Source organism: Paenibacillus artemisiicola, from assembly GCF_017652985.1.
GTDB lineage: Bacteria > Bacillota > Bacilli > Paenibacillales > Paenibacillaceae > Paenibacillus_Z > Paenibacillus_Z artemisiicola.
On record NZ_JAGGDJ010000008.1, the window covers coordinates 113,161 to 169,925 of the forward strand.

Below are 56,765 nucleotides of genomic sequence, written 5' to 3' on the forward strand. Positions count from 1 at the left end.
TCGGCGGCATTATCGACGGGTTCGTGCTCGGCGCGATCTTCTACTTCCCGGTGCGGTTCGCCATCAAGTACGTGGCGGATAAACGCAAGGAGAAGCGCAAGCTGCGCCGCACGGCGCTCGAGGCGAAGCCGGTCGCGGAATGAACCGCAAGCCGGTCTCTTGACGGGACCGGTGTTTTCTTGTATAGTTGCTTTAGCGGTTAAAAGCATAAAAGCCTAACAGCGTCGAAGCTTAAAAGCATATACGCGTTTAAGTGTGAAAGGGGATTGTCTACATGATCGTCATTACGAAGAACAACGAACCGGAAGAGCGGATCGCGGAGATCGTCGCGCATATCGAGAAGGTAGGCGTGCAGGCGCACGTGTCGCGGGGAACGGACCGCACGGTCATCGGCATCATCGGCAAGGCGGAGCCGACGCTCGCGGAGCATCTGCGCCAAATGAAAGGCGTCGAGAACGTCATCAAAATCTCGAAATCCTACAAGCTCGCGAGCCGCGACTTCCATCCCGACGACACGGTCATCGACATTAAGGGCGTGAAGATCGGCGGGGACAATCTGACGATCATGGGCGGACCTTGCGCGGTGGAGACGCCGGCGCAGATCGACGAGATCGCGCGCCTGGTCAAGGCGGCCGGCGGCCAAGTGCTGCGCGGCGGCGCGTTCAAGCCCCGCACGGGACCGTACAGCTTCCAGGGCGTCGGCGTCGAAGGATTGGCCATGATGGCGGAAGCGGGCAAAAAGCACGGCCTGCTCACGATCACGGAGGTCATGACGCCGGAGTACGTGGACATCTGCAGCGAGTACGCGGATATTTTGCAGGTCGGCACGCGCAACATGCAAAACTTCGACCTGCTGCGCAAGCTTGGCACGGTGAAGACGCCGGTGCTGCTAAAGCGCGGCTTCAGCGCCACCTACGACGAATTCCTGAACGCGGCGGAGTACATACTCGCCGGCGGAAATCCGAACGTTATGCTTTGCGAACGCGGAATCCGAACATTCGAAACTTATACGCGCAACACGCTCGATCTCGCTGCCATTCCCGTCCTGCAGGAGCTGAGCCATCTGCCGGTCATTTCCGACCCGAGCCACGGCACGGGCCGGCGCGAGCTGGTCGAGCCGATGTCCAAGGCGTCCGTAGCCGCGGGGGCGAACGGGCTCATCATCGAGATGCATACGGATCCCGACAACTCGATGACGGGCGACGGCGTGCAGTCCCTGTTCCCGGACCAATTCGCGCGGCTGCTCAAGGAGCTGGAACAGCTTGGCAAGCTGGTCGGCAAGCGGTTCGATACGCCGAAGGAAGACGCGGCCTACTTTACGACGTGGATCAAATAAATCGCCGCGAAACGGCGCCGTTATAAGGTTTTCAGAGCCGGAGCCGCCTCATCCGAGGCGGGCTCCGGCTTTCGTTTTCGGCGCCGGAAAGGGGCTAAATCATTCATGAAAATTATGTGAAGTTAGCTCACAATAGGGTCAAAAAATACCTGACATAACTATTGACGAGACTAGGCCTTAATTCTATAATTACAGACATAGTTTAGTGCAGAAGTTGAACAATCAATGTCCTACACATCGCAAATGTTCGGAAATGGAGGAAATACCTAATGTCAGTTCAAAACGTCTTGAACACAATTAAAGAGAACAACATCATGTTTGTCGATTTCCGCTTCGTGGATCTTTCCGGCCACGCACACCACATCACGCTTCCTGCGACGGAAGTGGATGCCGATACGTTTGTAAACGGCGTTGCCTTCGACGGCTCCTCGATCCCGGGCTTCCGCGGCATCGAAGAATCCGACATGGTGATGATGCCGGACACGGAGTCCAGCTTCATCGATCCGTTCATGGATCACCCGACGTTGAACATTATGTGCAACATCTACACGCCGGACGGCGAGCGTTACGAGCGCGATCCGCGCAGCATCGCTCAAAAAGCGGAAGAATATCTGCAAACGACAGGCGTCGGTACGGCTGCTTTCTTCGCGCCTGAATCGGAATTCTTCATTTTCGACGATGTTCGCTACGAAAGCAAAATGAACACGTCCTTCTACTCCGTCGACTCCGCCGAAGCCGGCTGGAACACGGCGAAAACGGAAGAAGGCGGCAACCTTGGGTATAAAGTCCCGGTTAAAGGCGGCTACGTGCCGGTTGCTCCGGTCGACTCCCAACAAGACATCCGCAGCGAAATGGTGCGCCTGATGCAAGAATCCGGCCTCCGCGTCGAACGTCACCACCACGAAGTGGCGACGGCGGGCCAAGCGGAAATCAACTTCCGTTTCGATACGCTGACGAAAACGGCAGACAACCTGCTGAAATATAAATACATCATTAACAACGTGGCTCGCCAATGGGGCAAAGTCGCAACGTTCATGCCGAAGCCGCTCTTCGGCGACAACGGCAGCGGCATGCACGTCCACAGCTCGATCTTCAACGGCGATTCCCCGTTGTTCTACGAGAAGGGCGCATACGCGAACCTGAGCCCGCTGGCGCTGAACTACATCGGCGGCATCCTGCATCACGCTCCGGCGCTGATCGCCATTACGAACCCGTCGACGAACTCCTTCAAGCGTCTGGTGCCAGGCTACGAAGCGCCGGTTAACTTGGTGTTCTCGAAAGGCAACCGTTCCGCGGCCATCCGGATTCCGGTTGCGGCCGTTACGCCGAAAGGCTGCCGCATCGAGTTCCGTACGCCGGACTCCACGGCCAACCCTTACCTGGCGTTCGCGGCTATGCTGCTCGCAGGTCTGGACGGCATCAAGCGCAAGCTCGATCCGGTCGCGCTCGGCTATGGTCCATTCGACAAAAACATCTACGAACTGTCCGACGAAGACAAGAAAGAAATCCGCTCGGTTCCGGGCTCCCTGGACGAAGCGCTTGACGCGTTGGAAGCTGATTCCGAGTTCTTGACGGAAGGCGGCGTCTTCACGCAAGACTTCATCGACAACTACGTCGCGTTCAAACGTTCCGAAGCCAAAGCGGTATCGATTCGCGTTCATCCGCACGAGTACAGCCTGTACTTCGACTGCTAATCCGCGCTTCGATCCGAATATCACACAGCGAGCTCTCCGGCGGAGAGCTCGCTTTTCTATTGCCTGCCGGTCTTCGAAGCTAGCATATGGGTCTAAATCCGAATATTATTCGTGTATATTTTGTTTTTGTTCGACTTTATGACTTGAAGCCTCGCCGCAAAATTGCTATCATAACTCATAAGCAAATTCGAAGAGTGGAGTGAGTGTCAGTGACGAATCGCGCGTACAACTTTAATGCCGGACCGGCGGCTCTGCCGCTTGAAGTGCTGCAGCAAGCGCAGCAAGAATTTATCGATTATGCGGGAACGGGCATGTCCATCATGGAAATGTCGCACCGCAGCAGCGTGTTCGAAGGCGTCAACGACGGGGCGCAAGCGCTGCTTCGCGAACTGTTCGGCATTCCGAGCCAGTATAAAGTACTGTTCCTCCAAGGCGGCGCCAGCACGCAGTTCGCTATGATTCCGATGAATCTGCTGACGCCGGGCAAATCGGCCGCGTTCGTGCATACCGGCAGCTGGGCGGAGAAGGCGTACAAAGAAGCGAAGCTGATCGGCGAGACCGCGATCGCGGCGACGTCGGAAGCCGACAAATTCAACCGCATTCCGGCCTTAAGCGACATTCGGCTTCCGGACAACGCCGCTTATCTCCATATCACGTCCAACGAGACGATCGAAGGCACGCAATTCGCGGCATATCCGGATACCGGCGACGTGACGCTGATCGGCGACATGTCGAGCGACATCTTGAGCCGTCCGGTCGACGTCGGCAAGTTCGGCATGATCTACGCCGGCGCGCAAAAGAACCTGGGACCTTCGGGCGTGACCATCGTCATCGTTCGCGAGGATCTTGTCGAATCGAGTCCGAAGTCGCTTCCGACGATGCTGCGGTACGACACGCACGTCAAGAACAACTCCCTCTATAACACGCCGCCGTCCTTCTCCGTCTACCTGGTCGGCTTGATGCTTCAATGGATCAAGGACAAAGGCGGCGTCGCGGCGATGGAGCAGTTCAACCGCGACAAGACGAAGCTGATCTACGACGCGATCGACCAAAGCGGCGGCTACTACCGCGGTTTTGCGGATACGGCTAGCCGGTCGCTCATGAACATCACGTTCCGCCTCGGCTCGGAAGCGCTCGAGAAGCAGTTCGTCAAGGAATCCGAGCAGCACGGCTTCGTAGGCCTGAAGGGCCACCGCAGCGTCGGCGGCTTGCGCGCCTCGACGTACAATGCCGTTCCGTTCGAGAGCTGCAAGGCGCTGGCGGAGTTCATGGGGGATTTTGCGAAGCGCAACGGGTAAGAGGATTAAAAAAGAAGCAAAAAGAGACCGCCGGTCCCGATGGACGGCGGTCTTCTGATTGAAAGACCCGAGGCTGCTTAGGCCAGGGACGAGTCGGCGGTGCCGGTGCCGCTGCCGGGACCGGACAGCTTGTAGCCGACGTTGCGCACGGTCATGATGTACTCCGGCGTGCGCGCGTTCTTCTCGATCTTGTCGCGAAGATGGCTGATGTGGACGTCGACGATGCGCGTGTCGCCGAGGAAATGGTAGTCCCAGACGCCGTGAAGCAATTGTTGGCGGCTGAGGACTTTGCCCCGATGGCGGCATAGGAAGAGCAGGAGCTCGAATTCCTTCGGCGTCAATTCGACCGGTTTCCCGTCGATTTGCACTTCGCGCTGGTCCGCCAGGACCGACATCCGTCCAATTTCATGAACCACCTGTTCGCGGGCGCCCGGCAAAGCCTGCGTTCTGCGGAAGATGGCTTGAATGCGCGAGAGCAGCTCTTGCGGTGAGAATGGTTTTGTCATATAATCGTCAGCGCCGTTGTCGAGACCGGCAATCTTGTCAGTCACGTCTTGGAGAGCGGTTAACATGATGATCGGAACGGCATTGTTTTGTTTGCGAAGCTCCCGGCATACTTGGATGCCGTCCATTTTCGGAAGCATGAGATCGAGAACGATGAGATCGGGACGAAACGGCTTCAAGAGGTCGAATACGGCCTCCCCATCTTGGACGCAGCGAACTTCATAGCCGGCCAGCTTCAGATTGAATTCCAGCAGCATGGAGATGGAAGGCTCGTCATCGACGATTAATATTTTCTTCTTCATCGTTTATGATCTCCTTTTCGTGCAATGATAATTTCATTCTAATGGCCGTATTTTCACAAAAGATTAAACAAGCGTAAAAGCTATGTAAAATATAGTGAGGTGTTAACAAGCAATGGCATTTCATATCGTGCTTGTCGAACCGGAAATTCCGGCCAATACGGGCAACATCGCGCGCACCTGCGCCGCCACGGGCGCGATTCTTCACCTGGTGCGCCCGCTCGGATTCCGCACCGACGACAAAACGCTGAAACGCGCGGGACTCGACTATTGGTACGCCGTGGACGTCCGCTACCACGATTCCTTCGCGGAGCTTCAAGAGCAGTATCCGGAAGGCCGGTTCTTCTGCGCGAGCACGCGCAGCTCCAAGGTGTACGCGGAGCAGACCTACCGCGACGGGGATTTCTTCGTCTTCGGGAAGGAAACGAAGGGGCTGCCGCAATCGATACTCGACGCGTATCCGGACACGTGCATCCGCGTGCCGATGACGGACAAGGTCCGTTCGCTGAATTTGTCGAACTCGGTCGCGATCGTCGTGTTCGAGGCGTTCCGTCAGCTCGGCTACCCGGGCTTGACGTGATTTTTCGCCGCCGCTCCGCCACATTTGCAGAATATTAAGCAAATATAAAACATTGCAGGATTAGCCAGGTTACTATCGAACCTTAGTACGATGCTGAAACTATCATCACATGATAGCTGACAATATGCGACTACAGGAGATGTGTAATGGTGAAACCGGCTGGCGTTGTGCGGAAAGTGGATCAACTCGGGCGAATCGTGCTGCCCAAATCCCTTCGAAAGAGATATCAGATGAACGAAGGGGATCCTGTGGAGATCTTGGTTCAAGGGGATCATATCATCTTGGAGCGCTATCGCCCGCGCTGCGTGTTCTGCGGCGTGCTGGACGACGTGCGGGAGTTCAAGGAACGGTACCTGTGCGGCAAATGCATGTCGGAGATGGCGCAGCTGCGGCGGTAGGCCCGGGATGAGGCAAGAGGGAAATAAAAAGAAGCTTTCGACGGCTGCCGAGGACAGCGCGAAAGCTTCTTTTTATGTTGCGTTGCAGGTCGCTGCAATTACATGCCTTTGGTCTTGTCGTCGTTGTAGGACGCCGTCAACATGGCGAGCAAGAACAAGACGGAGACGGTAATGACGATCAGGAAATTCACTGTCATTTCGCTTACCCCCTAAGATGCCGTGGATATGGCTCCAAACTTCGCAAATACTCCCCTCATTATACCCAACGAGGCCCAAAAAGAAAACGCTCCAAGATGTGAACAAGTTGTTACAGCCGAACCTTTCGGCCGGCATAAGGAACCGGAATCCGAGCGATGCTAAGATGCGATCCGCTGCCGGACGGCCGCGCCGGCGATCAAACCTGTGGCGTCCGCCCGCCGTCCTGCGTAAACTACAGCAAGAGGGATGGGAGGGACGGCATAATGGCAAACAAGCAGTCGCGGAACGGGGCGCGCCGCAGCGTCCCGCCGCTTGCGGACCTGTTGACGGACCTAGCGCCGGCGCAGGCGAGCGAGCGGCGCAAGGAGGAACGGATTTCGTTCGCGGGCGACTGGCCCGAGGATGGCATTCCGGCGGTGCGGCAGGCGGTCGAAACGGCGCGCGGACGCGCGGACGGCGCCGACGCGGATGGAAATCGGGCGACGCATCCAAGCACGGAACGGCTGCGCGAGCTGCTGGCCGTGCGGCTGGCCGGCAGAGGACTGCCGGTCGAGGCCGGCGAGCTCGCGCTCGCGCCGCAGGGAGAGCCCGTCATCGCCTGGATCGCGCGCGGGCTGCTGCGGCCGGGCGACGCGGTGCTGGTCGAATCGCCGGCGCCGCCGAATTGCTTGCAGGCGTTTCGGTCCGCCGGAGCCGTCGTCGTGCAGGTGCCATGCGACGAGGACGGGATGCGGCCCGAATACGCGGAGCGGCTCGCCGAAGCGCATCGGCCGAAGCTCGCGCACGTCATGCCCGCGCTCGGCAATCCGGCCGGCCGGGTATGGAGCGCGGCGCGGCGCGAGGCGATGCTTGACCTTGGCCGCCGCTGCGGCATGGTCCTGCTGGAGGACGACGCGTACGGGCAATGGCGCAGCGGCGAGGCTGAGCGCGAGGCGAGTTTGTACGCGATGAGCGCCAAGACCGCGGATGGCGGCGTCATCTACGCCGGCACGTTCGCGGCCGCGCTCGGCCCGGAGCTGCCGGTCGGCTGGGCGGCGGCCGATCCCGGCATCCGCGCGCGGCTTGCGGCGCTCCCGCGGACGCCTGCCGCGGAGGAGCCGGACGCCGGCGGATCCGCCGAGGCGATGCTGCTTCGCTTGCTGGACGGCGGCAAGCTCGACGAGCTATTGCGTCAGCTTAGTGTGTCCTATAGCGAACGGATGTATCGGCTGGACGCGCTGCTGCGCGAGCGGCACTGGAGCGGCGCGTCGTGGACGCTGCCGAAGGGCGGCCCGTTCCTGTGGCTGACGCTGCCGGAAGGGCTCGATGCCGACGCGCTGCTTCGCGCCGCCAAGGCAAACGGCGTCGCCTTCGATCCCGGCGCGCCGTTCTATGCCGCGGATCCGCCGCGCAACCGGCTGCGTCTCAGCGTCGCCGGCGCGGCAGGCGACCGTCTGGACGAAGGGTTCGCGCGCTTGGCCGAGACGATGGACGCGTTTCTCGCCCGCTCGTAGCGGTCTATAGGTAGTTTAGGTTGCGTTTCCATTGGCGCACGAACGAAAGAGCGGCATCCGCACCGGCGGACGCCGCTCTTTCTACATTAATAAGGCCGCGCGATCGAGGATCAAGCCTTGACGACGAACTGCCCGTCTTCGATCTCGAGCGGCGTGCAGGCGAGCTGCTCGCCGGGAATGTTGGTCGCTTCCCCGGTGGCCAGATCGAAGCACCAGTAATGGAGCGGACAGACGAGCTCGTTCAGATGAGGACGGACCATGCCGCCGGCATGCGGGCAGATGGCGGAGATCAAATTATAACGCTGCGGCTCGCCGTCCTTGCGCGGCGCTTCCACGATATAATGCGGTTCGTTGTCCACTTTCACGTGCGCGGGGAACGCGTCGAAATCGTTGACGCTGCCGATGATTTTGACCGAGTGCTGTTCGCTCATGATCCATGCTCTCCTTTATAGATGAGTTCGTTTACCGCCGGTTGTCCGCCAGCGCGCTTCCGCTGCCAGTCGTCCAGGATGGCTCCGTTTTGCTTGACGGCCGTTTCGCCCTCGGGCTTCAGCCGGTACAAACCGCGTTCCACGCGCTGAAACCACCCGTAGTAGTCCTTCTGCAGGAACGGCCCGGCCCGCGCGACGTCCGCGAGGACGGCCGCCTCGCGCGGCGACAGCATGCCGTGCCGGCTGATGGCCCAGGCGATGCGCAGCGCCTTCTCGCGATAAGCGGTTACAAGTTTGCGGTTGTTGCTGCCGCCCGTATTGTAATCGCCGCTGCGTTCGCGGAATTCGTTCAGCAGCCGCGCTTGGCGCGCCCGCCGCTGCCCGCGCACCGGAGGATCGCCCGGCTGGCAGAGCATCTCGATGACCGGCGGCTTCGTCTTGTAGAACGTGACGGTCATGAAGCCGATGCCGAGCATCCGGCACAGCTCCGTCAAGTCGCCGAAGCGCTGGTTATGGGCGCCGGCCTTCTTGCGGTTGCGCTCCACGGCCAGGATCACGCTGCCGTTCAGCCTTAACCGCTCGATGCCCTGCAGCAGCAGCGCGAGATTGAACGTCTTCTTCATTTCAACCAAAACGGTATCTCCCGAATCGGGATGGATGGCGACCAGATCGCAGTGCATGACTTCGCTCTTCACTTCATAGCCCTGCGCCTCGAAGAACGCCTTGATCGGCCGGTACAGCTCCGTTTCGTGTTTGACGGCCAAGGCCCGTTCCCCCTTTCGCGCGGAGATTCTTTGGCGATTATATCATATTTGGACGCGTCCCTCAGCTATCTTAACGGCGTGACACGGAGTGTCATTCATTTTTTGCGGCCGACGATGGAGGATCCGGTCGAATCGGCCCGGCGTTCGACAGGGGCGCCCCCGGCTTGGAAATACCCGGCGCCGTCTGGGTTTTCGGCTCGGCCACCCGCGAATCGACGCTTGTTCGCCGCCGCTTGGCATGTGGCGTTTTTGTAAAAGCAGCCCGCTTTCGCGACGGATTTTGTAGAAAACTTGTTTAAATTATTGGGCAACTTCCCTTAAGAAAGCGCATAGGATTGTATTACTTCAATAAAAAATGCCGGGCAGCTTTAGAAGGTGGGACCCTCAAAGACCCCCGCGACCCGCATGACACAGGCACTCAGAAACACCGGGATGCACGAGAGGAGGTACGGCATGGATATTTTGAAACGAATTTCGGAGTACAAGGCGGAAAGTGAGAAGCTGGCTTGGCAAGGCTCTTTCAAGGATTACATCGAGTTGCTGAAGCAGGATCCAACTCCGGCCATGACTGCGCATGCTCGTGTCTATGAAATGATTGAGTCGTTTGGGGTGGTGGACGACGGTTCGCACAAGAAATACAAGTTTTTCGAACAAGAAATATTCGGCTTGGATCGTGCCGTCGAGAAACTGGTAGAGGAATATTTCCATTCATCGGCTCGCCGGTTGGATGTGCGCAAACGGATTTTGCTGCTCATGGGACCCGTCAGCGGGGGCAAATCCACCATCGTCACGATGCTCAAACGGGGACTCGAGCAGTTCTCGCGTACTCCAAAAGGCGCCGTCTATGCCATTAAGGGCTGCCCGATGCACGAAGAACCGCTGCATCTCATTCCGAACGAGCTTCGCCCGGAGGCGGAGCGCGAGCTTGGCGTCCGCATCGAGGGCAACTTGTGCCCGTCCTGCCAGATGCGGCTCAAGACGGAATTCGGCGGCGAAATCGAGAACGTCCAGGTCGAACGCGTGCTTATCTCCGAAGAAAACCGCGTCGGCATCGGCACGTTCAGCCCCTCCGATCCGAAATCGCAGGATATCGCCGACCTGACCGGCAGCATCGACTTCTCGACCATCACGGAGTTCGGCTCCGAATCGGACCCGCGGGCCTACCGGTTCGACGGCGAGCTGAACAAGGCGAACCGCGGCCTGATGGAATTCCAGGAGATGCTGAAGTGCGACGAGAAGTTTCTGTGGAACCTGCTCTCCCTGACGCAGGAGGGCAATTTCAAGGCGGGCCGCTTCGCGCTGATCTCGGCGGATGAACTCATCGTCGCGCACACGAACGAAACGGAGTACAAATCGTTCATTGCCAACAAGAAGAACGAGGCGCTCCAGTCGCGGATGATCGTCATGCCGATCCCGTACAATCTCAAAGTGTCCGAAGAAGAGAAAATCTACAATAAACTGATCGGCCAGAGCGACATGAAGCATATCCATATCGCGCCGCATTCCTTGCGGTCGGCCGCGATCTTCTCGATCCTGACCCGGCTCAAAGAAACGAAGAAGCAGGGCATGGACCTCGTCAAGAAGATGCGCATGTACGACGGCGAGGAAGTAGAGGGCTACAAGGAAGCCGACCTCAAGGAGATGCAGAGCGAATATATCGAAGAGGGCATGTCGGGCATCGACCCGCGCTACGTCATCAACCGGATTTCGAGCGCCCTCATCAAGCAAGACCTCTCGTGCATCAACGCGCTCGACGTGCTGCGCGCCCTCAAGGACGGTCTGGACCAGCACCCGTCCATCACGAAGGAAGAACGCGAACGGTACCTGAACTTCATCTCGGTCGCGCGCAAAGAATACGACGGCTTGGCGAAGAAGGAAGTGCAGAAGGCATTCGTATATTCCTTCGAAGAGTCGGCGCGGACGCTGTTCGAGAACTACCTCGACAACATCGAGTCGTACTGCAACTGGACGAAAATCAAGGATCCGCTGACGGGCGAGGAAATGGATCCGGATGAGCGCCTCATGCGGTCCATCGAGGAGCAAATCGGCGTATCCGAGAACGCGAAGAAGGCGTTCCGCGAAGAGATTCTGATCCGCATCTCGTCGTACTCCCGCAAGGGCAAGAAGTTCGACTACTTCAGCCACGAACGGCTGCGGGAAGCGATCGAGAAGAAGCTGTTCACGGACTTGAAGGACATCGTCAAAATTACGACGTCGACCAAGACGCCGGACGAGAAGCAGCTGAAACGGATCAACGAGGTGACGAAGCGGCTGATCGACGAGCATGGCTACTGTCCGGTTTGCGCGAACGAGCTCCTCCGGTACGTGGGCAGCCTGCTCAACCGTTAATTCACCGACTTGCACGGACACGGAATCGGAAACCGCAGCATGCGTTGCAGCATGCTGCGGTTTTGTGCTATCCGGGCCAGGAAGGTGAAAATGCCGGCCCGGCTATGCTAAAATAGGAATACGGAACAAGAACGCGTGTTCCTATTATAGCAAAGGGGTGTGGGGGAATGAAGCTGCTGCTGCAAAACGAGGAAGGCGCGCCTCGCTGGATCGCCGTCGAGGACATTCGCTTGATCGCGCCGACGCCGAACGGGCCCGCGTTCACCATGAGCGACGGAACCGTATACCGTTACGCCCAGACGATGGAGGAGCTTGACCGGATGTTCGGCCTGTACGGGTTCGCGCGGCTCGATCGCAACGTGATCGCCAACGTGGAGGCGGCGGAGCGGTACGATCCGGAGCTGAGAAAGGTGTTTTTCGGCCAGCCGCAGGGCGGCGAGGGGGAGGCGCTGTACGCGACGGTATCGGGGACGAACGCGTCCAAGGTCAAGCATCTGACCGCGCGCGAATACCGGAGCGGCTACGAGGTGTGCGGAGCGGCGTGAATGTGAATATTATGTTATATAAGTTGACATATAATTCGGGATTGGATATGATTTAAGTACCGAAAACGAAGGATATCCGGCGATATCATTCTCAAAACCGAAATACCTGACATCATTCGATAGAATCGGACAACTGACGGCTTTGGAGGCGGAAATCATGTCGATGGCGATGCAATCGCAATTCCACGCTTACGATCCACAATCGTTTTACGACGAGATGTTCGAACGGGACCTGACCGTGCGCCCCCACTACGAAGGCGTCCATCGAACGTTCGCCCGCATGAAGCCGCCGGAGCTCGCAGCCCGGCATGCCGCGATACAGCAGCGGATGCTGGAGGAAGGCATCACCTTTACGCTTTACGCCCAGAACCAGCGCGAGCCGCTCGAGCGGACCATCCCGTTCGACTATATCCCGCGCATCATCCCGAGACACGAATGGGAACACATCGAGCGGGGGATGAAGCAGCGCGTGTCGGCGCTGAACGCGTTCCTGCGCGACGTCTATCACGGGCAGGCGATCGTGCGCGACGGAATTATCCCGCGGGGGATGATCGTCGGGAACAAGTATTTCCGGCCGGAGATGGCCGGTCTCGAGGTGCCGCGGCAGGTCTACATGACGGCATCGGGCATCGACTTGATCCGCGACGAGCAGGGCCGGTATTACGTGCTGGAGGACAATCTCCGGACGCCGTCGGGCTTCTCCTACCTGTACAAGGGACGGAGCCTCATGAGCGAGCTGTTCTCCGACTTGTACCTGTCCAGCGCCGTGGCGGACATCGAACGGAGCCTGAACGTGTTCCTCCGTTCGCTCCGCAGCCTGGCTCCGTCCGGGAAACGCGATCCGCTGATCGTGCTCCTGACCCCGGGAGCATACAACTCCGCTTACTTCGAGCATGCCTTCCTCGCGCAGCAGATGGGCATCCATCTGGTGGAGGGCCGGGATTTGGTATACCGGGACCACAACATCTATCTGCGCGGCCTCGGCGGCTTGCGCCAGGTCGACGTCATCTACCGCCGCCTCGACGACGATTATTTGGATCCGCTGGCCTTCCAGTCGGACTCGCTGCTCGGCGTGCCGGGGCTCATGAACGCCTACCGCGCCGGCAACGTCGCCATCGCGAACGCGCCGGGCACCGGCGTGGCGGACGATAAAGCAATCTATGCGTACGTTCCGGAAATGATTCGCTATTATTTGCACGAAGAACCGATCCTGCACAACGTGCCGACGTACGTTCTTTCCCGGCCGGAGGACCGCGACTACGCGCTCGCGCATCTGGACCAGCTCGTCGTGAAGGAGACGTCGCTCTCCGGCGGGTACGGCATGCTGATCGGGCCGGCCGCGACGCGCAAGGACATCGACGCGTTCGCGGACGCCATTCGCCGCGATCCGGGCCGCTACATCGCCCAGACGACGATGCGGCTGTCGCGGGCTCCGGTCATGATCGGCGGCGCGATGCAGCCGCGGCATATCGACCTGCGCGTGTTCGTGCTGGCCGACGGCTCGGAGACGCACGTCATTCCCGGCGGGCTGACCCGCGTCGCGCTGCAGGAAGGCTCGCTCGTCGTCAACTCCTCGCAGGGCGGCGGCGTGAAGGATACCTGGGTGCTGAGCCGCTAAGGATGAAGAAGGAGGGATGAACGAATGCTCAACCGTAACGCGGAAGCTTTGTTTTGGATCGGCCGGTACATGGAGCGCGCGGAGAATCACGCCCGGCTGATCGATGTCCATTTTCACCTGCAGGACGAAGACGCGCCGTCCGTTCCGCGTGACGGGGCCGACGGCGTGCCCCCGGCGCTGTGCAAGTGGGGGCGGATCGTCGATGCGCTGGGCAGCCGCGCGGCTTACGAGCAGCAGTACGGCGGCGCCTACAACGAGCAGGACGTCGTGCGCTACGTCACGCTGGACCGCGATCACGCGAATTCGCTGGTGACGTGCGTCAACCACGCCCGGGACAACGTCCGGACGCTGCGGGAGAAGCTGCCGAGCGAGCTGTGGGACGTGGCGAACGGGTTCTACCTGTGGCTGCGCGAGAAGCAGGCCGGGGACCCGGCAAGGGAATCGCCGCATCAGTTTTTCGGGCGGATCAAGGAATGGACGGCGTTGTTCTGCGGGGTGACCCAGTCCGTCATGCCGCGCGAGAACGAATGGCATTTCATTGAATGCGGCCGGTATCTGGAGCGGACCGAAAACACGCTGCGGATCATTCAATCCGCCATCGCGGCAAGCGCCTCGGCGGCGGAAGCGGGGGACGGCTGCGAGCTGTACCCGTACCTGCAGGCGGTGCTCCGCTCCGTGAGCGGCTACCAGCCGTTCCGGCGTCATTACGCGGACGGGGTGTCGGCGGACGCGATCATCGAGTTCCTCGTACTGAACGAAGCGTTCCCGCGCTCCGTGCAGTTCTCGCTCGACGCGCTGGACGAGAATCTGCGCGGCATCGAGCTGCAGGAGAAGCAGCTGCGCGCCGCGCACGACCGGATCGTCCGCCAGGTGGCGAAGCTGAAGGCGGAGCTCGCCTGCCTGGAGCGGGAGGACCTGGGGCTCGACCGCGAAGGCGCCGTGACCGGGCGTTTGCTTCAGGCCGCGGGGCAGCTGGGCACCGCGTTCGCCCACACCTTTTTTCGCGTCGGGGAGGCCACCGCATGAAGCTGCATATCTCGCATACGACGCAGTACACGTACAAGGACGCGGTCGCGGACAGTGTCAATGAAGTGCGGCTGACGCCGTTCACGAACGAGCAGCAGTCCTGCTATCAGCACGCGATCTCCGTCGAACCGAACGCGCCGCTGTTCAGCTACGACGATTATTTCGGCAACCGCGTGCACGCGTTCTCGGTCAACCGCCAGCACCGGAAGCTGACGATCCGCTCGACGATGACGGTCGTTACGCGGGAAGCCTTCAAGCCGCAGCTCGGCAAGGACGGCCTGCCACCGAAGGACGCGTGGCAATGGCTCGCGGGCGAGAAGGCGGCCAACCGCTTCGCCGAGTTCCTGCTGCCCACCGCGTACACGGACGTCACGCCCGAGGTGGCCGCCTTCGCGGACGCGACGATCCGGCGGCAGCCGGACAGCGGCGACGGCGCGGAACGGCTCGGCGTGTACAGCTGGCTGCTCGCCCTCTCGAACAAGATCCGCAGCGAATTCGTCTACGATCCGGACGCGACGAACGTCCATACGATCGCGGGCGACATGCTGCGGCGGCGGCGCGGGGTGTGCCAGGACTTCGCCCATCTGATGATCGCGGCGTGCCGGTCGAAGGGCGTGCCGGCGCGCTACGTCAGCGGCTATCATTTCGTCGGCGACCTGCAGGGCGGAAGCGCGGACTTCGAGCAGGCGTCCCACGCGTGGGTCGAGGCGTACGTGCCGGGTCTCGGCTGGTGCGGCTTCGACCCGACGAACGACGCGCTGGTCGGCGAGCGTTACGTCAAGCTGGGCCACGGCAGGGATTACAAGGACATCGTTCCCGTCAAAGGCGTCTATATGGGCACGAGCGAAGCCGTGCTGGAAGTGACGGTCGACGTGAAGCGGGCCGATGAGTAAGCGGCGGCGGTGCCCGGGCTTCGGGCATGCCGAAGGCAGACAGGTTGAATAAACGTCCGGTTCGGCGGAGGCCGAGGCGGGCGTTTTTTTGGTTTGGGGCAGTTAGCGCGACGGGGAGGGGGAGGAAGCCGCCAGCGCCTGCGCGCAGCGCGAAAACGCCCGTCCCGGATAGTCCGGGACGGGCGTTTTTCGTAACTGGCGGCCTCGCCGCGCAACCGATCAAATAAACTTCCGGCTCGTCTTCTTCCCGTCGCAGCTGAACACGATCCGTTTATCCTCCACGATCGTTTCCAGATGAACCGATTTGCCCCACAGGTGGACGACGTAGGGCAGCGTCTTCTCGACGTACTTGAGGTCCAGCTCCACGCCTTCGTACCGGTGGAACAGGTACAGCTCGCCGACGCGGTTGAAGTCGCCGTCCGTGACGACGATGCTCGGGAAGCCGCCGTTCACCCGCGAGGTCACGAGCTGGTCGCGGACGGACTCCCATGCCTTGTCGGTGATTTTCCACTCCGCGCCTTTCTTCTCGAACACGTACAGATCCAGGTCGTTCACGAGCTGCTTCGTCAAGTAATTGCGGAGGAAGGAGATGTCGGAGTCGAATTCGCGGACCTCGAACATCTTTTCCCGGCCCAAGCCCGGCTTGCGGCCCATCCGGTCCCGTTCTTCCTGCGTCGGGTTGTCCCAGCGCTTCTCGATGTCCTCGAAAATTTTCAGGCCGAGGTAGTAGGGGTTCAGCGAATGCCGGGACGGCTGCACGACCGACGAGTTCAGATGGGCGAATTCGATCGTCTCCTCGCTCGTCAGGTCCAGCTCCCGGATGATCCGCTGATGCCAGTACGACGCCCAGCCTTCGTTCATGATTTTCGTTTCGATTTGCGGCCAGAAGTACAGCATCTCGTCGCGCAGCATCGACATGACGTCGCGCTGCCAGTCCTGCAGGTTCGGGGAATATTCCTCGATGAACCAGATCAGGTCCTTCTCCGGCCGCGGCGGGAATTTCTTCGTCTCCGCGTTCGTCTTCGCCTCGGCGGCGGCCGCTTCCTTCTCTTCTTCGTCAAGCCCCCACAGGTCGTCGTATTGGGATTGCCGCTGCGGCTTCACGTTCTGGTTCTCCTTGTTCAGCAGCTCGATGTATTGGGCTTTGTCCAGCTTGTACGGCCGGATGATGGTGGAATCGACATGCTCCTGGATGGCGAGCACCGCGTCGATGAATTTCTCGACCTCTTCGGTGCCGTATTCCATCTCGTACTGGCTGACGCGCTCCGCGGTCGCGGACATGCTCTCGACCATGTTGCGGTTCGTCATGCTGAAGCGGGCGTTGTTCTTGAAGAAGTCGCAGTGGGCCAGCACGTGCGCGACGATGAGCTTGTTCTGGATGAGCGAGTTGCCGTCGAGCAGGAACGCGTAGCACGGGTTGGAGTTGATGACGAGCTCGTAAATTTTGCTGAGGCCGAGGTCGTACTGCATCTTCATCTTATTGAACGTCTTGCCGAAGCTCCAATGACTGAAGCGCGTCGGCATGCCGTAGGCGCCGAACGTATAAATAATGTCCGCCGGACAGATTTCATACCGCATCGGATAGAAGTCAAGACCGAATCCTTGCGCGATTTCGGTGATTTCGTCAATGGCTCGTTCGAGCGCTTTGATCTCGTCCTGATGCACGTTCGCTTCCCCCTCGCAACGCGAATTGTGTTTCATAGCTATATGTATGGGAAGGGGGGAAACGATATGTCCCGCCGCCGCGGTTCCGCTAAAATTGTAGTCCGCGCGATCACATGGTCGTCGTCAGCCTCAATCGCGTCATGGGCGGCGAGATCGCGTTCAGCAAGCAGGGCAGGGCGCGTTCTGCGAGAAGCGGTACCGGCTCTGCGAGGTTTAAGCCAAACGAACACCCCCCGCCGAATCCGGCGGGGGGTGTCTTGGTTTCGTGGATTTCCGGATTAGCCGTCGGTCACGGACCGACCGGCGGGAGCTGCGTGACGTAGCTGTCGGAAAGCTGCAGCAGCTTGAGCGACCGCGTATACTGGTCCTCCGCGGTCGGGACGGCCGCCGCGGCGTTGCCGTGCAGCGGATGGTTCGTGCCGTCCTTGAACGTCGTGCCGGGGATGAACATCTGGGTGTTCGTGATGAGCGAGCCCGTCGGCAGGTAATACCGCTCCGGCAGCAGGTTGGACGGCTGATTCAGCAAGTCTTGGCCGAAGTGAATATGGTCCTGCAGCGAGATGCCGAGCAGGTTGGCGACGGTCGGCATGATATCCGACTGGCCGCCGGTTTCCTTCAGCTCCATCGGCGTCGTAACGCCCGGCGACGAGATGATGAGCGGGATGTTGATCATGTCCGAGTTCGCGTAATCGCGCCCGTAAATGTCCTTCATCAGCTTCTTCTCGTCGTTGTTAAGCGAATAGATCGGGAGACCGAGGTGGTCGCCGTAGATGACGAACACGCTGTTGTCCCAAATGCCGCGCTTCTTCAAATCGTCGATGAACAGGCCGAGCGCGTAGTCGGCGTAGTTCTGGGCGCGGATGTAATCGCCGACGAACGTCCCCTCGTATTCCGGAGGCAGCGTGATCTTGTACTTCCGCGGCGGGATGGAAAACGGATGGTGGGACGACATCGTGATCAGCTGCGAGTAGAACGGACCGTTCTTCTGCATCGCGTCCAGCTGCTCGGCCGTCTTCTTATAGAGCACCTCGTCGGAAGGGCCGAAGAAGACCGTATCGTCGTGGCCGAACCAGTTTTGGTCGTAATACTTCTCGAAGCCGAGCGCCTTGTACAGGTCGCTGCGGTTCCAGAACTCCACGTAGTTCGTATGGAACGTGGCCGTCTGGTAGCCGTTCGCCTGCAGCAGCTTCGGCAGGCTCGGCAGCGCGTGGTTCGTATAGACGACGGACGCGGCGCCGGCCGGCGGCGTGTAGAAGGACGTGTTGACGACGAACTCGGCGTCGGACGTGTTGCCCTGGCCGACCTGCTGGTAGAAGTTCGAGAAGTAGATATGCTCCTTCGCCAGCTTGTTCATGTTCGGCGTCACTTCCTGTCCGCCGATTTTGAGGCCGATCAGAAAATTTTGGAACGCTTCCATTTGCACGATGATCAGGTTCTTGCCTTTGGCGGCACCATGGTACTTCGGCTCGGCCGGTTCCGTGATGCCCTTCTCTTGGTCGATCGCGGCCTGCGTGATCTCGCTCATCGGAATCGTCGGCTGCTTCGGGTCGGAGAACAGCGTGTACACCTCGTAATTGAGAATGCCCATGTCTTCGGCCTTCACGATTTCGTTCATGCTGGCGCGGTTCGGCAGGATGTTGAACAGGCACAGCGCGAGCGAGACGATGAAGAGGGCCGATACGACGGCCTTGTTGAGCGGCAGCTGGCTCATCCGCTTCCAGTCGACGAGCCGTTTGCGCCGCGCCAGCAGGGCGACGAACACGACGATATCGAGAAAGATGAACAAATAGTAAGGCGCGAGAAGCGAGAAGACGCTGCTCTTGACGGCGGTGACCTGGTTGATCTGCTCCAGCGCGTGGTACGTCACGATGATGCCGAAATACTTGTAATACATAATGACGGCGAAAAAGATGGCGGTTACAAGCAAGTTGACGGTCACGTAATAGACGAGCTTGCGCTTGGAGGCGAACCATTCGATCAGGCAGAACAGCAGCCAGAAGAACGGCATTTCGGTCATCAGCAGCGTCCATGACGGTCCGCCGTCGAAAATGACGAAGTAAGCGAGCATGCTTTTAAGCACTAGAATGAGCGTAAAGAAGACGAACGGACGAAGCTGAAAAATCCGCCTGAATGACCATGCGGGCATGAAAATATCCTTCCTTTCAACACGCGTACTGCAAATCCCATAACGTTCATTATGCTCCCTTTGCCAACGGTTTGTCAAAATGGCAAATCGGCGAAATCCTGGCGCCGTTCCCATGGTATACTGGAGCTAAACCATGACCCCCGAGAGGATAGCCGACCCGTGACGACCGCACTCAAAGCCAGATTGGAATCCTTCAAGCTGGGCCTCGGACCGAGAGCCTGGCACAATTTCCGCATCGATGCGGGCGCTTCCGTATTATTCAGCTTTTTCAACGTCGTCTTCAATCAATTCTATCTTCCGATGGCGATCCAGCAGGGGGCGTCCAACCTGCAGGTCGGCATTATATCGGCCGCCCCGGCCGTCGGGCTGCTCTTCTCGCCGCTCTGGGCGGCGTTCATCGAGCGGTCGGACCCGAAGCCGTTCGTCGTCATCCCGAACTTGATCGCGCGGGCGCTCATCGTGCTGCCGGCGTTCTTCGGCGTGCCGCTTGCGTACGTGGGGGCCGCGCTGCTGTTCCAAATGCTGATGGGCATCCAATCGCCCGGCTACGCGGCGCTCGTCATCCGGATGTATCCGCCCGAAACCCGCGGCCGGCTGATGGGCAACACGCGCGTCCTCATGGGCGGCCTCATGATTCCCGTGGCGTTCCTCATCGGCCGGTGGACCGACGCCGCCGGCCCGTCCGGCCCGCTGCTGTTCGCCGCCGCGACCGGCGTGGCGTCGATCCTCGTCTTCGCGCGCGTCAAGGCGCGGAAGGCCGCGCCGCCGAAGCTGCTCGGCGCGAAGCGGTTCAACTTCCGCGAGCAGCTGCAGCTCGTCAAGCAGAACCGCGAGATCGCGGTGTTCTTCCTTGCCTGCACCTTCACCGGCTTCGGCAATATATTGGCCGTGCCGCTGTACAACATCATGCAGGTGGACCGGCTCGAGCTGTCCAACACGCAGATCGGGATCGCGCGCGCCGTCTACTACGTCTGCCTGCTGTCCGCCTACTTCGTCACCGGCCGCGTCATCGACAAGCTGTCCGCGAAGCATACGGTCGCGTTCGGCCTCGCGGCGTTCAGCACCGTGCCGTTCTGCTACGCGCTGCTCGGCAATTACGGCGCCGTGCTGCTCGGCAGCGGCATCCAGGGCCTGGGCGACGCTATCTGGGACATCGGCTTCCTCGCTTATATGTTCCGGCTCGCCCCGGGGCGCGAGGCCATCGTCGTCGGGCTCCATTTCATGCTGTTCGGCTTCCGGGGCACGGCCGGCCCGCTGCTCAGCACCTACTTGGCGGACTCGGTGCCGCTGTCCTACCTGCTCGTCGGCGCCGGCGTCTGCGGCCTGCTCGGGCTGACGGCGTTTCTGGCGTATAACCGCGGAACGCTGCGGGTCCGCGGACGCTCCGCATCCCTGTAAACGCGAAGAAGCCTCCCGAGCCGCCGGACGAATCCGGGGCGGGAGGCTTCTTTTATGATGCATTCGAATATAGGCTTTCGAACGGCTCAGACGGCGACCTCGCGTTTGCGGAAGAACGATTTCAGCGCGTTGTACACTTCGCCTTTTTCCTTGATGACGTAATGCATGAAGTTCGGCAGATTGATGTGCTTGTAAGCCGACATGAGCGTGCTGGAGCGGTTGTACTGGTTCACTTCGCCGTAGCCGAACAGGTTGGCGCGCTTCAGCAGCTCGCCGATCAGCTTGACGCAGCGCTCGTTGTCGCTCGTCAGGTTGTCGCCGTCGGAGAAGTGGAAGGGGTAGATGTTGTATTTCGAAGGCGGATACCGGCTGTCGATAATGTCGAGCGCTTTAATGTAAGCGGAAGAGCAGATCGTGCCGCCGCTTTCGCCGCGGGTGAAGAATTCCTCCTCCGTCACTTCCTTCGCCTCGGTATGATGCGCGATGAAGACGATCTCCACGTGCTCGTATTGATGCCGGAGGAAGCGCGTCATCCAGAAGAAGAAGCTGCGCGCGACGTATTTCTCGAAGCTGCCCATGCTGCCGCTCGTATCCATCATCGCCAGAATGACGGCGTTGGACTGCGGCTTCACGATTTCTTCCCACGTCTTGTAGCGCAGATCGTCCGGCGAGATGCCGTGGATGCCCGGCGCGCCGCTTGTCGCGTTGCGCTTCAGGTTTTCGAGGATGGTCCGCTTCTTGTCGATGTTGGACATGATGCCTTTCTTGCGGATGTCGTTGAACCGGATTTCCTTCGTTTCCAGCTGGTCGCGGTCCTTCTGCTTCAGGAAGGGCAGCTCCAGCTCCTCGAAAAGCATCGTCTCGAGCTCCGCGAGGCTGATTTCCGCTTCGACGATGTCCTCGCCGGGCTGGTCGCCGGCGTTTTCGCCTTTGCCGCCCTTTTGCGCGGAAGCGGGATCGACGCCGAGCACGTCGCCGACTTGGCTGTCGCCGTCGCCTTGGCCGACGTGCTTGTTTTTGTTGAAATTATAGACGAACCGGAATTCGTCGAGACTGCGGATGGGCACTTTGATGACATGCTTGCCGTCCGACATGATGATGTTTTCCTCGGAGACCAGGTCGGGCAAGTTTTGTTTGATCGCTTCGCGTACCTTTTGTTGGTGTCTGGCTTGATCTTGATGTCCCTTCCGGTGCAGCGACCAGTCCTCACGCGACACGGTATACAGCGTTCCGTTGTCCTCTGCCATGCGTAGACACCTCCATGACCAAATGCTTGTTGTTATTCATTGTATTCAGGACGCCGCGCGATATGTGAAGCAAAATGCCCAAGGGGAAGCGCCCGATTGTCCCGCGGCGCCGGATGGCAGCGCGAAAAAGACCGCGGTCCATGAAGGACGCGGTCTCCCGGCAAACCGTTTCGCGGGTTACGAAGCGGTTCCGCCCAGGGCGAGCCCGAGCACGATCAAGCCGACGAAGCCGACCGGCAGCAGCGCGCTGACGATGATGCCGATGATCGGGAACGTCTTGGTTTTGTTTTTGGAGCAGGCGCCGACGATGCCGAGGATCAGGCCGACGAGGCTGCCGGCGAAGGAGACGAGCATGAGCAGGCCCGCCACGAGAACGGGCATGACGGCGTTCACGTCGCTGAACCGGGTCTCCAGGTCGGCGCGCAGCTGATTGTAGTTGCTCTCGTTCCCGAACTGGTCCATAATAAAGGTTGTCGTCATGACGATGGCCACGGCGAAGAGGATTAGGCTGAGCAGCCCGATGACGAACGAAGCGATGCCCAGCTTGGATTGGGTTTTCTTCGGCGCGCCCTCGTCCGGATCGGGCGGGTACCCATAGGGCGATTGGCCGTGATCTGCGTGATAGTCATTCAAGGGGATCTCTCCTCCGCGTCGTTCGATATCGTACATTTTATCTTACATTTTATCTTATTTTACAAACCTTGGAAAGAGAAAGGGCGGATACGCGTAGATGTTTAACAAATACGGGGCTTACGGGGCGATTCACGCCCTGCTCGCCGTCGCGCTGGGCGCCTTCGGGGCGCACGGGCTGAAGGCGAAATTGTCGGAGGAAATGCTGAACGTCTTCGAAACGGGCGTCCGTTACCATATGTTTCACGCCATCGGCCTGCTGCTCCTCGCCCTGGCCGCGGACCGGATCGGCCGAAGCAACAACGCGATCCGCTGGGCCGCGCGGCTGATGCACCTCGGCATCTTCCTCTTCTCGGGCAGTCTTTACGCGCTCAGCCTGTCGGACGTGAAGTGGCTCGGCATCATTACGCCGTTCGGCGGCCTGGCGTTCATCGCCGCGTGGGGACTCGCCGCGTATTCCATCTGGAGAGCGAAGGGCAGCGAGTAAGCGTACGGGACGGCCTGGCCTCATTTGCGGCAACGCATCGCCTGCTCCGACGAGCAGGACGAATAGCCAAGAACGGATAACGATCGCCAAAAGAGCCGCGCCGCCTATCCCAGGCGTCGCGGCTCTTTTGGCGTGTGCGTCAATTCATCTCGTCGATCTCGTTCAGGCCGAACGTGTAGACCTGCTTCTCGTCCACATGGTACACCGTCAGCGACTGCGCGGCCTCGTCCAGCTTGATGACCCGGCACGGCATGTTCAGCTTCGTGCCCGCGCCCTTGTTGACGCTAATTCGGATCAGCGCGTTGCTCGCGATGCTGTCCGCGATCCGCCGCATGACGGGCGATCCGATCGGCGAGGGCTCCGGCGGCCGCGTGCCGGATTCGGCCGGGACGGGAATGGGCTTAGGCTCGGCCAGGGCTTCCAAGGCCGCGATCAGGCGGCCCAGCTCCGCGCCGGAATTGATCCGGTAGTCGGCGAAGCCGGCCTCGTTCAGCAGGCGCAGCAGCCGTTCCAGCGCCTTGGCGGCGGACTCGCTTTCGACAAGCAGATCGACGTTGAACAGATGCGCGTTCGGCCGTTCGGCGCGTTGATTCGTAGGATTCATTGGATTCATGGGACCAATCTCCGCTTAGTTCGATAGTAACCCCATCATACCACTAAAGACCCGGGTTATGTAGTCCTAATTGCGAAGCGGATCGGCTTCGATCGAAGGCGCGGCGACCGTGCAAATCGCCAACACTCCGAACCCCGGACCCGCATATAGTGAAGAAGCGATTCAAGAAGGAAATGCTGGTGCATCGCGGGAGGAGGTGGCTCGGATGATGCGAATGGTTCCTATTCCGCTTGCGGACGGCAGCACGGCGCTCGGCGTCGAAGTGCTTCTGCCGAAGACGACGCTGCTCGCCGTGACGACGGATAAAGGCTATATCATGTGCGGCGCGCTCGACGTCGCGCTGCTGAACGACCGGTTGAAGGATCGGGGCATTATCGCCGGCCGTGCGGTCGGCGTCAGGACGCTGGAGGAATTGATGGAAGCGCCGCTCGAATCGGTAACGGGGAAAGCGGAATCGCTCGGCATTACGGTCGGGATGAAAGGGGCGGACGCCCTGCTCTTGATGGTATAGATCACCGCGACGACGGACGCGGACGCATGAAATAAGGCAGCCCGGTACGATGATTCATCGTGCCGGGCTGCCTTTCTTGCGTTCGTGCGAATCAGACGTTGTCGAACAGCTTCTTGAGATTGACGTCGAACGGCGGGCGAACGATGCCTTTCTCGGTGATGATCGCGGTTACGTACTCGTGCGGCGTAACGTCGAACGCGGGATTGAACACTTTCACGCCTACCGGCGCCGTGCGCTTGCCGAATCCTTCCGTAATCTCTTCCGCGCTGCGTTCTTCGATCGGAATTTGGTCGCCGGACGGCGTGTTCAGATCGATCGTCGACAGCGGGCAGGCGACGTAGAACGGAATGTTGTGCGCCTTGGCGAGCACGGCCACGCTGTACGTGCCGATCTTGTTGGCGACGTCGCCGTTGGCCGCGACGCGGTCCGTGCCGACGATGACGGCGTCGACCCAGCCCTTGCTCATGACCATGCCGGCCATGTTGTCGCAGATCAGCGTCACGTCGACGCCGGCCTGCTGCAGCTCGAACGCGGTCAGCCGCGCGCCCTGCAGCACCGGGCGCGTCTCGTCCGCGAAGACGCGAAGCGCGATGCCCTGCTCCTGCGCGAGATAGAACGGCGCGAGCGCCGTGCCGTATTTCGCCGTCGCGAGGCCGCCGGCGTTGCAGTGGGTCAGAACGCCCATGCCGTCCGCGAACAGCGTCAGCGCGTGCTCGCCGATGAGGCGGTTCGTCGCTTCGTCCTCGCTCTGGATGGCGATCGCTTCCTGCAGGAGCGCCTCCTTGCCGGACGCGAGATCGGCGTCCGACGCGGCGAGCGCTTCGGCGCGCGCCTTCATGCGGTCGAGCGCCCAGAACAGGTTGACGGCCGTCGGGCGCGACGTCGCGAGGTAAGCGGCCGCGTCGCGCACCGCCTGGAGCCAGGCGGGCTTGTCACCTTCGGTTTCGCGGCTGCCGAGCACGACGCCGTACGCGGCGGCGATGCCGATCGCCGGCGCGCCGCGGACCTTCAGGTGCCGGATCGCCTCCCAGACGTCTTCTTTGGAGACGAGCGGCAAATAAACGATTTCTTCGGGCAGCAGCCGCTGGTCGAGCAGATCGAGCCGCGATCCGGACCAGATGACGGATTGCAAGCCTTGGTAAGTCGTGGATTCGGTCATGTCGTTCATCCTTTCCTTATGCCTTCGCCGCCGACGAAGCCGATTGAACGGCGGCAATCACCTGATGGATGGAAGCGGCGCCGCGGTTCAGCTTGATCAGCGATTTGCCGATGCGCAGGGCGAGCCGCTGGGCGCGCTCGCGCGCCGACGCGTCCTCGAGCTTGTCGATGTCGGCGACGTGCGCCAAGCCGACGACGCGGCGCACCATCTTGCAGCCGGCGAAGCCGACCGTATCCTGCAGCAGGCGGCGCATGTAGGCTTCCTTGTAGCCCGGCGCGGCGTTCGCCAGCCGGTCGACGCCGTGCTCGTTCCAGAGCGCGAGGAATTTCTCCTCGAACTGGGTCCAGATGTCCGCGACGGTCTCGAGCAGGTAGTCGCGGTACCGCTCGCGCTCCGCGTCGGACTTGTCCCAGCCTTCGCGGGAAGCGTAGTTCAGCAGCAGATTCGCCAGCACCGCGCCGATATCGAAGCCCATCGGGCCGTAGTACGCGAACTCGGGGTCGATGACCTTCGTCGATTCCGGCGTGATGAAGATGCTGCCCGTGTGCAGGTCGCCGTGGAGCAGCGCCTGCGCGTGCGTCAAAAACTTCTCGCGGAGCAGGGCGACCTCCAGATGCAGCTCCCCGTCGCTCCAGAGCGCCTGCGCTTCGTCGCGGATGGCTTCATCGAAGCTGTTGGTGTCGGCGTCGCGGTACGGATCGTCGAAGATCAGGTCTTCCGTGATTTTGCACAGCTCGGGATTGGTGAAGCTGCGGGCGAGCAGCTTCTTGTCCTGCTGGTTGTGCCCGAGGTCGCTCGTGAAGAACAGCGTCCGCGCCAGGAACGTCGAGATATGGCCGGCGAAGAGGGGATAGCGGATGCCTTTCATCAAGCCCTGGCGCATGATGACGTGGTCGCTCAGGTCTTCCATGACCGTCAGCGCGAGCTCCGCGTCGTACAGGTACACCGCCGGCACGAGGCCCGGCGCCAGCTTGCCTTCCAGGATGAGCGCTTCGCTCTCGATGCGCGCGCGGTCGAGCGTGAGCGGCCACGACTCGCCGACGACCTTGGCGTAAGGCAGCGCCTGCTTCAGGATGATGCTGCGTCCCGCGGCGGGATCTGCGATGTGAAAGACGAGATTCAGGTTGCCGTCCCCGATTTCGCGGCAAGCCAGCTGCGCGCCCGGCTCGAAGACGCCGTCCAGCTTGCTGGCGATTTCAATCGCTTCGGTTTCGTTTAAAGGATGATAAGCAGACATGAACTGTCCACCTCCGGATCGTTAGAGTGGGAGAGAAGTCCCGTCGCGTCGACGTTCGGACCCCAAATATATATAGTATAGCGAAATTTTTTTCGCGTTGGAATACCCGCCTTTGTTATAATGATTCTAAACAGACCGAAACGAGGGTGAATCGAGCAGATGAACAGCCTAACGGGAGGCGCGGCGGAGAACGCCGCGATGGAGAATGCGGCTGCCGGGCACGCGGCGGCGGAACTGACGGCAGTCAATGCAATCGGACCGGAGCCGTACGTAGCGCTCAAGGAATGGGCGGTCGCGGTCAAGGCGCTTGCCGAAGGCAAGCAGATCATGGTGCTCCGCAAAGGCGGCATCGCGGAGGAGACGCGGGATTTCCGGTTGAAATCGACGCGGTTCTTCCTGCTTCCCGCCTACGAACACCAGAGGCCGGAGCTGCTGAAGGAAGCGTACCGGGACGACCTGAAGGCGGCGCTGGACGGCTGGACGCCGGGATCGCCGACGGTGGAGATCGCCGCTTACGCCGAGGCCGCGGACGACATCGAAATCTTCGATCAGGAGACGGTGGACCGTTTGGCGAATTATCATATCTGGACGGATACATTTACCGAAGAGCGTCTAAAATGGAAAAGGAAGCAGCCGCTTCATCTGCTGCTCCTGCGCGTGTACCGGCTGGAGCGGCCCGTGACGCTGCCGATGCGGGACGCGTATACGGGCTGCAAGTCCTGGGTCGGCCTGGAGGATATTCCGGAAGGCCTCCGCGGGCAAGCGGTGCTGAGCGACGCGGAATTCGCCCGGCAGGCGGAAGAGATCCGCGCGGCGATCGCCCGTTAGCGGAGGGCCCGGATCCCTTGCGGGGACTAGGGCCGATTGCTTTATAAGCGATCATATACTAATATATAATTGAGAATCAGTGAGAATCAGTTTAGAGTGATTACTAAAGAGGAATTGTTTCAATATGAAACAACGGACTTTCGGAGGGAGCAGCATACCATGGCAACACATTTCAAGATCGACGGCCTGAAGGCCGCCATCGAAGGCAAAGATATTTTGAAAGGCATCAACCTTGAAATCAAGGGCGGAGAAGTCCATGCCATCATGGGTCCGAACGGTACCGGCAAGAGCACGCTGGCGTCGGCGCTCATGGGTCATCCCAAATACGAAGTAACGGACGGCGAAGTCGAGCTGGACGGCGAGAACCTGCTGGAGATGGCGGTCGACGAGCGCGCCCGCGCGGGTCTGTTCCTCGCGATGCAGTATCCGAGCGAAATCACCGGCGTCACGAACTCCGACTTCCTGCGCAGCGCCATCAACGCCCGCCGCGAGGAAGGCAAGGAGATCTCGCTCATTAAGTTCATCCGCCAGATGGAAGGCAAGATGAAGGAGCTCGAGATGAATCCCGAGTTCGCGCACCGTTACCTGAACGAAGGCTTCTCCGGCGGCGAGAAGAAGCGGAACGAAATCCTGCAAATGATGATGCTGGATCCGAAAATCGTCGTCCTCGACGAAATCGATTCCGGCCTCGACATCGACGCGCTCAAAATCGTCGCGAACGGCGTGAACGCGATGCGTTCCGAAGACCGCGGCTTCCTGATCATCACCCACTACCAGCGGCTGCTGAACTATATCAAGCCGGATTTCGTTCACGTCATGATGCAGGGCCGCATCGTCAAGTCCGGCGGTCCCGAGCTGGCGGAGCGTCTGGAGAACGAAGGCTACGACTGGGTCAAAGAAGAACTCGGCATCGTGGACGAAACGGTCGGACAGGTTTAATTCGGAGAGGAGTTTTTGGAAATGAGCACACAACTATCGACTCCGGTAAACCGCCAAACCGTTTCGGCATTGTCCCAAAGCAAAGGCGAGCCGGCATGGCTTGAAGAAATCAGAACGAAGGGCGCCGAGCTGGCGGAAACGCTGGAATGGCCGACGCCCGAGAAAGTCCGCATCGGCCGCTGGAACCTGACGGCCGTCGGCGCGCATAAGCCGCAGGACGCGATCGCGTCCGCGGAAGAGCTGCCCGAAGCGGTCCGCGAGCTGGCCGGACAATCCCCGGCCGGACTGGTCGTGCAGCGCAATTCCGCCAGCGTGCTTCGGCAGCTGTCGCCGGAGCTTGCGGCGAAGGGCGTTATTTTCACGGATCTCGAGACCGCGGCGCGCGAGCACGGCGACCTGGTGCGGAAGTACCTGTTCCAAGCCGTCCCGCAGGACGAGAACAAGCTGACGGCGCTGCAGTCGGCGATCTGGAACGGCGGGGTCTTCCTGTACGTGCCGAAGAACGTCGAAGTGGAACTTCCGCTGCAAGCACTGCTGTACAGCGACGACGCCGAAGCGGCGTTCGCGCCGCGCGTGCTCGTCGTTGCCGACAACCACAGCCGCGTCACGTACGTCGACAACGTGGTCAGCACGTACGGCGAAGCCGCGCAGCCGGTCACGAAGCCGACGATCGTCGAAGTCATCGTCAAGCCGGGCGCGCACGTCCGCTACGCGACCGTTCACAATATGGGCGACAACCTGGTCGATCTGACCGTCCGCCGCGCCGTCGTCGAGAACGACGGCCGCGTCGAATGGGTCATCGGCGACCTGCACGACGGCCACACGCTGTCGGAGACGCAGTCGCTGCTCAAGGGCAACGGTTCGTCGTCCGACGCGAAGGTCATCAGCATCGGCTCCAAGTCGCAGCAGATGAGCCTGACGACCGGCGCCGTCCACTTCGGGCGGAACACGGAGAGCGACATGGTCACCCGCGCGGTCATGAAGGATCAGGCGACGGCGATCATCAACGGCGTCACGAAGATCGAGAAGGGCGCGACGAAGTCGAACGGCCAACAGACCGAGAAGGTGCTCATGCTGAGCCCGAAAGCGCGCGGCGACGCCAACCCGATCCTGTTGATCGACGAGGACGACGTCAAGGCGGGCCACGCGGCGAGCGTCGGCCAAGTCAATCCCGAGCAAGTGTACTATCTGATGTCCCGCGGCATTTCGAAAAAGGATGCGGAGCGCCTGATTATCTACGGATTCCTGACCCCGGTCGTGACGGAAATTCCGATCGACGCGGTGCGGGAACAGCTCCAGCGTCTGCTGGAAAGGAAGCTTGAAGGATGAACGTGCAAGCGATCAGAGAGCAATTTCCGATCCTGCATCAACAAGTGAACGGGCATCCGCTCGTTTATCTGGACAGCGCGGCGACTTCCCAGAAGCCGCGTTCCGTCATTGATGCGGTCGTTCGCTATTACGAGCACGACAACGCCAACGTGCACCGGGGGGTCCACACCCTCGGCTCGCGCGCCACGGACGCGTACGAAGGCGCCCGCGAGAAGACGGCCAAGTTTCTGAACGCGGCCAGCCCGCAGGAAATCATCTTCACGCGCGGCACGACGACGGCGCTCAACCTCGTGGCGTCCAGCTACGCGAGAGCCGTCTGCGGCGAAGGCGACGAGATCGTCATTACGCAAATGGAGCACCACTCCAATCTCATTCCGTGGCAGCAGGTCGCGAAAGCGACGGGCGCCGCGCTCAAATACATTCCGCTGCAGAAGGACGGCTCCATCCGGCTCGAGGACGTCGAAGCGACGATTACGGACCGGACGAAGGTCGTCTCGGTCATGTACGTGTCCAATGTGCTCGGCGTCGTCAATCCGATCAAGGAAATCACGGCGATCGCGCACAAGCGCGGCGCGGTCATGGTCGTCGACGGCGCGCAAAGCACGCCGCACATGAAGGTCGACGTTCGCGACCTCGACTGCGACTTCTACGCGTTCTCGGGCCACAAGATGTGCGCGCCGACCGGAATCGGCGCCCTGTACGGGAAGAAGGCGCTGCTCGAGGCGATGGAGCCGGTCGAATTCGGCGGCGAGATGATCGACCACGTCGATCTGTACGACTCGACGTGGAAGGAGCTGCCGTGGAAGTTCGAAGGCGGCACGCCGATCATCGCCGGAGCGGTCGGCCTCGGCGCGGCGATCGACTTCCTGAACGAGGTGGGGCTGGACAACATCCAGCGGCACGAGCACCAGCTCGCCGCCTACGCTTACGATCGTCTGAGCACGCTCGAGGGCATCGCGATCTTCGGGCCGACGGAGAACCGCGCGGGTCTCGTGACGTTCAATCTCGAAGACGTGCACCCGCACGACGTGGCGACGGTGCTGGATACGAAGGGCATCGCCGTTCGCGCGGGCCATCACTGCTGTCAGCCGCTCATGCGTTACCTGAATGTTTCGTCGACGGCAAGAGCAAGCTTCTATCTATACAATACCGAAGAGGACGTTGATCGGCTCGTTGACGGCCTCCAGCAGACAAAGGAGTTCTTCGGTTATGGAATTGGATGATCTGTACCGCAGAGTGATCATGGATCACTACAAGAACCCGCGCAACCGCGGGAGCTTGGACGACGACTCGCTGACGATCAACCTGAATAACCCGACCTGCGGCGACCGCATCACGCTGCAGCTGCAGGTGGAAGACGACATCGTCAAGCAGGCCAAATTCACCGGCGAAGGCTGCTCCATCAGCATGTCCTCGGCTTCCATGATGACGGAAGCCGTCAAGGGCAAGACGACGGAAGAAGCGCTGGCGCTGGCGGAGAAATTCTCATCCTTCATCAAAGGCGAAATCGCGGAGTTCGACGAGCTCGAGGATATCGAGGCGCTGTCCGGCGTCACGAAATTCCCGGCGCGGATCAAGTGCGCGACCCTGTCGTGGAACGCGCTGCGCAAGGGCATCGAACATCAGCAGCAATAATAACGCGCCCCGGCGCGAATCATATACGCACTACGTTGGACTTATGAATCAGGAAGAAGGAGGCTGTAACCATGGCGAAGCAAATGCCAGATTTGGAAGAGTATAAGTATGGTTTTCGCGACGAGCACAAGGCGATTTTCGAATCCGGAAAAGGGTTGACGCCGGAAGTCGTGCGCACGATCTCGGAAATCAAGGGCGAACCGGAGTGGATGCTGGAATTCCGGCTGAAGGCGCTGGAACAGTTCAACAAGATGCCGATGCCGAAATGGGGCGGCAACATGGACGATCTGGATTTCGACGATATCCAGTATTACGTCCGTCCGTCCGAGAAGCAGGGCAAGACGTGGGAAGAGGTACCGGCCGAAATCAAGGAAACGTTCGACAAGCTGGGCATTCCGGAAGCGGAGCAGAAGTTCCTCGCCGGCGTATCCGCGCAGTACGAATCCGAGGTCGTCTACCACAGCATGCAGGAAGACCTGGAGAAGCAGGGCGTCATCTTCACCGACACGGACACGGCGCTTCGCGAATATCCCGAAATCTTCAAGCAATATTTCGGTACGATCATTCCGCCGTCCGACAATAAGTTCGCGGCGCTGAACAGCGCGGTTTGGTCCGGCGGCAGCTTCATCTACGTGCCGAAGGGCGTCAAATGCGAAATTCCGCTGCAGGCGTACTTCCGGATCAACTCCGAAAACATGGGCCAATTCGAGCGCACGCTCATCGTAGCCGACGAAGACAGCTTCGTGCACTACGTCGAGGGCTGCACGGCGCCGATCTACAGCACGAACTCGCTGCACAGCGCGGTCGTCGAAATCCTCGTGCTGAAGAACGCGCGCTGCCGCTACACGACGATCCAGAACTGGGCGCCGAACATCTACAACCTCGTCACCAAACGCGCCGTCGCGGAAGAGAACGCGACGATGGAATGGGTCGACGGCAACATCGGCTCCAAGCTGACGATGAAATACCCGGCGGTCGTCCTGAAAGGCCGCGGCGCGAAAGGCATGGTGCTCTCCATCGCCGTCGCGGGCAAAGGCCAGCATCAGGACGCGGGCGCCAAAATGACGCACCTCGCGCCGGACACGACGTCCACGATCGTCTCCAAGTCGATCAGCAAGCACGGCGGCAAGGTGACGTACCGCGGCCTGGCGTCGTTCGGACGCAACTCCGAAGGCTCCAAGGCGAACATCAAATGCGATACGCTCATTCTGGATAACCAGTCGACGTCGGATACGATTCCGTACAACGAAATCATGAACGACAACATCACGCTCGAGCACGAGGCGACGGTATCCAAGGTATCCGAGGACCAGCTGTTCTACCTGATGAGCCGCGGTCTGACGGAAGCGGAAGCGACGCAAATGATCGTCATGGGCTTCATCGAGCCGTTCACGAAAGAGCTGCCGATGGAATACGCGGTCGAAATGAACCGTTTGATCAAATTCGAAATGGAAGGCTCGATCGGCTAACGAACCGCGTGCGCCGCATCGCCTCCAATCAAAAAAACTCCGGGAAGGCTTCGCCTAGGAAGCTTCCCGGAGTTTTTGCGTTTCGGATCGTACGGGGATGGAGGATCGAGCAGCGGGCGTACGGCCGAAACCTTCGGACGAATAACCTTTACATGAACACGTGCTTGACTTCGTAGTCGCGTTCGACCGTCAGGTCCACGAAGCGTTCGCCGAGCCGGACGAGCGGCCGGAAATATTCGGACGAGTGGGTCATGACGATCGTGCCCGTCTCGCCGGATTCGAGCTCGACCCGTTTGCCGATGAAGTTCGGAATCATGTGGCGAATGAACGTATGCGTCGTCTCGGGATCCAGTTCGGAGAAGCTCATCCGGTACAGCTCCTTCAGCACGTAGAGCAGGTCGCGCTTCTTCTGGTAGACGCGGGACGAGATCATCGCGCTGTAGACGTCCGCGACGGCGACGATCTTGGAGACGGGATGCATGGCGGAGCCGGGCAGGCAGTTCGGATAGCCGGTGCCGTCGATCCGTTCGTGATGCTCGAGCGCGACCGTGGCGGCGATCGAGTCGCCGAACGACTCGCGAATGATGCGGTGGCCGAAGACGGTATGCTGCTTGATCGTTTCGAATTCTTCCCGGGACAGCTTGTCCGGCTTGTTCAGGATGCCCTCCTGAATCTGGCACTTGCCGATGTCGTGCAGGAAGCCGGCTTGCCCGATCTTGACCGCCGCTTCTTCGCCGTACCCGAGCCAGGAAGCCAGATAGTACGAAAGCATGCCGACTTGAACGGAATGCTGGTACGTGTAATCGTCCTTCGTGTTCAGCAGCAGCAGCATCGAGACGACGTCGCGCTCCATCTTGAAGTTGTCGACGAGGGGCTGGAACGTCTGGACGACGTCGTCCTCGGCGATTTTGCCGTTCTGGAACGCTTCCCGGAACAGCTGCTCGCAGCCGTTGACCGCGTCCTGGTAAATCGGACCTACGGTGGGGAGCCACTTGGGATTCAAGCCGGATTCGATCGTGCGGATCGCCGGCTCTTCATCCGCCGTTCTCGTCTCGATGTCGACGTAGTCGATCCGATGCTGAAACAGCTTCGCGATGTCTGACGCGTTCAGTTCCTTGCCCGCGGACAGCACGTGCAGGCCGTAAGAATTAAAGGTATCGCGAATCAGTCTGTCTCCTTGTTGCAGCTCCGTCACATGAATATGCATGATCCACCTCTACGCGGCTGTAAAATGGGCAAAATAGTAGGTTAATGGTAGCAATAAAATGCAAAATTGGCAATATCAGCATATAAGATTATCATGAGGATAAAGGCCTATATACCTTATCGGCACAACTTCGCCGCTTGTTAACCTGCGTTTTACGCTTCGGAACGCGCTTGCGCGAGCGGATCCCACGGACCCTGCTGATGCCCCTTCCACTCGGAGCCGTCCTCCCAAATTTCCCGCTTCCAGATCGGCACGATCTGCTTCAGGCGCTCGATCGCGTACCGGCTCGCTTCGTAGCAGCCTTCCCGGTGGGGGGAGGAGACGGCGATGACGACGCTGATCTCCGCGATGTCCACGACGCCAGTCCGATGCCAAATGGCGCATGCCGTGCCCGGCCAGCGTTCGGCGATCTCGTCGCCGATCTGCCGCAGCGTCTTGACGGCCATGGGAACGTAAGCCTCGTACTCCAGGCGGACCGTCCGCTGGCCGTGCGTCCATTCCCGCGTCGTGCCCGTGAACGTCAGCGCAGCGCCGTTGTTCGGCACGATCACTTGGGCCGTGACGGCCTCCACCGACAGCGGCTCCGGCGTGACCCGGTATCGGGCGTCCGCGTCGCCGGCCGTATTCCCGGCCGGCTCGTCTTCGCCGCCCGACACGGGCGGGAGCAGCGCGAGCTCGTCGTCCGCGCGCACCGGCTCGCCGTCGGCCGCATAGGCTTGATTGCGCGCCATGAACGCGGCGGCGATCAGCTGCGCGTGCGCCGGATAGCGCGCGGCGAGCGCATCCTTCAGCTGCCCGACGGTCAGCTCGTCCTCCGGCAGCTCGAGCTCGGCGGAGGGGCCGCCGAAGCGGTCGGCCAGACCCGCGAACAGCCGGACGTTCCATTTCACAGTCATGTCAAAAATCCTCTCGCTTCCAAGGGTAATGGTTCCCATAGCATACCATATCGGGTGCAAAAATGTTATGCTAGGAGGAGTAACGGAAGAATCGCAAAGGAGAGTGCGGGCCATGTCAGCGTTAACGGATCGATTCGGACGCGTCCACGATTATTTGCGCATTTCCGTGACGGACCGCTGCAATCTGCGCTGCCTGTATTGCATGCCGGAGGAAGGCGTTCAATTCGAGCCTTCCGAAAACCTGCTCGGGTACGGCCAGATCGCCGAGGTGGTGCGCGCCGGCGCGCGTCTCGGCATTTCGAAGCTGCGCATCACGGGCGGCGAGCCGCTCGTCCGGCCGGGCTTGCCCGGACTGGTGCGGGAGCTTGCTTCCATTCCCGGCATCAAGGACATCTCGCTGACGACGAACGGCGTGCTGCTCGCGGATCAGGCGGAGGCGCTGCGGGCCGCGGGCCTGAAGCGGGTCAACATCAGCCTCGATACGCTCGACGCGGCGAGGTTCCGCTTCATCGCCCGGCGCGGGGAGCTGCGGCGCGTGCTGGAGGGCATCGAGGCGGCGGCGGAAGCGGGCTTCGCGCCGATCAAGCTGAACTGCGTGCTGCTGAAGGGCGTCAACGAGGACGAAATCGCCGCGTTTCTGGATATGGCGGTCAAACGGCCGCTTCATGTCCGGTTCATCGAATATATGCCGATCGGCCATGCCGACGACAATTGGCGCAACCACTACCTGCCGCTGTCGCGCGTGCTGGAGATCGCCGGAGAGCTCGGCCTGGCGTTCGAGCGGATCGGAGACGTCCTGGGCAACGGGCCGTCCGACGATTACCGCATCCGGGGCGGGGCGGGGACGTTCGGGTTGATCCACCCCGTAAGCGATCAGTTCTGCACGCGCTGCAACCGGCTGCGCCTGACGGCGGACGGCAATTTGCAGCCTTGCCTGTACTGGGTGGACGAATTGAACGTGAAGGCGGCGCTGGGGCATCCGGAAGAGCTGGAGAAGCTGTTCCTGAAGGCGCTGGCCATCAAGCCGCGCAACCACGAGATGGCCGCCAAGCTGGCGGACGAAGCGCAGTCCCACGAACCGACGGCCCGCCGGATGTCCCAGATCGGCGGTTGACCGCGGGAGAGCGGACGGCGCGCGGGACCGCGAAGGGAAGCAGATCGGGCAAGGATGAAGAACAAGCAAGTTGAAAATACGCGACGGACGGAGAAGATAGAACCGATGACGCAGCAACATCAGCAACGGATTGCCGTTCACGAAGGGGACCGGGCCCCGGTCCTCTTTTCGCCGGAAGAGATGGCCGCATCGGCGGGCATCGTCTTTCCGCTGGCCGAGCGCGTAAGCGGCGCCGCCGGCGACGCGTTCGATTTCGGAGCCTGGTTCGCCCGGTTCCGGGAGCGGGAGGGCGCCGATCCCGGCGAACCGCTGCCGACGCATTTGAAACTGGAAGCGGCCGATGCGTTCGAAGCGGTCATCCCGTGGGAACAGCTGACGGACGCGGCCGTGCAGTTTGCCTTGGACGGAGCGCCTTTGCCGAAGAACGGGCCGATCCGGCTCTTCGTGCCGAACGGGTCGAGCGAATGCCTGAACGTCAAGAGCATCGTCGCCTTCCGCCTCCTGCGGGACGAAGCGCGGCGCGGAGAAGCGTCGTACGGGTTCAAGCGGACCTTCTCGGCGGACGACATTCGAATCAAGAAGCCATAACCAACGCCGCACAGAACCGGGAGGCAGTCATGAAGGAAACGGCAACGAAGGCGCCTGTCGTCGTGCTGCTTCACAGCAACGACATTCACAGCAGGCTGGAGCAGGCGGCCAAGATCGCGGCCTACATCGAAGATACGCGGCGCGCGCACGGGAACGACCATGTGCTGGTCCTCGATATCGGGGACCACATGGACCGCATGCGGGTCGAGACGGAAGCGAGCGACGGCCTGGCGAACGTCGCGCTGCTGAACGCGGCCGGCTATGACGCCGCGACGTTCGGCAACAACGAAGGCTTGACCTTCACCCCGGAGCAGCTGGACGAGGCGTTCGGCGAGCGGGCGGCATTCCGGACGGTGTGCGCGAACCTGTTCCGGAGCGAAGGCGGCGGCCGGCCGGCCTGGATGCTGCCGCGGACGGTGATCGAGAAGGCCGGCATCCGCTTCGGCCTCGTCGGCGTGACCGCGGCGTTCGCGGAATTTTACGCGCTGCTGGGCTGGGACGCGACGAACCCGCTCGAAGCGGTAGCCGAGCAGGTCGAGGCCGTTCGGCCCGAGGCCGACGTGGTGATCGTCATGTCGCATGTCGGGCTGCCGTTCGACCGGCGCCTGGCCGAGACGGTCCCGGGCATCGACGTCATTCTGGGCGGGCATACCCATCATTTGCTGGAAGAGCCCGAGATCGTCGGCGGAACGTACCTGTGCGCGGCCGGCAAGTACGGGGAATACGTCGGGCGGGTGGACATCCGCTATGACGCCGGGACGGGCCGCGCGGCGGTCGAAGCCGGCTGCGTGCCGATGGCCGCTTATCCCGAAGACCCGGCCGCGAGCGCCGTCATCGGCGGCTTCCTCGCGGAAAGCGGGCCGCGGCTTGCCCGCGTCGTCGCCGAGCTCGCGGCGCCGCTTCCCGCGGTTCACGGCCAGGAGTCGCCGCTCCCGAATTTGCTGGCCGCCGGGCTGCGCCGCTGGACGGGGGCCGAGATCGGCCTCGTGAACGCGGGCCAGCTGCTGGGCGGCCTGGCCGCGGGCGGCGTGACGGCCGGCGATCTGCACGCCCTATGTCCGTCGCCGATCAATCCGTGCCGCTTGACGCTCGCGGGCCGCGACATCCGCGCGAGCCTGGAGGAAGCGCTGCTGCCCGGCTTCATCGAGAAGCCGATCCGCGGCTTCGGCTTCCGCGGGCTCGTCCTCGGGACGCTCGCGGTGGACGGGCTCGAGATCCGGTACGACCCCGACGGACCGCCGGGCGCCCGGATCGCGGCCGTCGCCGTGAACGGGGAACCGCTGGACGACGAACGCGCGTACGCGGTTGGGACGATCGACATGTTTACCTTTGGCGTCGGCTATGAGAAAATCAAGAACGGCATGAACGTCGCGTATTTTTTGCCTGAATTCATTCGCGACGTGCTTGAGCGGGAGCTGCGGGACGGCGAGGCCGTCGCCGACAGCTTCCGGACGCGCTGGTCGACGTTATGACCGCGCGGGACGATGCAACCGGCGGAAGCGCGCCGTCTTCATAAGGGCGCCGCGTCTTTCGCGACCGTCAGGCGGGAATCCGGCAATAACAGTTTCAGGAGGGTAAAATGGGAGACATTATTCATTCGATTATTCTAGGGATCGTAGAAGGCTTAACCGAATTTTTGCCCGTTTCATCCTCGGGTCACATGATTTTGACGAACAAGCTGCTCGGCATCGCATCGGACGATCAAGCGATCGTGACGTTCGAAATCATCATTCAATTGGCGGCCATCCTGGCGATGGCGCTCGTGTACCGCAACCGGATCGCGGATTTGTTCGGGCTCTCGCGCCGCACGGAATCGCTCGGCACGTTCACGTCCGGCCATTCCGCGCCGCGCCGCAAACGGCTGAATCTCATCCACGTCGCGCTCGGCATCGTGCCGGCCATGCTGCTCGCTTACGTATTGAAGGACGTCATTAAAGGCGAAGGCTTCAACCAGGCGCCGGTACTGCTGTCGCTCGTCATCGGCGGGATCTATATGATCGTGGCGGAGAAGCTGTCGAACTCCGGCCGCATCCGCGTCAAATCGGAGACGATGGACGACATCTCGTATCGCCAGGCGTTTGGGATCGGCCTGCTCCAGTGCCTCTCGCTCTGGCCGGGCTTCTCGCGTTCCGGCTCCACCATCGCGGGCGGGATGCTCGTCGGGACAAGCTATAAAGCCGCCGCGGACTTCTCGTTCCTGATGGCGATTCCGATCATGGTGGTCGCGTCCGGCTACGAGATGCTCGACAGCTACAAATACATCACGGGCGACAATCTGTCGTTCTTCATCGTCGGCTTCATCGTATCGTTCGTGGTCGCATGGCTCGTGATCGTGCTGTTCCTGCGCTTCATTCAGAAGGTCCGCTTGACGCATTTCGCTATCTACCGGTTTATTTTGGCGGCGGCGTTCTGGATTTTCGTCATGAGATAGGAAAATTTTGTCGACATTTGGCGAATCTGTTCTTGCTCTTTTTCCTTAAATCCCTTACATTAACATTACGGCACTCATCCTAAAATAGGAAAATAGAAGCAGAGCAGGGGTCGATAAGATGCGTTTATTGCCCGTCCAACTGTGTCAACCCGGCATGCGGCTCGCGAAGAAGATCTATTCCGAGGAAGGCCTCGTGCTGCTTGGCGCCGACGTCGAATTAACCCAGAAGCTGATCAAGCGCCTCGATGAATGCGGCATTCATTTCGTCTATATCCACGATCCCCGGACGGCCGACCTCGTCGTCCCGGATTTGATCAGCGAAGAGACGCGCCGCCGCGCGCTGACCGAGATACGGACCAATTTCCGGAACCTCATGGACCGGCCCAACCGGAAGAGCGGCATGACGTATCCGTACATCGGCAAGGCGTTCCGCCAAGTCATGGGCATGGTCATCGACGATTTGACCGGACAGAAGGACGCCATGGTCATGCTGATGAACATGGGCATCGTCGACAACTATTTGTACCATCATTCGCTGAACGTGGCCGTCTATTCGACCGTGCTCGGCATCGCGAACGGATACTCCCGCGACGAGCTGATGACGCTCGGCCTCGGCGCGGTGCTGCACGATATCGGCAAGACGCAGATCAGCGCGAACATTTTGAAGAAGGAAGCGCGGCTCTCCCGCGAAGAATACGAGGAGATGAAGCGGCACGCGGAGCGCGGCTTCAACCTGCTCAAGGACGAGCCGAACATTCCGCTCTTGGCAGCGCACTGCGCCTACCAGCATCACGAGCGGCTGGACGGCAGCGGCTATCCGCGCGGCATCAAGGGCGATCAGATTCACGAGTACGCGAAATGGATCGGGATCGTCGATTCGTACGACGCCATGACGACGACGCGGATCTACCGCGACCCGATGCTGCCGCACGAAGCCGTAGAGTCGCTGTACGCCGGAAGCGGCACGCTGTACGAGCAGCGGTTGCTTCAGCTGTTCCGGGACAAGCTCGCGATCTACCCGCTCGGCATCAGCGTCAAGCTGCAGAGCGGCGAACGCGGCGTCGTCGTCGACATCCATTCGTCCTGCCCGCACCGGCCCGTCGTCCGGGTGCTGAGCGACGAAAGCGGCGAAGCGCTCCGCGCGCCGTACGAAGTGGACTTGTCCAAGCAATTGACGGCGATGATCGTCGGCGTGAACGAAAGCGAGAAGCGGCCGATGGCCGGGGCGGCGAGCTCATAGCGGCCGCTTCCGTGACGGCGGCATACGATGTTCAAGGAGCCGAAAGGCTCCTTTTCTCGTCTGACCGGGAGCCGGCGCTGCCGAGCGGATGGGGACAGGCGCCGCCGAAACCCGTTTGCATCCGCCGCCCCCGGACATTACAATAAGAACAAGCCGCGAAGAACGGCGGGCGATTACGTTGAAAAGTCAGGTGCTGAACAGATGTTGAACGCATTACCGTACCCGTTTACCCCCAAGGACGATCCTTGGGATCCCATTCTTTCGCTCCGCCGCCACGGGCGCCATCGGCTGACGAGCGTGGAGATGACGCTGTCCAATCTCTGCAACATGCGCTGCGAGCACTGCGCGGTCGGAGACACCCTCGTCCTGGCCGAGCCGGAGAAACTGCCGCTCGATCTCATGCTGCGCCGGCTCGATGAGATCGATGAGCTGAAGACGATCAGCATTACCGGCGGCGAGCCTACCTTCTCCGACCGGACGGTCAAGGAATACATGATTCCGCTGCTTCAATACGCGCGGGACCGGGGTATATTTTCTCAGCTCAATTCCAATATTACATTGGATTACTCCCGTTACGAGGCGATCGCGCCTTACCTGGACGTCATGCACATTTCGTTCAACTATACGTCCGCGGACGATTTTCACGCCATCGGGTTCGCCAAGAGCGGCCATCCGGTGCCGATGTCGGTCGCGAGCCGCATGTACGAGCGCATGATGGACAACGCGCGCAAGCTCAGCGATGGCGGGCTCTTCGTGTCCGCGGAATCGATGATCAACTTCCGCACGCACCGCAGCATGCGCGAGATTCACCGGCTCATCGTCGAAATGGGCTGCAAGCGCCACGAAGTGCACCCGATGTATCCGAGCGCGTTCGCCGCGGATTTGCCGGTCATCTCGCCGCAGGAGATGCGCGACGCGGTGAAGGAGCTGCTGGATCACCGGGACCCTTCGCTGTGGATGCTGTTCGGCACGCTGCCGTTCTACGGCTGCAGCGACGACGCCGCGGACCGCGAGCTGCTGAAACGGCTGGCGAGCGAGCCCAACGTGACGGTCCGCAACGATCCCGACGGCCGCAACCGGCTGAACGTGAATTTGTTCACGGGCGACGTGTTCGTCACCGATTTCTCCGACGTGCCGTCCTTCGGCAACGTCAAGCAGGACCGCTTGAACGATCTGTTCGACCGCTGGCTGTCCCATCCGCTCGCCAAGAGCGTGGACTGCCACTGTCCCGCCGCCTCGTGCTGCGGACCCAATCTGCTCGTGAAGGACATGTATTACCGCGACGTGGATTTCGGTACCCGCCAAGCGGTGCTGTGACGGCGGACGACAGACAGAGAGACAGCGGCTGCAAGGCCGATGAGAGGAGCGGAAACGACTTTTGCAGGAATTTGAATTCGGGAAGATCTTTTGGAATCTTTGCATCGTTCTCATTCTCGTACTGTTAAACGGCTTTTTCGTCGCCGCGGAATTTTCGCTCGTGAAGGTCAGGCAGTCCCGGCTGACGCAGCTCGTCAACGAAGGCAACGCGCGCGCCAAGTACGCGATCAAGGTCAACCAGCGGCTGGACGCGTATTTGTCCGCGACGCAGCTCGGCATCACGCTCGCGTCGCTCGGCCTCGGCTGGGTCGGCGAGCCCGCCATCTCCGATCTGGTCGTAGAACCGCTGTTCCATCTGCTCGGCCTGGACGACGGCGCGTTCATGCATACGGTCTCCGTCGTGATCGGGTTTCTGTGCATCACGTTCCTGCACATCGTGCTGGGGGAGCTCGCGCCGAAATCGCTCGCGATCCAGAAGTCCGAAGGCACGTCGCTGTTCGCGTCCATGCCGCTGCTGTACTTCTACCGGGTGTTCCTGCCGGCGATCTGGCTGCTGAACGGCTCGGCCAACCGGCTCTTGCGCCTCTTCGGCGTGCAGCCGGCGAGCGAGCACGATTCCGCCCATACCGAGGAAGAGATCCGCATCCTGATGGATCAAAGCGCGAAGAGCGGCATCATCGACAAGGACGAACTGGAGCTGTTCGACAACATTTTCGAGTTTTCCGACCGGCTGGCCCGGGAAGTCATGCTGCCGCGAACGGACATGGACTGCCTGTACGCGAACCTGCCGTTCGAAGAGAATTTGAAAACCGTGTACGCAAGCAAGCATACGCGCTACCCCGTCTGCGTCGAGGACAAGGACCAATTGATCGGGTTCGTGCACATTACCGATCTGCTGACCGCGGATCCGGACGAAGAGCATGATTTGCGCCGCTACCTGCGCCCGATCCTGAACGTGCCGGAATCGATGGAGGTCAGCCATGTCCTGCAGCTGATGCAGCGCAGGCACTCCCAGCTGGCGATCGTCGTGGACGAATACGGCGGCACGGCCGGCATGCTGACGACGGAGTTGATCTTGGAACAAATCGTGGGCGAAATCCACGACGAATTCGACGACGTGCAGCCGGAAATCGTCGTCAAGGGCGACGTCACGTCCGTCGAAGGGCGCATGCTGATCGAAGAGATCAACGACATGTTCAACCTCGACATCGAAGACGAGGACGTCGACACGATCGGCGGCTGGCTGTTCACGAAGCTCGAAGGCAATCCCGAACGGGGCAAGAAGGTCGAATTCGACGGCTACGCGTTCGAAGTGGCGGAAAGCGAGCCGCTGCGCGTGCTGCGCGTCTTTATCTACCGGACGGCGAAAGAAGAACCCGAGGTCACGGGGTTCGGCGATTAACGGTTTCCCTTCCATACATACGCGAAGAGCTCATGTCGGCGGACATGGGCTTTTTTGCGCTGTCCCTGGGTTTAATAAATCAGGCCAAGCAAGATCGCCCGCCCCGCGACATAAGAATAGGAGTGGCAGTCGAATTGTTCGCATTTTCAACATGAGGAGGGGGAAGCGAAGTTGAACGCGGTAAACCCGACGCGAGATTGGTATCCCTTTGTAGGCCCGTGCGACCCGTGTCCGCCGAAATACGTGAAAACCTACTACGTTCCGCCGAACCAGTACATCCCGTACCAGCCCATGAATCTCCCGCAGTTCCCGCTGCCGGAGGCGCTCAGGAGGGGAACGCTGTGGCCGGCGCTCTACGGCCCGTACGAATCCAAATGCCAGACGGGGAGGCCGGAAGAAAGTGAACAACACTAACCAAACGCTGGACGAACAGTATTATCGCATGCTGCTCGAGCTGCAGCAGATCGAATTCGCGCTGGTCGAATTGTCGCTTTACCTCGACACGCACCCGAACGATCTGCAGGCGCTCCAGCAGTTCAACCAGCTGGCCCAGCAGCGCATGCAGAGCGCGCACCAGTTCGAGATGCATTACGGCCCGCTCATGCAGTTCGGACACAGCTATTCCAAGTATCCATGGCAGTGGGTCGAAAGCCCCTGGCCGTGGCAGGTGTAACCAAGCGCCGAGGGAGGTGGAACGCTCGTGTGGATTTATCAGAAAAAGCTCCAATATCCCGTTCGGGTCAGCAAATGCGATCCGCGGGTAGCCCGTTATCTGGTGGAGCAATACGGCGGTGCGGACGGCGAGCTGTCGGCCGCGCTCCGGTACTTAAATCAGCGCTACAGCATTCCGGATAAAGTCATCGGGCTGCTGACCGACATCGGAACCGAGGAATTCGCGCATCTGGAAATGATCGCGACGATGATCTACAAGCTGACGAAGGACGCGACGCCCCAGCAGATGGAGGCGGCGGGCCTCGGCGACCACTACGTCATTCACGACAACGCGCTGTTCTACAACAACGCGTCCGGCGTTCCGTGGACGGCGGCTTACATCCAGGCGAAGGGCGATCCGCTGGCCGACTTGTACGAGGACATCGCGGCGGAGGAGAAGGCGCGCGCGACGTACCAATGGATCATCGACATGACGGACGACGTCGATTTGCAGGACAGCCTGAAATTTCTGCGCGAACGGGAAATCGTCCACTCCATGCGGTTCAAGGAAGCGGTGGAGATGATCAAGGCCGACCGCGAGACGAAAAAAGTGTTCTGAAGGCGCCGACGACCGGCAAGCTCCCGCGGCATGGAGGCCTCGGGGGCTTTTTGCGTCGGCTTCCGTCGCAGACTCGCCGGGGCGGGCGCCGGAATGGGTCGCGCATCCCCGAAACGGCGTTTAAGGCGGCCATTGCGGAAAATCGGACAAGCTTGCGGCGTGCGAACGTCCGGCCCGATGGAAGCCGGGGCGAACGCGCGCGGCCGTTGTCGATTGCGGGCCGATGCTGAAACTTTCCGCGGTCGTTTCTCGTCTACTAGGTATCCGCAAGTCGGAGAGCAGAAGGGGAGGACGACAAGGTGAGCACGAGAGTTTCCGCCGAGACCGCCGGCGTTGCCAGGGGCAAGCGCCCGCAGGGGAAGTCGGCGCCGAGACGCGCGGCCAAACGAAAGCGCAAACGGTTCAGGCGGACGGCCGCCGTCTTCGCGCTTCTGCTGGCGCTCGGCGCCGCGGGGGCGGGCTGGTTGTTTTTGACGCCGTCCGGCACCGATATCCGCTACCTGGTCGCGGACACGCTGATTACGACCCAGCACCGGAAATGGGCGAAATATATTATCGGGCAGCACGCGCTGGATACGCGCGTGCAGGCTTATCAGGCGCAATTCGACGCCATGGGAGAAGAGCGGGACACGCACGAAATCCACACGCCGCCCGCAGGCGCGGCCGCGCCCGCGGCGGACGCGGACGGCGCGGCCGAGGAGCAGAAGCCCCTCGTCGAGATCGAGCCGGTCTCCGGGCACGGCTACAGCGGCTACGTCATGACCGTCAACGATCCGACCAAGATCCGCGTCGCCGTCCCGGCTAAGCCGGGCCGCGGCGAGCGGGTCACGAGCATGGTGCAGCGGACCGGGGCCATCGCCGGCGTGAACGGCGGCGGCTTCGCCGACCCGAACTGGGAGGGGAACGGCTTCCAGCCGATCGGCATCGTCATGTCGGGCGGCAAGCTGTTTTACAGCGACCTCGGCCGCTCGAAGTCGACGCAGGTCGTCGGCATCGACGGCAGCGGCAAGATGGTCGCCGGGAGGTACACGCTTGACGAGCTGCGGCAGATGGGCGTGAAGGAAGCGGTCACGTTCCAGCCGCGCATCATCGTCAACGGCAAAGGGCTGATCAAGAACGCCGCCGACGGCTGGGGCATCGCCCCGCGCACGGCGATGGGCCAGCGCGAGGACGGCGCCATCCTGTTCGTCGTCATCGACGGCCGCCAGCCGGGCCACAGCATCGGCGCGAACCTGTACGACGTGCAGCAGATCATGCTGGCGCACGGCGCGGTCATCGCGGCGAATCTCGACGGCGGCTCCTCGACGGTGCTCGTGAAGGACGGCGCGGTGCTGAACAAGCCGTCGACCAAGAGCAGCGAGGGCCGGTATTTGCCGTCCGCGTTCCTGGTCTTCGAGCATCCGGAGCAGGCCGATATCCGGAACGTATGGGAGGGCTTGAAGCCGGGCGACATCGATCCGGCGAAATGGTAGCCGCGGGAGGCCGCGCCATAACGCGGCGGCGTTGCGCGCGGTCCGCTTCCGCCGCGCCGCCTCCCGCGGGCGGTACGGCCGGGCACGCCGCGCCGACGCGCCCAAGAGATGCTCCGCGCTCGCCGCGGCAGCTTGCCGCAGCGGCCGTTTCCTTCTTGCGCGGCGGCGTTCCTTTCCAGTATGATTAAGGGCATTACGGATTGGAAAGGGAGTTGCACGATGCAAAGCGGCGTTACGCTTCCGCGGCCGGAAGCGCTCATTTTCGATATGGACGGCACGCTGTTCGAGACGGATACCCTGCTCAAAGGGGTGCATGAACGGATATTCGCGACGCTGCGGGCGGAGGGGCTGTATCTGCAGCCGACGCCTCCCGTGGAGGCGCTGCTCGGCTGCCTCGGCATGCTGCTCGCCGACATCTGGCGCAAAGTCATGCCGGACGCTTCGGAGGCCGCCCGCAACCGGGCTGACGAGCTGCTGCTCCAGTACGAGGTCGAAGGACTGGAGAACGGCGAGGGCTCGCTCTATCCTCACGTGGCGGAGACGCTCGCCGCGCTGAAGGCGCAGGGCTTCAAGCTGTTCGTGGCGAGCAACGGCCTCGAGCGCTACGTGAAGGAGATCGCCCGGCTCAAGAGCATCGGCCCGCTGTTCGACGGCTTGTACAGCGCCGGCGAATACGGCACGGCGTCGAAGGTGCACCTCGTCGAACGGCTGCTGCGCGACCATGGCGTCCGCTCGGCGTGGATGGTCGGCGACCGCTCCTCGGACGTGGAAGCCGGCAAGCGGAATGGGCTGCAGGTCGTCGGCTGCGCCTACGCGGTGTACGGCCGCAAGGAGGAGCTGAACGGCTCCGACGCCCTCATCGCGGACTTCCGCGAACTGCTGGCGCTCGTGCCGGAAGAGCTGCAGCAGCCCTAACCGGCGGCTCGGGGATGCTTCGGCCGGAGCGGCAGCGCCGAAGAAACGCAAAGAAGAACCCGGCCCGCGCCGTCGCGCGGGCCGGGTTCTTCGGCGTTCAGTCGGGCTCGTGCCGCATGTTCGCGGTCTCCGCGCCCGTCTTCCGTTTTTGCTTTTGCTCGTACAGCCATACCGCGTATTCCAGCGGCCGGACGATGGCCCGCCGGTACGTCTCGCGTTCGCCGGCCTGGATGAACACTTCGCGAGACGGCTTCGGATTGACTTCTAGCAGCCAAATCTGCCCCTTGCGGTCGATCGCCAGGTCGAGCGCCAGCTCGCACAGCCTCCCGTACGACTTCTCCAGGTACGCGGCGACGTCCACTCCGAATTCCTCGGCCTTCCGGACGACGCTCGTCACCGTGTCCTCGTTCCGGATCCAATCGCCGAGCAGCGTCCGCATCTTCGCGGCCTGACCGCCGCCGTGCAGGTTGGACGTGATGCTGCCGCTCGCGCCGATCCGGCCGGCGCAGCCCGTCACTTCCCATTCGCCGCCGCGGTTCTTCTGCACGAGCATGCGGTAATCGTGCACCCGGCCGTTCGGCAGCTTCAGCTGGATGCCCTGCTGCACGAGGTACCGGTTTTCCTTCAGGTTCCACTTCGCGAGCCGGCCGTGCAGGCCGGTGAGTCCGACGCGCCGCGGACTGATGATTCGCCGGGACTGGTCGCGCCCTTGAATCAGGAAGGTGCCGGTCTGTTCCCGCTCGATCCGCAGGATGCCGCGTCCGCCCGTGCCGTTGATCGGCTTCAGGTAGATGAGCGGATACTTGCGGATGAGCTCGGCGAGGTCGCTCTGATTCTCGTACAGACGCGTCAGCGGCAGATGCGGCCGGAACCGCTCTTCCCGGCCGAGCGTCTTGTAGACCGTGTATTTGTTGCGCAGCACCCGGTTGAGGAAGGTCAGGTGGCCGTATTTCCGCCGGAACTGACCCAGCTGGGCGAAGCGGTGGCTCTTCTGGATCCGGCAGCGGTCGTAGATCATATGAGGAAAGGAGCGCCAGCGGCGGCTCCAGGATTTCGCGGTCGGATCGTACTGATGCGCGTGAATGCGGTTGGTCTCGAAGTTGACGTCCGCCGGCGTGAAGACGAAGATCTCGAGGCCGAGACTCTTGCCGGCTTCCGTCATCCGCGCGTAAATGGGCTTCTCTTCCATGAGGCCTCGGTCGTTCAGATAGAGGGTTAAAATGCCGAGAACCGGCTGACCCATAGAGGTTCCTCCTAGCGTTCGAATCGAAGGGTCGGCTTGCCGGTCGGGCCGCTGTGCAGGCTGACCGCTTTCATGCCCGCCCGGAAGCACATGTTCATGCTGGAAGCGTTGTCGGAGGCTACGCTGCAGGTAAGCCGGCCGAGCCGGCGGTGCAGCGCCCGCAGCAGGGCGCTGCCGGTCCCTTGGCCGCGGTATTCGGGCGACACGACGACGAGGCAGGCGCGCTCGCCGCCGTCTTCCGCGAACGCGACGGCCGCCAGCCGTCCGTTCTGAACGGCGACGGCGACGGCCGCCGCGGCGCCTTCGGCCGAGCGGCCCGCGGCCAGGCGGGTGGGCGTCAGCGCGTTCAGCGCGGCGAGTCCCGCGTGGGTAATGCGGCTGTCGCCGTACCGGTACAGAAATCGGGTGATCTTCTCCTTGGATGCCGACCATTGGGACGGCGACAGCAGCTTTACCTGCATGAGCTTACCTCCCCGCTATTTGTTCTTGTTGCGCAACAAATAGCTGCTGTATTGGAAAATCCGCTCCAGCGAACGTTTCCGGATGTCCGGCTCGTCGAACTTCATCGGCTTCGCGTTGGCTTCGAAAAACCAGATGCTGCCCGACTGGTCGATGCCGAGATCCATCGACATCTCCGCCAGCCTGCGGCCGGAGCCGCGTTCGATCTGGCGGGCGATGACGAGCGCGGCGGAGCGGGCCTTCGTAAGAAGTTTATTAGCTTCGTCTTGGCCAAATACGCCGACAAGCAGTTTCTCCGGATCCTCGATGCTGCCGCCGCGCGGGACGTGCGTCGTGATGCTCATGGAGCCGGCCAGCCGGGCGCCGATGCCGGAGACGTCCCATTGTCCCCGCTGGTTCTTCTGGATGAGCGCCCGCAGGTCGAAGGAGCGGTCGTTGTACGCGGCCAGCTGGATGCCCTGCTGGGCGATGTACCGGTCGCTGCTGCATTCCTTCTTGATGCGGCTCCACAGCTTGACGATCGAGCCGCAGTTGTAGGTCGTGCTGCCTTTGTTGCCCTGGATCTTGAGCCGGTACGGCAGCGCCTTCTCGGGGTGCAGCTCGATCGTCATGATGCCTTTGCCGGCCTTGCCGCTCACCGGTTTCAGGTAGAGAAACCGGTGGCGCTGCATCATTTTGCCGAGTCCGCCCAGGGTCAGAAGCCGGCGCGTCGCGGGGATATAGGGGCTCGTGCTGCGCGATTGCCGGAGCCACTTGAAGAGGCTCCATTTATTGAAGAATTTCGGATTGAAGATCTGCACCCTCGGATTCTTCATGCAGGCGGCGATTTTGCGCCGCACCTCGGGCTGCAGTTCGTCCTCGCGAAGAGGAATCCGGTTGTAGATCAAGTCCGGAAACGGAAACTGCGATTGGATCCACGTATCCGTGCCGGGATCGTACGTGTAGCCGTTCAACGACTTCCGTCCGATCCTCAGCTGCTTGACGGTCAAGACGTAAACGAGGAAGCCGTTGTCCTTGCCCGCGGCGATCAGATCGGCGAAGTTTTCGCGGTTGCCGCGGAAGAACTGCAGCTCGTCGTCGATCGTCAGAATGGCGAGGACCGGTTGATTGGACTTCGTCTGAGCCGAAGGGTCCGCCGCCGTATCCTCGTGGATGACGAACGCCATCAGTCTTCGCCTCCCTGCTCCTTGAACTTGCTCAAGTACATGCAGTGCTCGAGGATATGCGACATGGAATCGCGGCCCTGCGCGCGCAGCGACGGGTGGGCGAAGATCGAGCGGCCCGGCTTCGCGTTCGCTTCGAACATCCAAACCTCGCCGTCCTTGTCGATGCCGATATCGAGGCCGAGCTCGCCGAGCGTGTGCGGGAAGTTGCGTTCGATCGCCTGCGAGAGCTTGACGGACACGGCCTTCGCTTTGATCAGCATGTCGTCGGCCTTATCGCCGAACACCCGGCTGAGCGCCTGTTCCGGCGTGAGCAGCGAGCCGCCGTTCTTGATATGGGTCGTGACGCTGCCGCGCCCGGCTTTCTTCGCGCCGATGCCGACCGGCACCCATTCGTTTCGGCCGTTCTTGTGCATGTGGAACCGGAAGTCGATCGGGCAGCCGTCGATCTCGATCAGCCGCACGCCCTGCTGGCTGACGTACCGGCCGAGGCCGCTGCCGTGGCGCGTCTCCAGCATGCGCATCAGGCTGTTGAAGTTCGTGAAGCGCAGCAGCACGTTCGTGTTGCCGCGCCGGTAGCGGGCGAAGTAGCCCCGCTTCGGATGGTAGGTCAGCCGGTAGATGCCGATGCCGAGGCTGCCGGCCGTCGGCTTGAAATAGATGAACTGGTGATTCTCCAGCATCTCCTTGATCTTCTCGGCGCGCGGGTTGTTGACCGATTCCGGCAGGTGCTCGAGCGCCTCCACGTCTTTGTCCAGCAGCTTGTAGACGTCGGACTTGTTGAAGAAGCTCCAGTTGAAGAACGGCACGCCCTTGCGGACGAAGCGTTCCCGCATCGACATGATCGAGGCCGTCGTTTCCGCGTAGCGGCTCGGCAGCCGGTTGTAGACGACGTCCGGCAGCGGCACGACCTTGCGGTACCAGGCGCCGGCGCTGTTGAGGAAGTAGCCGTTGACGGTCTCCTTCGTCCAGTTCACGTCGCGCGGCGTGAAGGCGAACACGTACGCCTTGCGCTCGCCCATGCGGATGAGCTGGCGGATATACCCGGAGCGGGAGCCGAAGGGCGAGTCGCTCTTGCGATCGCCGTCGGTCAGCACGCCGATCAGCGGCCCGAGCTGGAGATCGATGTCTTCGCCTTGCACGTACGAGATGCTGCCGGTCTTCGGAACCTTGATCGTCTGGCGGACGCCGGCGGACAGGTACAGGTGGTTGCCCTGCCGGTTGATGGGCTTTACGGCGGCCGTCAGCGTTTCGTGCCCAAATTTCAGTTGGATCGTCTTCTTGCCGGACAGTTTCAGGGAGCGAAGGAGTGAGCCCGACAGGTAGACGATGCGTTCGCTTGAGGGTGAGAAGTGTACATGACAAGATGTCAAACTCATGGATGAACCTCCTGGATGTATCTCCTTTGAATTCGGGTGGTCGGGAACAGGGGACGCTGGCGCGAAGCCAGCAGCATCGCATAATCGAGCGGCCGGCGAACGGCCGCCTCGGCGGCTTCGGCGTCGGCCGCGAAGGACGCGCGGCCCGGCTTGGCGTTCGCTTCCAAGAGCCACAGCCGGCCGTCCGGCTCGAGGCCGAAATCGAGGCCCAGCTCGGCGAACCGGCCGAAATGCGCCTCGAGGCACGCGCCGGCCCGTTCGCTCGCGCGCCGGACGCGCGCTACCAGCTCCGCCGCGCCGGCCTCGCCGAACCGCGGCCGGAACGCCGCCGCGGCCGCGGCGGCCGTGCCGCCGCCGTGCAGGTTGGCGGTCACGCTCCCCGCGCCGCCGCGCCGCACGGCCGCGCCGGTGAAGGTCCAGCGGCCGACGGCGTCCTTCTGCAGGAGCGCCCGGACGTCGAAGGCGCGGCCTTCCTCGTCGGTCAGCCGCAAGCAGGGCTGAACGAGGTACGGGGCCGCGGACGCGAAGCGCTCGAGCCATGCGCCGGCGGCTTCCCACGTGCGGAAGCGGCACGCGAGCGGGCGGTTATGCCGGTCGCGGCCGTCGGCGCGCCAGCCTTCCGCGTCCGCGAGCAGCCGCAGCGCGCCCTTGCCGTGCATGCCCGCCGCCGGCTTCAGGAACAAGCCGCCCGGATGGCGGGCGAGCAGGCGCGCCAATTGGCCGGCGCCTTCGTAAGGCTCCGTCTCCGGCAGCAGCGGGCGCAGCGCGTCGTCATGCGCCATGGCGCGGAAGACGTCGAGCTTGCCGGGCAGCGAGCCGTTCAGCAGCGCGTACCGCTTGCGCTGCTTCAGCCGCGCGAGCGCGTGCCGGAACCGGCGGGCTTCCGCGGCCGACGCCGGCAGCGCCCGGTCGTAGACGACGTCGGGGAGCGGAAAGCTCCCGGGCCGCCATTCGCCGCCGCGCAGCGCGTAGCCGCCGATCGCCGTTTCGCCGGCCGCAGCGGCGTGAGAGGCGCAAAACAAAAAAACGAGCATGCCGATCGTCTGCCCATACGCGCAAAGACGGCGGCAAAAATCGTCCTCCGGCATGACGGGAGACGCCTCGCGCTCGCCGGCGCCGTCGAATCGCCGCTGGCTGATCAGGATGCCGAGGATGCCGGTTCGTGCCGTTTCAGCCATCGCCGCTTCCTCCCTTTGCTTCAAAATTCGGCCAAGTGCCGCGCGTAACGGACCATGTTGCGGACGGAGGGACGGATCTTCTGGTCCTGCAGCGGCGTATTGTCGTTTTTGGAAGGTTTGGAATTCACTTCCAGCAACCAGACGCGGCCGTGCGTATCCAGCGCCAGATCGATGCCAAGCTCGCCGAAATGCGCGGGAATGAACGCGTCGATGCCGTGCGCGATGTCGATCGCGGCCCGCTGCAGCTTCCCGGGGGCATCGTGGCTGTTCGCGCCGGACAGGTTGGACCGGCCGACGGCCTCGCGCACGGTGCTGAGCGTGCCGCCTCTCGCGAGGTTCGACACGAAATGATGGCTGCCCGCCGTGCGGGCGACGATGGACGTGAGCACCCATTTGCCGGTCTCGTTCTTCTGCACGAGCGCGCGGAAGTCGACGGGCCGGCCCATGATGTCGATCAGCTGCAGCCCTTGCTGGATCTGGTACCGGACGGTTTTCATCTTGCCGGAGATGGAGCCGTAGAGCTTGAGCAGGCTGCTGAAATAATGCCGGCGCGTCCCGCCGACGGTGGCGTACTGCGCGGAATACGAGTCGCCTTCGAGCCGGGTGATGCGGATGATGCCTTTGCCCAGGCTCCCGCGCACCGGCTTCAGGAAGACGGTGTGGTACCGGGCGCACATCGTCTTAAGCATCGGGAAGGTTTTGAGCACGTGCGATTCCGGCAAATATTTGACCAGGGACGGGTCCTTCGCCAGCGCTTCGAACACTTCCGGCTTATCGAGGAATTTTTCGTTGAACACCGTGCTGTTGTGCCGCGTCTTGACTTCTTGAATGAACGCCTGCACGTTGGGCCGGTTCTCCAGCTTGCGCGACGTGAGCCGGTTGTTGACGACGTCCGGCGACGGCATGAACGCCTTGCGCCAGCCTTCGTTCGAATACGTCCAGCCCTCGACGGTATTGAAATTGCCTTTCAGGTGTAGCGGCGTGAAGAAGTACACATGGGCGCCCTGCGCGGCGCAGGCATCCACCAGTTCCTTGCAGAACATCGTGATGGAGCCGAACGGCCGCTCGCGGTGCTCCGGGTCGTCGCGGCTGATCAGCACGCCGATCAGCGGCCCCAGCGCGAGCACGGCGTCCTCGGCGCGATAACGGATGCGAAGCGTCGTGTTTTGCAGCAGTCCCATCTTCCTTGCCAGGCTTTGACCGATCCGCATCCCGTCGAACCGTTCGACCGGCACGACTTTGACATATTGGCGCAATGCCCCGAATTTGAGCGTCACCGGCTGACCTTGCGGGATTTTCCATTGTCTCAGATAGGCGTCGCCGAGCATGATGGCGTCATCCGGCAGAATGCCGGGGCTGATGACGTGCACGGCGACTTTCGTTTTCAGCATCGACGGAGCTCCTTCCATGCCGGAGGATGTTGACGTTTTGGCCAGGGGTCCATAGGATTTTGACACGAATTAGTTCATCATATGAGGACATCTATCCCTTGGTGATTGGCGGACAGAGCCGTTTTCAACATAAAATGACGCGTCCCCGCGCCCAAAGAGCGGTGCGTCCGCGTCTAGCTTTCTGGTAAAATGGAATCAGACAGGCAGCGAACGCTGCGCAAAGGACAAGGGGTGAACGCCGTGGCATCCGGAGGGAAGGCGCCAGAGGCGCAAACGAAGCACGAACGGCTGATGGACTATATCCGCCAGCTCGAAATCGGAACGAAGCTGTCCGTCCGGACGATGGCGGAGGAGCTGGACGTGAGCGAGGGAACGGCGTACAAGGCGATCAAGGAGGCGGAGGCGACGGGGCTCGTCAGCACGAAGGAGCGGATCGGGACCGTCCGGATCCAGCGCCGCGGACGGGAAACGCCGGACCGGCTGACGTTCGGGGAAGTGGCGGACATCGTGCAGGGCCAGCTGTACGGCGGCGCGGGGGGCCTCGAGAAGACGCTGCACAAATTCGTCATCGGCGCGATGGAGCTCGACGCGATGGTCCGCTACATCGACGCGGGCAGCCTGCTCATCGTCGGCAACCGGCAGGGCGCCCACCGCCTCGCCTTGGAGCAGGGCGCGGGCGTGCTCATCACCGGCGGCTTCGGCACGAGCGAGGACATCCGGCTGCTCGCGGACGAGCTCGGGCTGCCGATCATCTCCTCCAAGCACGATACGTACACGGTCGCGTCCATGATCAACCGCGCGATGTTCGACCGGCTCATCCGGCAGAAAATCATGCTCGTCGAGGACATCGTGACGTACAGCCGCCCGGTGGAGACGATGCGGCTCGGCGAGACGAAGGGCGATTACGTGCGGCTGGCCGCCCGGGTCGGGGGCACGCGGTTTCCCGTGCTGGACGAGCGGGGGCGGGTCGTCGGGATGATGACGGCGAAGGACGCGGAGGGCGCGGACGAGGCCGTGCCGGTCGAGAAGCTGATGGCGCGCAATCCGATCACGGCGGCGCCGAACATTCCGATCGCGTCCGCGGCGCACACGATGGCGGCCGAGGGGATCGACCTGCTGCCGATCGTGGACAAGAACCGCAAGCTGCTCGCCGCGGTCAGCCGCAACGAAGCGCTGGAGGCGATGCGCTACGCGGGCAAGCAAAAGGAATCCGGAGAGACGTTCGACGAGCTGATCGGGGCGGGGTTTCGATTGACGGAGGATGCGGAAGGGGAACGCGCGGCGTACGAAGGACGGATCACGCCGCAAATGTCGGGAACGTTCGGCACGATCTCGGAGGGCGTGCTCGTCACGCTGATGACGCAGGCGGCCCGGGGGTTTATCCGGGAGCTGGGGAAGCGGGATTACGTGATCGAGAGCATGACGACGTATTTCGTCCGGCCGCTCCAGCTGGAGAGCGAGATCGTCATCGTGCCGTCGCTGCTGGAGATGAGCCGCAAGAGCGTCAAGCTCGAGATCGAGCTGAAGGACCCCGCGGGCACGGCGGCGAAAGCGATGCTCGCGGCGCAGCTGATCGATCCCTACTAAGGGAAGGCGGTTCCGGACTTGGAAATGGCACGCAGGATTCGACGCCGAAGGGGCATCCCGAGCTGCTTCGCGATGGGAAGGCCGGGTTTCGGGCGCCGAGCAGGCTGCGTAAGCCTGAAGGAAGCCGGCCGGCCGTTTAGCCTTTCATGGAACGGTAGACGCTGTTGTTGCGCAGCCCCGCGAACAGGTTGAACAGGCCGATGACGATGATGAGCGCGCTGATGATGACCTTGACCGTCGAGCCGGAGAAGGCGAGCATCATGAACAGCGCGATGAAGACGAGCATGACGCCCATGCACATGTTGGTGCGGGCGGCGAGCATGCCGCGCCGGCGCGTATCGGACGCGCGCCGCGCTTTGTAACTGAAGACGGCCGACATCACCGACGTGAGGCAGATGACGAGGACGATGGCCCAATGTAAGGCGTTAACCATGACTGGCGTGCAGCTCCTTTGCCCTAAGCGGGGCTTGTTTTCTGCCCACCATTGTACCATGAACGGCACGGCAAACGAAAATGCCGTTTTCGCCGCCCGCCCTGCGCCGGCCGCGCCCTGCAGGACGCGAACGGCGGCGCGGAGCGCTCATTTGATCGGCCGCGCGTACGGCTTCGCCGTGAACCACACCTGCAGCACGTTGTCCACGACCAGCATCGTATGGATTTGCACCGTGAATTCCTTGTTGCCCCCGACGAGATAGATTTTGTCGTTCAGCAGCAGCCGGGCCAGCTCGGCGTTCGTGTTGATCTTGTAAATGCTCGTCCCGAGGAAGACGGAGAGATCCTTCTTCAGCTTGGTCTTGAGCTCCAGCTTCGTCTGCTCGTCCAGCGCGGCGGCGGGCTCTTCCTCTTTCCGGTCCAGCAGGATCGGCTGCACGCTCTTCACCACCGTATGCTGGTCCTTGAACTGATTCAGCTTCTCGAGCCGGTCCTCGTAGTCGCTCAGCTTGTCTTCCAATTCCGTATTCGTCTCGCGCAGCGCGTCGAAATTCATGAAAAAAACCGCATGGTACGCCATGGCGCCGAGAATGCCGCCGAGCACGACGAAGGCGACGGCCTGCGTGAACCGCGCGAACCGTTCGAAGGGGGGCACGCGCATCGCTAGGCCGCTCCTTTGCAGAGCCAGCGGATGAGCTCCGTGCCCATATGCGCGCCCAGGAAGGCGCACAAGATGTAGAAGACTTGCTGCACGACGGGCGAGAGATGCCCTTCGAGCATGTTGCTTTCGATGACGCGCATGGGGTCGATCGTGCCGCCGACCGCCGCGACGAGCGCCCATATTTTCAGCCGGGAAGCCGTGTCGATCATGATCGCGGCGGGGGCGGCCATGACGAAGACGGACCCCATGCCGGCGAGCATCGAGCCGCCGAACACGACGCCGAACGCGATGAAGAAGTCGACGATGGATTTCGATAAGAAGGACTCCATGAAGGCTGCGCTCCCTTCGGTTCCGGGGGATCTGGCGGGGACGCGGCCCGTCCCCTCTCGAATCCATTGTATGGGCTTGCGGGGGGCCGTTATGATAAAATGATAGAAAAAGATGCTCGTTTACGATAGAAAGAAGGAATGGCGATGAGCGGCGACCGCGAGTTTGTACATTTGCACGTCCATAGCGAATTCAGTCTCCTGGACGGAGCCGCGCGGATCAAGGATCTGGTCGAGACCGCCGCGGAGCTGGGCATGAAGGCGCTGGCGCTGACCGATCACGGGGTCATGTACGGCGCCGTTCCGTTTTATAAGGCGTGCCGGGCGCGCGGCATCAAGCCGATCATCGGCTGCGAGGCGTACCTGACGATCGGC

At 61.6% G+C, this 56,765-nt stretch carries 56 protein-coding genes (2 of these 56 only partly in view); 35 read left to right on the forward strand and 21 right to left on the reverse strand.

Going from position 1 to position 56,765, the window contains the following annotated elements; genetic code table 11:
• From I8J29_RS13680 to serC, 4 genes are all read left to right on the forward strand, one after another.
• Positions 1-143 carry the end of a DUF2062 domain-containing protein gene (locus tag I8J29_RS13680; protein WP_090640805.1) on the forward strand. 367 nt of this gene lie to the left of the window's left edge, so 143 of the gene's 510 nt are visible here — the last part of the coding sequence; the start codon falls outside the window, past its left edge; it ends in the stop codon at positions 141-143.
• A gap of 131 nt (positions 144-274) precedes the next feature.
• Complete coding sequence (aroF, locus tag I8J29_RS13685) at positions 275-1,336, forward strand: 3-deoxy-7-phosphoheptulonate synthase (RefSeq protein WP_208848133.1); 1,062 nt, start codon at positions 275-277, stop codon at positions 1,334-1,336.
• A gap of 269 nt (positions 1,337-1,605) precedes the next feature.
• Positions 1,606-3,030 (forward strand): type I glutamate--ammonia ligase, encoded by a 1,425-nt coding sequence (gene glnA, locus I8J29_RS13690; protein ID WP_208848134.1) that lies wholly within the window; start codon positions 1,606-1,608, stop codon positions 3,028-3,030.
• 209 nt (positions 3,031-3,239) lie between these two features.
• Positions 3,240-4,328: a 3-phosphoserine/phosphohydroxythreonine transaminase gene (gene serC, locus I8J29_RS13695; protein WP_208848189.1), complete on the forward strand. Its 1,089-nt coding sequence runs from the start codon at positions 3,240-3,242 to the stop codon at positions 4,326-4,328.
• A gap of 77 nt (positions 4,329-4,405) precedes the next feature.
• On the opposite strand, the gene I8J29_RS13700 is transcribed toward serC, so the two are convergent.
• On the reverse strand, positions 4,406-5,134 hold the full coding sequence (locus tag I8J29_RS13700) for a response regulator transcription factor (protein ID WP_090640811.1): 729 nt from the start codon (positions 5,132-5,134) through the stop codon (positions 4,406-4,408).
• A 112-nt stretch (positions 5,135-5,246) separates the two neighbouring features.
• On the opposite strand from I8J29_RS13700, the gene trmL reads away from it, so the two are divergent.
• The 3 genes from trmL to I8J29_RS13715 all read left to right on the forward strand — a co-directional run bounded on the left by trmL (position 5,247) and on the right by I8J29_RS13715 (position 7,800).
• Positions 5,247-5,711: a tRNA (uridine(34)/cytosine(34)/5-carboxymethylaminomethyluridine(34)-2'-O)-methyltransferase TrmL gene (gene trmL / locus I8J29_RS13705; protein WP_090640813.1), complete on the forward strand. Its 465-nt coding sequence runs from the start codon at positions 5,247-5,249 to the stop codon at positions 5,709-5,711.
• A 149-nt stretch (positions 5,712-5,860) separates the two neighbouring features.
• A complete protein-coding gene (locus tag I8J29_RS13710; RefSeq protein WP_090641027.1) occupies positions 5,861-6,109 on the forward strand; it encodes an AbrB/MazE/SpoVT family DNA-binding domain-containing protein in 249 nt (82 codons plus the stop codon).
• 461 nt (positions 6,110-6,570) lie between these two features.
• Entirely contained in the window at positions 6,571-7,800 is a 1,230-nt protein-coding gene (locus I8J29_RS13715; protein WP_208848135.1) for an aminotransferase-like domain-containing protein, read from the forward strand.
• Between the two features lie 110 nt (positions 7,801-7,910).
• Here I8J29_RS13715 and I8J29_RS13720 read toward each other — a convergent pair whose 3' ends face one another.
• A complete protein-coding gene (locus I8J29_RS13720) occupies positions 7,911-8,231 on the reverse strand; it encodes a Rieske (2Fe-2S) protein (protein ID WP_208848136.1) in 321 nt (106 codons plus the stop codon).
• Complete coding sequence (locus tag I8J29_RS13725) at positions 8,228-8,995, reverse strand: DUF2161 family putative PD-(D/E)XK-type phosphodiesterase (RefSeq protein ID WP_208848137.1); 768 nt, start codon at positions 8,993-8,995, stop codon at positions 8,228-8,230. The genes I8J29_RS13720 and I8J29_RS13725 overlap by 4 nt, the downstream gene beginning before the upstream one ends.
• Positions 8,996-9,448: 453 nt before the next feature.
• Between I8J29_RS13725 and I8J29_RS13730 the strand changes: the two genes are divergently transcribed.
• From I8J29_RS13730 to I8J29_RS13750, 5 genes are all read left to right on the forward strand, one after another.
• The gene (locus tag I8J29_RS13730) at positions 9,449-11,344 is read left to right on the forward strand and encodes a PrkA family serine protein kinase (protein ID WP_208848138.1); all 1,896 of its coding nucleotides are present in this window, start codon (positions 9,449-9,451) and stop codon (positions 11,342-11,344) included.
• Between the two features lie 167 nt (positions 11,345-11,511).
• Positions 11,512-11,889, forward strand: coding sequence for a hypothetical protein (locus tag I8J29_RS13735; RefSeq protein WP_208848139.1), 378 nt, complete (start codon positions 11,512-11,514; stop codon positions 11,887-11,889).
• Between the two features lie 157 nt (positions 11,890-12,046).
• Positions 12,047-13,507, forward strand: a complete 1,461-nt coding sequence (locus I8J29_RS13740) for a circularly permuted type 2 ATP-grasp protein (protein ID WP_208848140.1) — start codon at positions 12,047-12,049, stop codon at positions 13,505-13,507.
• Positions 13,508-13,531: 24 nt separating this feature from the next.
• A complete protein-coding gene (locus I8J29_RS13745) occupies positions 13,532-14,533 on the forward strand; it encodes an alpha-E domain-containing protein (RefSeq protein ID WP_090640825.1) in 1,002 nt (333 codons plus the stop codon).
• Positions 14,530-15,426 (forward strand): transglutaminase family protein, encoded by an 897-nt coding sequence (locus tag I8J29_RS13750; protein ID WP_208848141.1) that lies wholly within the window; start codon positions 14,530-14,532, stop codon positions 15,424-15,426. Before I8J29_RS13745 ends, I8J29_RS13750 begins: the two co-directional genes overlap by 4 nt.
• A gap of 219 nt (positions 15,427-15,645) precedes the next feature.
• Here I8J29_RS13750 and I8J29_RS13755 read toward each other — a convergent pair whose 3' ends face one another.
• Entirely contained in the window at positions 15,646-17,091 is a 1,446-nt protein-coding gene (locus I8J29_RS13755) for a SpoVR family protein (RefSeq protein ID WP_338113152.1), read from the reverse strand.
• Positions 17,092-17,380: 289 nt separating this feature from the next.
• The gene (locus I8J29_RS13760) at positions 17,381-19,237 is read right to left on the reverse strand and encodes an LTA synthase family protein (RefSeq protein WP_208848143.1); all 1,857 of its coding nucleotides are present in this window, start codon (positions 19,235-19,237) and stop codon (positions 17,381-17,383) included.
• Positions 19,238-19,396: 159 nt separating this feature from the next.
• Between I8J29_RS13760 and I8J29_RS13765 the strand changes: the two genes are divergently transcribed.
• Positions 19,397-20,635: an MFS transporter gene (locus tag I8J29_RS13765; RefSeq protein ID WP_338113153.1), complete on the forward strand. Its 1,239-nt coding sequence runs from the start codon at positions 19,397-19,399 to the stop codon at positions 20,633-20,635.
• 86 nt (positions 20,636-20,721) lie between these two features.
• Here the strand turns inward: I8J29_RS13765 and yhbH are convergent, their stop codons facing one another.
• On the reverse strand, positions 20,722-21,882 hold the full coding sequence (gene yhbH, locus I8J29_RS13770) for a sporulation protein YhbH (RefSeq protein ID WP_208848145.1): 1,161 nt from the start codon (positions 21,880-21,882) through the stop codon (positions 20,722-20,724).
• A 177-nt stretch (positions 21,883-22,059) separates the two neighbouring features.
• Complete coding sequence (locus I8J29_RS13775) at positions 22,060-22,515, reverse strand: hypothetical protein (RefSeq protein WP_208848146.1); 456 nt, start codon at positions 22,513-22,515, stop codon at positions 22,060-22,062.
• A 97-nt stretch (positions 22,516-22,612) separates the two neighbouring features.
• Between I8J29_RS13775 and I8J29_RS13780 the strand changes: the two genes are divergently transcribed.
• Complete coding sequence (locus I8J29_RS13780; RefSeq protein ID WP_090640835.1) at positions 22,613-22,999, forward strand: DUF423 domain-containing protein; 387 nt, start codon at positions 22,613-22,615, stop codon at positions 22,997-22,999.
• Between the two features lie 139 nt (positions 23,000-23,138).
• On the opposite strand, the gene I8J29_RS13785 is transcribed toward I8J29_RS13780, so the two are convergent.
• Positions 23,139-23,612, reverse strand: a complete 474-nt coding sequence (locus I8J29_RS13785) for a hypothetical protein (protein WP_208848147.1) — start codon at positions 23,610-23,612, stop codon at positions 23,139-23,141.
• 205 nt (positions 23,613-23,817) lie between these two features.
• Here I8J29_RS13785 and I8J29_RS13790 point away from each other — a divergent pair, with 205 nt between their 5' ends.
• Positions 23,818-24,123 carry a YunC family protein gene (locus tag I8J29_RS13790; protein WP_090640838.1) on the forward strand — a complete coding sequence of 102 codons (306 nt, stop codon included), beginning with the start codon at positions 23,818-23,820 and terminating at the stop codon, positions 24,121-24,123.
• Between the two features lie 91 nt (positions 24,124-24,214).
• On the opposite strand, the gene mtnA is transcribed toward I8J29_RS13790, so the two are convergent.
• Together mtnA and mtnK are read right to left on the reverse strand one after the other, a co-directional pair.
• Positions 24,215-25,282 carry an S-methyl-5-thioribose-1-phosphate isomerase gene (gene mtnA / locus I8J29_RS13795; protein ID WP_208848148.1) on the reverse strand — a complete coding sequence of 356 codons (1,068 nt, stop codon included), beginning with the start codon at positions 25,280-25,282 and terminating at the stop codon, positions 24,215-24,217.
• A gap of 16 nt (positions 25,283-25,298) precedes the next feature.
• Complete coding sequence (gene mtnK, locus I8J29_RS13800; RefSeq protein ID WP_208848149.1) at positions 25,299-26,519, reverse strand: S-methyl-5-thioribose kinase; 1,221 nt, start codon at positions 26,517-26,519, stop codon at positions 25,299-25,301.
• Between the two features lie 159 nt (positions 26,520-26,678).
• Between mtnK and I8J29_RS13805 the strand changes: the two genes are divergently transcribed.
• The 6 genes from I8J29_RS13805 (at position 26,679) to sufB (ending at position 32,719) form a co-directional block, all read left to right on the forward strand.
• On the forward strand, positions 26,679-27,347 hold the full coding sequence (locus I8J29_RS13805) for a DUF1802 family protein (RefSeq protein ID WP_240546167.1): 669 nt from the start codon (positions 26,679-26,681) through the stop codon (positions 27,345-27,347).
• A gap of 159 nt (positions 27,348-27,506) precedes the next feature.
• A complete protein-coding gene (gene sufC / locus I8J29_RS13810) occupies positions 27,507-28,286 on the forward strand; it encodes a Fe-S cluster assembly ATPase SufC (protein ID WP_090640841.1) in 780 nt (259 codons plus the stop codon).
• Between the two features lie 21 nt (positions 28,287-28,307).
• A complete protein-coding gene (gene sufD / locus I8J29_RS13815) occupies positions 28,308-29,615 on the forward strand; it encodes a Fe-S cluster assembly protein SufD (RefSeq protein WP_208848150.1) in 1,308 nt (435 codons plus the stop codon).
• On the forward strand, positions 29,612-30,838 hold the full coding sequence (locus I8J29_RS13820) for a cysteine desulfurase (RefSeq protein WP_208848151.1): 1,227 nt from the start codon (positions 29,612-29,614) through the stop codon (positions 30,836-30,838). Before sufD ends, I8J29_RS13820 begins: the two co-directional genes overlap by 4 nt.
• Positions 30,825-31,250 (forward strand): Fe-S cluster assembly sulfur transfer protein SufU, encoded by a 426-nt coding sequence (gene sufU, locus I8J29_RS13825; RefSeq protein ID WP_208848152.1) that lies wholly within the window; start codon positions 30,825-30,827, stop codon positions 31,248-31,250. Before I8J29_RS13820 ends, sufU begins: the two co-directional genes overlap by 14 nt.
• Before the next feature lie 71 nt (positions 31,251-31,321).
• Positions 31,322-32,719 carry a Fe-S cluster assembly protein SufB gene (gene sufB / locus I8J29_RS13830; RefSeq protein WP_090640847.1) on the forward strand — a complete coding sequence of 466 codons (1,398 nt, stop codon included), beginning with the start codon at positions 31,322-31,324 and terminating at the stop codon, positions 32,717-32,719.
• Positions 32,720-32,867: 148 nt separating this feature from the next.
• Here the strand turns inward: sufB and I8J29_RS13835 are convergent, their stop codons facing one another.
• The gene (locus I8J29_RS13835; RefSeq protein ID WP_208848153.1) at positions 32,868-33,926 is read right to left on the reverse strand and encodes an HD-GYP domain-containing protein; all 1,059 of its coding nucleotides are present in this window, start codon (positions 33,924-33,926) and stop codon (positions 32,868-32,870) included.
• Between the two features lie 152 nt (positions 33,927-34,078).
• On the reverse strand, positions 34,079-34,822 hold the full coding sequence (locus tag I8J29_RS13840; protein ID WP_208848154.1) for a molybdenum cofactor biosynthesis protein: 744 nt from the start codon (positions 34,820-34,822) through the stop codon (positions 34,079-34,081).
• A 112-nt stretch (positions 34,823-34,934) separates the two neighbouring features.
• On the opposite strand from I8J29_RS13840, the gene moaA reads away from it, so the two are divergent.
• From moaA to I8J29_RS13900, 12 genes are all read left to right on the forward strand, one after another.
• Positions 34,935-35,936, forward strand: a complete 1,002-nt coding sequence (gene moaA / locus I8J29_RS13845; RefSeq protein WP_208848155.1) for a GTP 3',8-cyclase MoaA — start codon at positions 34,935-34,937, stop codon at positions 35,934-35,936.
• 105 nt (positions 35,937-36,041) lie between these two features.
• Positions 36,042-36,524: a molybdopterin-binding protein gene (locus I8J29_RS13850; RefSeq protein ID WP_208848156.1), complete on the forward strand. Its 483-nt coding sequence runs from the start codon at positions 36,042-36,044 to the stop codon at positions 36,522-36,524.
• Positions 36,525-36,553: 29 nt separating this feature from the next.
• Positions 36,554-37,996: a bifunctional metallophosphatase/5'-nucleotidase gene (locus I8J29_RS13855; protein WP_208848157.1), complete on the forward strand. Its 1,443-nt coding sequence runs from the start codon at positions 36,554-36,556 to the stop codon at positions 37,994-37,996.
• Positions 37,997-38,103: 107 nt separating this feature from the next.
• Entirely contained in the window at positions 38,104-38,955 is an 852-nt protein-coding gene (locus I8J29_RS13860; RefSeq protein ID WP_090640857.1) for an undecaprenyl-diphosphate phosphatase, read from the forward strand.
• 118 nt (positions 38,956-39,073) lie between these two features.
• On the forward strand, positions 39,074-40,195 hold the full coding sequence (locus tag I8J29_RS13865) for an HD-GYP domain-containing protein (protein WP_208848158.1): 1,122 nt from the start codon (positions 39,074-39,076) through the stop codon (positions 40,193-40,195).
• 201 nt (positions 40,196-40,396) lie between these two features.
• Complete coding sequence (yfkAB, locus tag I8J29_RS13870; protein ID WP_208848159.1) at positions 40,397-41,512, forward strand: radical SAM/CxCxxxxC motif protein YfkAB; 1,116 nt, start codon at positions 40,397-40,399, stop codon at positions 41,510-41,512.
• A 61-nt stretch (positions 41,513-41,573) separates the two neighbouring features.
• On the forward strand, positions 41,574-42,914 hold the full coding sequence (locus tag I8J29_RS13875; RefSeq protein WP_208848160.1) for a hemolysin family protein: 1,341 nt from the start codon (positions 41,574-41,576) through the stop codon (positions 42,912-42,914).
• A gap of 171 nt (positions 42,915-43,085) precedes the next feature.
• Complete coding sequence (locus I8J29_RS13880; protein WP_208848161.1) at positions 43,086-43,328, forward strand: spore coat associated protein CotJA; 243 nt, start codon at positions 43,086-43,088, stop codon at positions 43,326-43,328.
• Between the two features lie 28 nt (positions 43,329-43,356).
• Positions 43,357-43,587, forward strand: a complete 231-nt coding sequence (locus I8J29_RS13885; protein ID WP_208848191.1) for a spore coat protein CotJB — start codon at positions 43,357-43,359, stop codon at positions 43,585-43,587.
• A gap of 27 nt (positions 43,588-43,614) precedes the next feature.
• Entirely contained in the window at positions 43,615-44,184 is a 570-nt protein-coding gene (locus tag I8J29_RS13890) for a manganese catalase family protein (RefSeq protein WP_208848162.1), read from the forward strand.
• A gap of 299 nt (positions 44,185-44,483) precedes the next feature.
• Positions 44,484-45,656, forward strand: coding sequence for a phosphodiester glycosidase family protein (locus tag I8J29_RS13895; protein ID WP_208848163.1), 1,173 nt, complete (start codon positions 44,484-44,486; stop codon positions 45,654-45,656).
• Positions 45,657-45,875: 219 nt separating this feature from the next.
• Positions 45,876-46,571, forward strand: coding sequence for an HAD family hydrolase (locus tag I8J29_RS13900; RefSeq protein ID WP_208848164.1), 696 nt, complete (start codon positions 45,876-45,878; stop codon positions 46,569-46,571).
• Between the two features lie 97 nt (positions 46,572-46,668).
• Here I8J29_RS13900 and I8J29_RS13905 read toward each other — a convergent pair whose 3' ends face one another.
• The 6 genes from I8J29_RS13905 to I8J29_RS13930 are packed head-to-tail and all read right to left on the reverse strand — an operon-like array spanning position 46,669 to position 53,384.
• Positions 46,669-47,814, reverse strand: a complete 1,146-nt coding sequence (locus tag I8J29_RS13905) for a YheC/YheD family endospore coat-associated protein (RefSeq protein ID WP_208848165.1) — start codon at positions 47,812-47,814, stop codon at positions 46,669-46,671.
• 11 nt (positions 47,815-47,825) lie between these two features.
• Complete coding sequence (locus I8J29_RS13910; protein WP_208848166.1) at positions 47,826-48,275, reverse strand: GNAT family N-acetyltransferase; 450 nt, start codon at positions 48,273-48,275, stop codon at positions 47,826-47,828.
• A 15-nt stretch (positions 48,276-48,290) separates the two neighbouring features.
• Positions 48,291-49,439 carry a YheC/YheD family endospore coat-associated protein gene (locus I8J29_RS13915; protein WP_208848167.1) on the reverse strand — a complete coding sequence of 383 codons (1,149 nt, stop codon included), beginning with the start codon at positions 49,437-49,439 and terminating at the stop codon, positions 48,291-48,293.
• The gene (locus I8J29_RS13920) at positions 49,439-50,815 is read right to left on the reverse strand and encodes a YheC/YheD family endospore coat-associated protein (RefSeq protein WP_208848168.1); all 1,377 of its coding nucleotides are present in this window, start codon (positions 50,813-50,815) and stop codon (positions 49,439-49,441) included. Before I8J29_RS13920 ends, I8J29_RS13915 begins: the two co-directional genes overlap by 1 nt.
• Complete coding sequence (locus tag I8J29_RS13925; RefSeq protein WP_208848169.1) at positions 50,812-51,993, reverse strand: YheC/YheD family endospore coat-associated protein; 1,182 nt, start codon at positions 51,991-51,993, stop codon at positions 50,812-50,814. The genes I8J29_RS13920 and I8J29_RS13925 overlap by 4 nt, the downstream gene beginning before the upstream one ends.
• A gap of 20 nt (positions 51,994-52,013) precedes the next feature.
• Complete coding sequence (locus tag I8J29_RS13930) at positions 52,014-53,384, reverse strand: YheC/YheD family endospore coat-associated protein (RefSeq protein WP_208848170.1); 1,371 nt, start codon at positions 53,382-53,384, stop codon at positions 52,014-52,016.
• Between the two features lie 240 nt (positions 53,385-53,624).
• Here I8J29_RS13930 and I8J29_RS13935 point away from each other — a divergent pair, with 240 nt between their 5' ends.
• On the forward strand, positions 53,625-54,971 hold the full coding sequence (locus I8J29_RS13935; RefSeq protein WP_371263720.1) for a DRTGG domain-containing protein: 1,347 nt from the start codon (positions 53,625-53,627) through the stop codon (positions 54,969-54,971).
• Positions 54,972-55,107: 136 nt separating this feature from the next.
• Here I8J29_RS13935 and I8J29_RS13940 read toward each other — a convergent pair whose 3' ends face one another.
• From I8J29_RS13940 to I8J29_RS13950, 3 genes are all read right to left on the reverse strand, one after another.
• The gene (locus tag I8J29_RS13940) at positions 55,108-55,404 is read right to left on the reverse strand and encodes a YtpI family protein (RefSeq protein WP_208848171.1); all 297 of its coding nucleotides are present in this window, start codon (positions 55,402-55,404) and stop codon (positions 55,108-55,110) included.
• A 147-nt stretch (positions 55,405-55,551) separates the two neighbouring features.
• Positions 55,552-56,064, reverse strand: coding sequence for a sporulation membrane protein YtrI (locus I8J29_RS13945; RefSeq protein WP_208848172.1), 513 nt, complete (start codon positions 56,062-56,064; stop codon positions 55,552-55,554).
• 2 nt (positions 56,065-56,066) lie between these two features.
• The gene (locus tag I8J29_RS13950) at positions 56,067-56,393 is read right to left on the reverse strand and encodes a YtrH family sporulation protein (protein ID WP_090640885.1); all 327 of its coding nucleotides are present in this window, start codon (positions 56,391-56,393) and stop codon (positions 56,067-56,069) included.
• 144 nt (positions 56,394-56,537) lie between these two features.
• Between I8J29_RS13950 and I8J29_RS13955 the strand changes: the two genes are divergently transcribed.
• Positions 56,538-56,765: part of a DNA polymerase III subunit alpha coding region (locus tag I8J29_RS13955; protein ID WP_208848173.1), annotated on the forward strand (this coding region is incomplete at its 3' end). The annotated region continues 3,075 nt past the right edge of the window; the window shows 228 of its 3,303 annotated nt.

Excerpts from the sequence above, each read along its gene's own strand:
- aroF (WP_208848133.1), top strand. The coding sequence starts at position 275 with ATGATCGTCATTACGAAGAACAACGAACCGGAAGAGCGGATCGCGGAG.
- glnA (WP_208848134.1), top strand. The coding sequence starts at position 1,606 with ATGTCAGTTCAAAACGTCTTGAACACAATTAAAGAGAACAACATCATG.
- I8J29_RS13700 (WP_090640811.1), bottom strand. The coding sequence starts at position 5,134 with ATGAAGAAGAAAATATTAATCGTCGATGACGAGCCTTCCATCTCCATG.
- trmL (WP_090640813.1), top strand. The coding sequence starts at position 5,247 with ATGGCATTTCATATCGTGCTTGTCGAACCGGAAATTCCGGCCAATACG.
- I8J29_RS13715 (WP_208848135.1), top strand. The coding sequence starts at position 6,571 with ATGGCAAACAAGCAGTCGCGGAACGGGGCGCGCCGCAGCGTCCCGCCG.
- I8J29_RS13720 (WP_208848136.1), bottom strand. The coding sequence starts at position 8,231 with ATGAGCGAACAGCACTCGGTCAAAATCATCGGCAGCGTCAACGATTTC.
- I8J29_RS13730 (WP_208848138.1), top strand. The coding sequence starts at position 9,449 with ATGGATATTTTGAAACGAATTTCGGAGTACAAGGCGGAAAGTGAGAAG.
- I8J29_RS13735 (WP_208848139.1), top strand. The coding sequence starts at position 11,512 with ATGAAGCTGCTGCTGCAAAACGAGGAAGGCGCGCCTCGCTGGATCGCC.
- I8J29_RS13740 (WP_208848140.1), top strand. The coding sequence starts at position 12,047 with ATGTCGATGGCGATGCAATCGCAATTCCACGCTTACGATCCACAATCG.
- I8J29_RS13745 (WP_090640825.1), top strand. The coding sequence starts at position 13,532 with ATGCTCAACCGTAACGCGGAAGCTTTGTTTTGGATCGGCCGGTACATG.
- I8J29_RS13750 (WP_208848141.1), top strand. The coding sequence starts at position 14,530 with ATGAAGCTGCATATCTCGCATACGACGCAGTACACGTACAAGGACGCG.
- I8J29_RS13760 (WP_208848143.1), bottom strand. The coding sequence starts at position 19,237 with ATGCCCGCATGGTCATTCAGGCGGATTTTTCAGCTTCGTCCGTTCGTC.
- yhbH (WP_208848145.1), bottom strand. The coding sequence starts at position 21,882 with ATGGCAGAGGACAACGGAACGCTGTATACCGTGTCGCGTGAGGACTGG.
- I8J29_RS13780 (WP_090640835.1), top strand. The coding sequence starts at position 22,613 with ATGTTTAACAAATACGGGGCTTACGGGGCGATTCACGCCCTGCTCGCC.
- I8J29_RS13785 (WP_208848147.1), bottom strand. The coding sequence starts at position 23,612 with ATGAATCCAATGAATCCTACGAATCAACGCGCCGAACGGCCGAACGCG.
- I8J29_RS13790 (WP_090640838.1), top strand. The coding sequence starts at position 23,818 with ATGATGCGAATGGTTCCTATTCCGCTTGCGGACGGCAGCACGGCGCTC.
- mtnA (WP_208848148.1), bottom strand. The coding sequence starts at position 25,282 with ATGACCGAATCCACGACTTACCAAGGCTTGCAATCCGTCATCTGGTCC.
- mtnK (WP_208848149.1), bottom strand. The coding sequence starts at position 26,519 with ATGTCTGCTTATCATCCTTTAAACGAAACCGAAGCGATTGAAATCGCC.
- I8J29_RS13805 (WP_240546167.1), top strand. The coding sequence starts at position 26,679 with ATGAACAGCCTAACGGGAGGCGCGGCGGAGAACGCCGCGATGGAGAAT.
- sufC (WP_090640841.1), top strand. The coding sequence starts at position 27,507 with ATGGCAACACATTTCAAGATCGACGGCCTGAAGGCCGCCATCGAAGGC.
- sufD (WP_208848150.1), top strand. The coding sequence starts at position 28,308 with ATGAGCACACAACTATCGACTCCGGTAAACCGCCAAACCGTTTCGGCA.
- I8J29_RS13820 (WP_208848151.1), top strand. The coding sequence starts at position 29,612 with ATGAACGTGCAAGCGATCAGAGAGCAATTTCCGATCCTGCATCAACAA.
- sufU (WP_208848152.1), top strand. The coding sequence starts at position 30,825 with ATGGAATTGGATGATCTGTACCGCAGAGTGATCATGGATCACTACAAG.
- sufB (WP_090640847.1), top strand. The coding sequence starts at position 31,322 with ATGGCGAAGCAAATGCCAGATTTGGAAGAGTATAAGTATGGTTTTCGC.
- I8J29_RS13835 (WP_208848153.1), bottom strand. The coding sequence starts at position 33,926 with ATGCATATTCATGTGACGGAGCTGCAACAAGGAGACAGACTGATTCGC.
- I8J29_RS13840 (WP_208848154.1), bottom strand. The coding sequence starts at position 34,822 with ATGACTGTGAAATGGAACGTCCGGCTGTTCGCGGGTCTGGCCGACCGC.
- moaA (WP_208848155.1), top strand. The coding sequence starts at position 34,935 with ATGTCAGCGTTAACGGATCGATTCGGACGCGTCCACGATTATTTGCGC.
- I8J29_RS13850 (WP_208848156.1), top strand. The coding sequence starts at position 36,042 with ATGACGCAGCAACATCAGCAACGGATTGCCGTTCACGAAGGGGACCGG.
- I8J29_RS13855 (WP_208848157.1), top strand. The coding sequence starts at position 36,554 with ATGAAGGAAACGGCAACGAAGGCGCCTGTCGTCGTGCTGCTTCACAGC.
- I8J29_RS13860 (WP_090640857.1), top strand. The coding sequence starts at position 38,104 with ATGGGAGACATTATTCATTCGATTATTCTAGGGATCGTAGAAGGCTTA.
- I8J29_RS13865 (WP_208848158.1), top strand. The coding sequence starts at position 39,074 with ATGCGTTTATTGCCCGTCCAACTGTGTCAACCCGGCATGCGGCTCGCG.
- yfkAB (WP_208848159.1), top strand. The coding sequence starts at position 40,397 with ATGTTGAACGCATTACCGTACCCGTTTACCCCCAAGGACGATCCTTGG.
- I8J29_RS13885 (WP_208848191.1), top strand. The coding sequence starts at position 43,357 with ATGCTGCTCGAGCTGCAGCAGATCGAATTCGCGCTGGTCGAATTGTCG.
- I8J29_RS13900 (WP_208848164.1), top strand. The coding sequence starts at position 45,876 with ATGCAAAGCGGCGTTACGCTTCCGCGGCCGGAAGCGCTCATTTTCGAT.
- I8J29_RS13905 (WP_208848165.1), bottom strand. The coding sequence starts at position 47,814 with ATGGGTCAGCCGGTTCTCGGCATTTTAACCCTCTATCTGAACGACCGA.
- I8J29_RS13910 (WP_208848166.1), bottom strand. The coding sequence starts at position 48,275 with ATGCAGGTAAAGCTGCTGTCGCCGTCCCAATGGTCGGCATCCAAGGAG.
- I8J29_RS13915 (WP_208848167.1), bottom strand. The coding sequence starts at position 49,439 with ATGGCGTTCGTCATCCACGAGGATACGGCGGCGGACCCTTCGGCTCAG.
- I8J29_RS13920 (WP_208848168.1), bottom strand. The coding sequence starts at position 50,815 with ATGAGTTTGACATCTTGTCATGTACACTTCTCACCCTCAAGCGAACGC.
- I8J29_RS13925 (WP_208848169.1), bottom strand. The coding sequence starts at position 51,993 with ATGGCTGAAACGGCACGAACCGGCATCCTCGGCATCCTGATCAGCCAG.
- I8J29_RS13930 (WP_208848170.1), bottom strand. The coding sequence starts at position 53,384 with ATGCTGAAAACGAAAGTCGCCGTGCACGTCATCAGCCCCGGCATTCTG.
- I8J29_RS13940 (WP_208848171.1), bottom strand. The coding sequence starts at position 55,404 with ATGGTTAACGCCTTACATTGGGCCATCGTCCTCGTCATCTGCCTCACG.
- I8J29_RS13945 (WP_208848172.1), bottom strand. The coding sequence starts at position 56,064 with ATGCGCGTGCCCCCCTTCGAACGGTTCGCGCGGTTCACGCAGGCCGTC.
- I8J29_RS13950 (WP_090640885.1), bottom strand. The coding sequence starts at position 56,393 with ATGGAGTCCTTCTTATCGAAATCCATCGTCGACTTCTTCATCGCGTTC.